Origin of the sequence: Micromonospora sp. NPDC002575 (genome assembly GCF_042889525.1) — a bacterium.
Classification (GTDB): domain Bacteria; phylum Actinomycetota; class Actinomycetes; order Mycobacteriales; family Micromonosporaceae; genus Micromonospora; species Micromonospora carbonacea.
The window spans coordinates 573,724-629,247 of record NZ_JBIARA010000001.1 but is presented as its reverse complement, the minus strand read 5'-3'; the positions used below and the strand labels follow the sequence as shown (position 1 = coordinate 629,247).

At 74.6% G+C, this 55,524-nt stretch carries 53 protein-coding genes and 1 pseudogene (2 of these 54 cut by a window edge); 37 read left to right on the top strand and 17 right to left on the bottom strand.

Going from position 1 to position 55,524, the window contains the following annotated elements:
- A protein-coding gene (locus ACFYWL_RS02870) for an NADH-quinone oxidoreductase subunit D (protein WP_386966371.1) crosses the window boundary here: on the bottom strand, positions 1–1,039 show its 5' portion. Its footprint begins 131 nt before the window's first position; 1,039 of the gene's 1,170 nt are visible here — the first part of the coding sequence; the start codon lies at positions 1,037–1,039; its stop codon lies off the left edge, out of view.
- The gene (locus ACFYWL_RS02865) at positions 1,036–2,178 is read right to left on the bottom strand and encodes an SAM-dependent methyltransferase (RefSeq protein WP_386966757.1); all 1,143 of its coding nucleotides are present in this window, start codon (positions 2,176–2,178) and stop codon (positions 1,036–1,038) included. The genes ACFYWL_RS02870 and ACFYWL_RS02865 overlap by 4 nt, the downstream gene beginning before the upstream one ends.
- Positions 2,179–2,224: 46 nt before the next feature.
- Between ACFYWL_RS02865 and ACFYWL_RS02860 the strand changes: the two genes are divergently transcribed.
- The 8 genes from ACFYWL_RS02860 (at position 2,225) to ACFYWL_RS02825 (ending at position 10,558) form a co-directional block, all read left to right on the top strand.
- Positions 2,225–3,502, top strand: a complete 1,278-nt coding sequence (locus tag ACFYWL_RS02860) for a phytase (protein WP_386966368.1) — start codon at positions 2,225–2,227, stop codon at positions 3,500–3,502.
- Positions 3,503–3,649: 147 nt separating this feature from the next.
- Positions 3,650–4,618, top strand: a complete 969-nt coding sequence (locus ACFYWL_RS02855) for a Rossmann-like and DUF2520 domain-containing protein (RefSeq protein WP_386966365.1) — start codon at positions 3,650–3,652, stop codon at positions 4,616–4,618.
- The gene (panC, locus tag ACFYWL_RS02850; RefSeq protein ID WP_386966362.1) at positions 4,615–5,463 is read left to right on the top strand and encodes a pantoate--beta-alanine ligase; all 849 of its coding nucleotides are present in this window, start codon (positions 4,615–4,617) and stop codon (positions 5,461–5,463) included. The genes ACFYWL_RS02855 and panC overlap by 4 nt, the downstream gene beginning before the upstream one ends.
- A 31-nt stretch (positions 5,464–5,494) precedes the next feature.
- Complete coding sequence (gene panD, locus ACFYWL_RS02845) at positions 5,495–5,920, top strand: aspartate 1-decarboxylase (protein WP_386966359.1); 426 nt, start codon at positions 5,495–5,497, stop codon at positions 5,918–5,920.
- 162 nt (positions 5,921–6,082) lie between these two features.
- The gene (locus ACFYWL_RS02840) at positions 6,083–6,979 is read left to right on the top strand and encodes a septum formation family protein (RefSeq protein WP_386966356.1); all 897 of its coding nucleotides are present in this window, start codon (positions 6,083–6,085) and stop codon (positions 6,977–6,979) included.
- 138 nt (positions 6,980–7,117) lie between these two features.
- Complete coding sequence (locus ACFYWL_RS02835; RefSeq protein ID WP_386966353.1) at positions 7,118–8,815, top strand: L-aspartate oxidase; 1,698 nt, start codon at positions 7,118–7,120, stop codon at positions 8,813–8,815.
- On the top strand, positions 8,812–9,774 hold the full coding sequence (nadC, locus tag ACFYWL_RS02830; protein ID WP_386966350.1) for a carboxylating nicotinate-nucleotide diphosphorylase: 963 nt from the start codon (positions 8,812–8,814) through the stop codon (positions 9,772–9,774). Before ACFYWL_RS02835 ends, nadC begins: the two co-directional genes overlap by 4 nt.
- A 25-nt stretch (positions 9,775–9,799) precedes the next feature.
- Positions 9,800–10,558: a type III pantothenate kinase gene (locus tag ACFYWL_RS02825; RefSeq protein ID WP_043965037.1), complete on the top strand. Its 759-nt coding sequence runs from the start codon at positions 9,800–9,802 to the stop codon at positions 10,556–10,558.
- Between the two features lie 101 nt (positions 10,559–10,659).
- Here the strand turns inward: ACFYWL_RS02825 and ACFYWL_RS02820 are convergent, their stop codons facing one another.
- Positions 10,660–11,400, bottom strand: coding sequence for a class I SAM-dependent methyltransferase (locus ACFYWL_RS02820; RefSeq protein ID WP_386966346.1), 741 nt, complete (start codon positions 11,398–11,400; stop codon positions 10,660–10,662).
- 89 nt (positions 11,401–11,489) lie between these two features.
- Here ACFYWL_RS02820 and lysS point away from each other — a divergent pair, with 89 nt between their 5' ends.
- From lysS to ACFYWL_RS02805, 3 genes are all read left to right on the top strand, one after another.
- Complete coding sequence (gene lysS, locus ACFYWL_RS02815; RefSeq protein ID WP_386966344.1) at positions 11,490–12,998, top strand: lysine--tRNA ligase; 1,509 nt, start codon at positions 11,490–11,492, stop codon at positions 12,996–12,998.
- Positions 12,999–13,112: 114 nt separating this feature from the next.
- Positions 13,113–13,457, top strand: a complete 345-nt coding sequence (locus ACFYWL_RS02810) for an Lsr2 family protein (RefSeq protein ID WP_386966341.1) — start codon at positions 13,113–13,115, stop codon at positions 13,455–13,457.
- A 528-nt stretch (positions 13,458–13,985) separates the two neighbouring features.
- On the top strand, positions 13,986–16,505 hold the full coding sequence (locus ACFYWL_RS02805) for an ATP-dependent Clp protease ATP-binding subunit (RefSeq protein ID WP_043965043.1): 2,520 nt from the start codon (positions 13,986–13,988) through the stop codon (positions 16,503–16,505).
- Between the two features lie 186 nt (positions 16,506–16,691).
- Here the strand turns inward: ACFYWL_RS02805 and ACFYWL_RS02800 are convergent, their stop codons facing one another.
- Positions 16,692–17,603 (bottom strand): A/G-specific adenine glycosylase, encoded by a 912-nt coding sequence (locus tag ACFYWL_RS02800; protein WP_386966338.1) that lies wholly within the window; start codon positions 17,601–17,603, stop codon positions 16,692–16,694.
- Positions 17,604–17,699: 96 nt separating this feature from the next.
- On the opposite strand from ACFYWL_RS02800, the gene ACFYWL_RS02795 reads away from it, so the two are divergent.
- The 3 genes from ACFYWL_RS02795 (at position 17,700) to ACFYWL_RS02785 (ending at position 19,680) form a co-directional block, all read left to right on the top strand.
- On the top strand, positions 17,700–18,212 hold the full coding sequence (locus ACFYWL_RS02795; RefSeq protein WP_386966335.1) for a glycine cleavage system protein R: 513 nt from the start codon (positions 17,700–17,702) through the stop codon (positions 18,210–18,212).
- Complete coding sequence (locus ACFYWL_RS02790) at positions 18,209–18,769, top strand: peptide deformylase (RefSeq protein WP_386966333.1); 561 nt, start codon at positions 18,209–18,211, stop codon at positions 18,767–18,769. The genes ACFYWL_RS02795 and ACFYWL_RS02790 overlap by 4 nt, the downstream gene beginning before the upstream one ends.
- 158 nt (positions 18,770–18,927) lie before the next feature.
- Positions 18,928–19,680 carry a hypothetical protein gene (locus tag ACFYWL_RS02785; RefSeq protein ID WP_386966330.1) on the top strand — a complete coding sequence of 251 codons (753 nt, stop codon included), beginning with the start codon at positions 18,928–18,930 and terminating at the stop codon, positions 19,678–19,680.
- 72 nt (positions 19,681–19,752) lie between these two features.
- On the opposite strand, the gene disA is transcribed toward ACFYWL_RS02785, so the two are convergent.
- From disA to ACFYWL_RS02765, 4 genes are all read right to left on the bottom strand, one after another.
- Positions 19,753–20,937, bottom strand: coding sequence for a DNA integrity scanning diadenylate cyclase DisA (gene disA / locus ACFYWL_RS02780; protein WP_386966328.1), 1,185 nt, complete (start codon positions 20,935–20,937; stop codon positions 19,753–19,755).
- A 142-nt stretch (positions 20,938–21,079) separates the two neighbouring features.
- On the bottom strand, positions 21,080–22,522 hold the full coding sequence (gene radA, locus ACFYWL_RS02775) for a DNA repair protein RadA (protein WP_043965049.1): 1,443 nt from the start codon (positions 22,520–22,522) through the stop codon (positions 21,080–21,082).
- 91 nt (positions 22,523–22,613) lie between these two features.
- Positions 22,614–23,447, bottom strand: coding sequence for a hypothetical protein (locus tag ACFYWL_RS02770; protein WP_386966325.1), 834 nt, complete (start codon positions 23,445–23,447; stop codon positions 22,614–22,616).
- Between the two features lie 134 nt (positions 23,448–23,581).
- The gene (locus tag ACFYWL_RS02765; protein ID WP_386966322.1) at positions 23,582–24,424 is read right to left on the bottom strand and encodes a UbiA family prenyltransferase; all 843 of its coding nucleotides are present in this window, start codon (positions 24,422–24,424) and stop codon (positions 23,582–23,584) included.
- A 46-nt stretch (positions 24,425–24,470) separates the two neighbouring features.
- On the opposite strand from ACFYWL_RS02765, the gene ACFYWL_RS02760 reads away from it, so the two are divergent.
- From ACFYWL_RS02760 to ACFYWL_RS02750, 3 genes are all read left to right on the top strand, one after another.
- A complete protein-coding gene (locus ACFYWL_RS02760) occupies positions 24,471–25,256 on the top strand; it encodes a class I SAM-dependent methyltransferase (protein WP_386966319.1) in 786 nt (261 codons plus the stop codon).
- 94 nt (positions 25,257–25,350) lie between these two features.
- Positions 25,351–26,400: a type III polyketide synthase gene (locus tag ACFYWL_RS02755; RefSeq protein WP_386966317.1), complete on the top strand. Its 1,050-nt coding sequence runs from the start codon at positions 25,351–25,353 to the stop codon at positions 26,398–26,400.
- A 419-nt stretch (positions 26,401–26,819) separates the two neighbouring features.
- Positions 26,820–27,230 (top strand): hypothetical protein, encoded by a 411-nt coding sequence (locus ACFYWL_RS02750; RefSeq protein WP_386966314.1) that lies wholly within the window; start codon positions 26,820–26,822, stop codon positions 27,228–27,230.
- A gap of 18 nt (positions 27,231–27,248) precedes the next feature.
- On the opposite strand, the gene ACFYWL_RS02745 is transcribed toward ACFYWL_RS02750, so the two are convergent.
- Positions 27,249–27,980 carry a hypothetical protein gene (locus ACFYWL_RS02745; RefSeq protein ID WP_386966312.1) on the bottom strand — a complete coding sequence of 244 codons (732 nt, stop codon included), beginning with the start codon at positions 27,978–27,980 and terminating at the stop codon, positions 27,249–27,251.
- A gap of 328 nt (positions 27,981–28,308) precedes the next feature.
- Between ACFYWL_RS02745 and ACFYWL_RS02740 the strand changes: the two genes are divergently transcribed.
- From ACFYWL_RS02740 to ACFYWL_RS02725, 4 genes are read left to right on the top strand one after another with little or no spacing between them, the layout of a single operon-like run.
- A complete protein-coding gene (locus tag ACFYWL_RS02740; protein ID WP_007073334.1) occupies positions 28,309–28,794 on the top strand; it encodes a CarD family transcriptional regulator in 486 nt (161 codons plus the stop codon).
- A gap of 52 nt (positions 28,795–28,846) precedes the next feature.
- Positions 28,847–29,542 (top strand): 2-C-methyl-D-erythritol 4-phosphate cytidylyltransferase, encoded by a 696-nt coding sequence (gene ispD / locus ACFYWL_RS02735; protein ID WP_386966310.1) that lies wholly within the window; start codon positions 28,847–28,849, stop codon positions 29,540–29,542.
- A 16-nt stretch (positions 29,543–29,558) separates the two neighbouring features.
- A complete protein-coding gene (gene ispF / locus ACFYWL_RS02730; RefSeq protein ID WP_043965064.1) occupies positions 29,559–30,041 on the top strand; it encodes a 2-C-methyl-D-erythritol 2,4-cyclodiphosphate synthase in 483 nt (160 codons plus the stop codon).
- A 9-nt stretch (positions 30,042–30,050) separates the two neighbouring features.
- Complete coding sequence (locus tag ACFYWL_RS02725; protein WP_386966307.1) at positions 30,051–31,076, top strand: tetratricopeptide repeat protein; 1,026 nt, start codon at positions 30,051–30,053, stop codon at positions 31,074–31,076.
- Positions 31,077–31,653: 577 nt separating this feature from the next.
- Here the strand turns inward: ACFYWL_RS02725 and ACFYWL_RS02720 are convergent.
- Complete coding sequence (locus tag ACFYWL_RS02720) at positions 31,654–32,145, bottom strand: winged helix-turn-helix transcriptional regulator (RefSeq protein WP_386966306.1); 492 nt, start codon at positions 32,143–32,145, stop codon at positions 31,654–31,656.
- A 129-nt stretch (positions 32,146–32,274) separates the two neighbouring features.
- Between ACFYWL_RS02720 and ACFYWL_RS02715 the strand changes: the two genes are divergently transcribed.
- Positions 32,275–33,159: an NAD(P)H-binding protein gene (locus ACFYWL_RS02715; protein WP_386966304.1), complete on the top strand. Its 885-nt coding sequence runs from the start codon at positions 32,275–32,277 to the stop codon at positions 33,157–33,159.
- Here the strand turns inward: ACFYWL_RS02715 and ACFYWL_RS02710 are convergent.
- Complete coding sequence (locus ACFYWL_RS02710) at positions 33,156–34,328, bottom strand: homogentisate 1,2-dioxygenase (RefSeq protein ID WP_386966302.1); 1,173 nt, start codon at positions 34,326–34,328, stop codon at positions 33,156–33,158. The genes ACFYWL_RS02715 and ACFYWL_RS02710 overlap by 4 nt on opposite strands.
- 94 nt (positions 34,329–34,422) lie before the next feature.
- Here ACFYWL_RS02710 and ACFYWL_RS02705 point away from each other — a divergent pair, with 94 nt between their 5' ends.
- From ACFYWL_RS02705 to ACFYWL_RS02685, 5 genes are all read left to right on the top strand, one after another.
- Positions 34,423–35,382, top strand: coding sequence for a hypothetical protein (locus ACFYWL_RS02705; protein WP_386966299.1), 960 nt, complete (start codon positions 34,423–34,425; stop codon positions 35,380–35,382).
- The gene (gene fahA, locus ACFYWL_RS02700; RefSeq protein ID WP_386966297.1) at positions 35,379–36,575 is read left to right on the top strand and encodes a fumarylacetoacetase; all 1,197 of its coding nucleotides are present in this window, start codon (positions 35,379–35,381) and stop codon (positions 36,573–36,575) included. The genes ACFYWL_RS02705 and fahA overlap by 4 nt, the downstream gene beginning before the upstream one ends.
- 234 nt (positions 36,576–36,809) lie before the next feature.
- On the top strand, positions 36,810–37,019 hold the full coding sequence (locus tag ACFYWL_RS02695) for a DUF397 domain-containing protein (protein ID WP_386966295.1): 210 nt from the start codon (positions 36,810–36,812) through the stop codon (positions 37,017–37,019).
- Positions 37,020–37,132: 113 nt separating this feature from the next.
- Entirely contained in the window at positions 37,133–37,615 is a 483-nt protein-coding gene (locus ACFYWL_RS02690; RefSeq protein WP_386966293.1) for an SRPBCC family protein, read from the top strand.
- A gap of 68 nt (positions 37,616–37,683) precedes the next feature.
- Complete coding sequence (locus ACFYWL_RS02685; protein ID WP_386966290.1) at positions 37,684–38,937, top strand: PQQ-binding-like beta-propeller repeat protein; 1,254 nt, start codon at positions 37,684–37,686, stop codon at positions 38,935–38,937.
- A 55-nt stretch (positions 38,938–38,992) separates the two neighbouring features.
- On the opposite strand, the gene hisC is transcribed toward ACFYWL_RS02685, so the two are convergent.
- Genes hisC through hppD form a run of 4 tightly spaced genes read right to left on the bottom strand, consistent with a single transcriptional unit; the run spans position 38,993 to position 42,986 of the window.
- A complete protein-coding gene (hisC, locus tag ACFYWL_RS02680) occupies positions 38,993–40,096 on the bottom strand; it encodes a histidinol-phosphate transaminase (RefSeq protein WP_386966288.1) in 1,104 nt (367 codons plus the stop codon).
- A complete protein-coding gene (locus tag ACFYWL_RS02675; protein ID WP_386966286.1) occupies positions 40,093–41,106 on the bottom strand; it encodes an RDD family protein in 1,014 nt (337 codons plus the stop codon). Before ACFYWL_RS02675 ends, hisC begins: the two co-directional genes overlap by 4 nt.
- Positions 41,103–41,759 carry an RDD family protein gene (locus ACFYWL_RS02670; protein ID WP_386966284.1) on the bottom strand — a complete coding sequence of 219 codons (657 nt, stop codon included), beginning with the start codon at positions 41,757–41,759 and terminating at the stop codon, positions 41,103–41,105. Before ACFYWL_RS02670 ends, ACFYWL_RS02675 begins: the two co-directional genes overlap by 4 nt.
- A gap of 21 nt (positions 41,760–41,780) precedes the next feature.
- Positions 41,781–42,986: a 4-hydroxyphenylpyruvate dioxygenase gene (gene hppD, locus ACFYWL_RS02665; RefSeq protein ID WP_386966281.1), complete on the bottom strand. Its 1,206-nt coding sequence runs from the start codon at positions 42,984–42,986 to the stop codon at positions 41,781–41,783.
- Positions 42,987–43,125: 139 nt separating this feature from the next.
- On the opposite strand from hppD, the gene ACFYWL_RS02660 reads away from it, so the two are divergent.
- The 3 genes from ACFYWL_RS02660 (at position 43,126) to ACFYWL_RS02650 (ending at position 46,950) form a co-directional block, all read left to right on the top strand.
- Positions 43,126–43,632 (top strand): Lrp/AsnC family transcriptional regulator, encoded by a 507-nt coding sequence (locus ACFYWL_RS02660; RefSeq protein ID WP_043965086.1) that lies wholly within the window; start codon positions 43,126–43,128, stop codon positions 43,630–43,632.
- 135 nt (positions 43,633–43,767) lie between these two features.
- Positions 43,768–45,192 (top strand): PQQ-binding-like beta-propeller repeat protein, encoded by a 1,425-nt coding sequence (locus ACFYWL_RS02655; protein ID WP_386966755.1) that lies wholly within the window; start codon positions 43,768–43,770, stop codon positions 45,190–45,192.
- Positions 45,193–45,282: 90 nt separating this feature from the next.
- Entirely contained in the window at positions 45,283–46,950 is a 1,668-nt protein-coding gene (locus ACFYWL_RS02650) for a fumarate hydratase (protein ID WP_386966278.1), read from the top strand.
- Between the two features lie 192 nt (positions 46,951–47,142).
- On the opposite strand, the gene ACFYWL_RS02645 is transcribed toward ACFYWL_RS02650, so the two are convergent.
- The gene (locus ACFYWL_RS02645) at positions 47,143–49,479 is read right to left on the bottom strand and encodes a hypothetical protein (protein ID WP_386966275.1); all 2,337 of its coding nucleotides are present in this window, start codon (positions 49,477–49,479) and stop codon (positions 47,143–47,145) included.
- A 130-nt stretch (positions 49,480–49,609) separates the two neighbouring features.
- Here ACFYWL_RS02645 and ACFYWL_RS02640 point away from each other — a divergent pair, with 130 nt between their 5' ends.
- The 5 genes and pseudogenes from ACFYWL_RS02640 (at position 49,610) to ACFYWL_RS02620 (ending at position 53,528) form a co-directional block, all read left to right on the top strand.
- Positions 49,610–51,019, top strand: a complete 1,410-nt coding sequence (locus tag ACFYWL_RS02640) for a class II fumarate hydratase (RefSeq protein WP_386966272.1) — start codon at positions 49,610–49,612, stop codon at positions 51,017–51,019.
- A 415-nt stretch (positions 51,020–51,434) separates the two neighbouring features.
- Positions 51,435–52,246, top strand: a pseudogene (locus ACFYWL_RS02635) (Scr1 family TA system antitoxin-like transcriptional regulator).
- The gene (locus tag ACFYWL_RS02630) at positions 52,237–52,428 is read left to right on the top strand and encodes a DUF397 domain-containing protein (RefSeq protein ID WP_386966270.1); all 192 of its coding nucleotides are present in this window, start codon (positions 52,237–52,239) and stop codon (positions 52,426–52,428) included. Before ACFYWL_RS02635 ends, ACFYWL_RS02630 begins: the two are co-directional and overlap by 10 nt.
- Before the next feature lie 11 nt (positions 52,429–52,439).
- Complete coding sequence (locus ACFYWL_RS02625; protein WP_386966267.1) at positions 52,440–52,826, top strand: pyridoxamine 5'-phosphate oxidase family protein; 387 nt, start codon at positions 52,440–52,442, stop codon at positions 52,824–52,826.
- Positions 52,827–52,907: 81 nt separating this feature from the next.
- Positions 52,908–53,528: a GNAT family N-acetyltransferase gene (locus ACFYWL_RS02620; RefSeq protein ID WP_386966264.1), complete on the top strand. Its 621-nt coding sequence runs from the start codon at positions 52,908–52,910 to the stop codon at positions 53,526–53,528.
- 101 nt (positions 53,529–53,629) lie between these two features.
- On the opposite strand, the gene ACFYWL_RS02615 is transcribed toward ACFYWL_RS02620, so the two are convergent.
- Positions 53,630–54,175 carry a CGNR zinc finger domain-containing protein gene (locus tag ACFYWL_RS02615; protein WP_386966261.1) on the bottom strand — a complete coding sequence of 182 codons (546 nt, stop codon included), beginning with the start codon at positions 54,173–54,175 and terminating at the stop codon, positions 53,630–53,632.
- Positions 54,176–54,249: 74 nt separating this feature from the next.
- Here ACFYWL_RS02615 and ACFYWL_RS02610 point away from each other — a divergent pair, with 74 nt between their 5' ends.
- Together ACFYWL_RS02610 and ACFYWL_RS02605 are read left to right on the top strand one after the other, a co-directional pair.
- Positions 54,250–55,221, top strand: a complete 972-nt coding sequence (locus tag ACFYWL_RS02610; protein WP_386966258.1) for a DMT family transporter — start codon at positions 54,250–54,252, stop codon at positions 55,219–55,221.
- 58 nt (positions 55,222–55,279) lie between these two features.
- Positions 55,280–55,524, top strand: the beginning of a protein-coding gene (locus tag ACFYWL_RS02605; protein WP_386966257.1) for an HAD family hydrolase. 454 nt of this gene lie beyond the right edge of the window; only the first 245 of its 699 coding nucleotides appear in the window; its start codon is at positions 55,280–55,282; its stop codon lies off the right edge, out of view.

The window sequence follows — 55,524 nt, the reverse complement described above, 5'->3', positions numbered from 1 at the left end:
GCCACGGCGTCTTCTCGCCCCGCGACACCAGGTAGTAGCCGTTGATGCCGAGCGGGTTCTCCGTCCACGCGTACGTGTGCCCCTCGGGGGCCTTCACCACCTTCGGCAGTCGGGTGTTCACCGGCCCGGTGAGCCGGTCCACCCGGTCCAGGCACTGCTCGGCGAGGTCGAGCGAGGCGTACACCTGGTCGAGCAGCACCTCGAACCGGGCGTGGCAGTCCCCGGCGGTCTTCGTCACCACCGGCACGTCGAGCTGGTCGTAGGCCAGGTACGGCTCGTCGCGGCGCAGGTCCAGGTCGAGCCCGGAGGCCCGGGCGACGGGCCCGGACGCGCCGAACGCGGCGGCGTCGGCGGCGGACAGCACGCCCACCCCGACGGTGCGGGCCAGGAAGATCTCGTTGCGCCGGATCAGCCTGTCCAGGTCCGGCATGCGGCGGCGCACCTCGCCGATGGCGGCGCGGGCCCGCCCGGTCCAGCCCGCCGGCACCTCCTCCTTGAGCCCGCCGACCCGGTTGAACATGTAGTGGATGCGCCCGCCGGAGACCTCCTCCATGACCGCCTGGATGGTCTCCCGCTCGCGGAACGCGTAGAAGACCGGCGTGATCGCGCCGATCTCCAGCGGGTACGAGCCGAGGAACATCAGGTGGTTGAGCACCCGGTTCAGCTCGGCCAGCGCCATCCGCAGCCAGGTGGCCCGCTCGGGCACCTCCATGCCCATGAGCCGCTCGACGGCGAGCACCACGCCCAGCTCGTTGGAGAACGCCGACAGCCAGTCGTGCCGGTTGGCCAGCACGATGATCTGCCGGTAGTCGCGCACCTCGAACAGCTTCTCCGCGCCCCGGTGCATGTACCCGACGATCGGCTCGGCGGCGACCACCCGTTCCCCGTCGAGCACCAGCTTGAGCCGCAGCACGCCGTGCGTGGAGGGGTGCTGCGGGCCGATGTTGAGCACCATGTCGGTGCCGAGCTGCTCCCCGCCGGCCCCGGTGCCGACGGTCAGCTCGCGCAGGTCACCGGTGTCCGTGGTCATGCCCGTCATCGTGCCATGAGCGCATCGACGGCGACGCCGACCGGCTGGAGCAGCCACCAGTGCCCGCCGAGCCCGGCCGGGTCGGTCAGCTCGGCCACCGCCGACGCGGCGGCGAGCGCCCGCACGTACCCGGCCGGGTCGGTGCCGGCCAGGCTCAGCGGCGGTCGCCCGCCGTCGGCCCCGAGCGCGAGCAGCGCCTCCCGCTGCGACACCAGTGTGTACGCACACCCGGCGACCCGCTCACCGGCGGCGGCGACGGAGTCCATGGCGACGTGGGCGGTGACGTCGCACGACCCGTCGGGCACCGGCGGCACCTGCCGCCCGCCCCGGTATCCGGCAAGCGTCCCGCCCACCGGCCGCGCCCGGCGCAGGTGCCCGTAGTCCACGGCCAGCGCCACCCCCCGCCGCAGCCGCCCCACGACCCCGGCCCAGGCCAGATCCCGCCCCCGCCCCACCTCCACCCTGTCCCCGTCCCCGGTGATCAAGAGGTTTGCGTCAGCGGAGGGGCCCGAACCTGACACAAACCTCTTGATCACCGGGGCGTCGGGGTGCCAGCGGGTCAGCCAGGTCAGGTCCTCTTCGGTCAGTGGGGGGCCCGGGGTTGTGCTGCCGGTTGTCGGGTTCACCAGTTGGTAGCGCCAGCCGGTCTCGGTGGGGACTGCCACGTCCAGGGGGACGTTGTCCAGCCATTCGGTGGCGGTCAGCAGGCCGGTGATTCCCGTCGGGGTCTCGGTCGTCCAGTCGATGGCCGGCGGCAGGTCCGCCGGGCGGGGGGCCAGTTCCACGGCCGTCAGGCGCAGGCGGTGGGCCAGCGGCACCGGCGCGGGGACGGTGCCGTGCGGGGGTGCGACAGCCGGGGTCGTGCCGCTCGATGGGCCGCCGGCCGCCGCCTCGCGGGCCAGGGTCGCCAGGGCGCGCAGCAGCTCGCCCCGGCCGGCGCCCACGTCCACCACGTCGAACGGCGTGGGGAACCCGAGGGCGGCGTCGAGCCGGGACACGAGCCGGAACACCGCTCCCGCGAACGCCGGTGAGGCGTGCGCGCTCGTGCGGAAGTGGCCGGCCGGGCCCGCCCCGGCGACGAAGAAGCCCGCCGGCCCGTACAGGGCACGGTCCATCGCGTCCCGCCAGCGCAGCGCCGGGGAGTTCATCCCGCGTTCAGGGTCCGTCACCGTGCCGACCCTACGGTCTGCGGGCATGAGACGAATCGTGATCCCCGCGCTGGCGGCCGTACCACTGCTGCTGGCCGCCTCCGGTGCCGCCGCCGCCCCCGCCCGGGACGACGCGCCGCGCGTCGTGCGGGCGGTGGCCGAGACCCCCAGCCTGTACGACGACGAAGCCGGCGGCGACGCCGACGCCGACGACCCGGCGATCTGGGTGCACCCGACCGACCGGGCCGGCAGCCTGGTGATCGCCACCGCCAAGAACGGCGGCCTGCGGGTCTACGACCTGGCCGCCCGCGAGCGGCAGGCGATCGCCACCCCGCCCGCCCCCGGCCCCGACGACGAGCCGGGCCGGTTCAACAACGTCGACCTGGTGGAAGGGTTCCGGCTCGGCGGGCAGCGGGTCGACCTGGCGGTGGTCACCGACCGGGGGCGCGACCAACTCCGGTTCTACCGCATCGACCCGGCCACCCGGCTGCTCACCGACGTGACCGCGCCGGGCGTGCCGTTCGCGTTCAGCCGGGACCAGGCCGAGGTCAACGAGCAGCGCACCGCGTACGGGCTGGGCGCCCACGTCGACCCGGCCGGTCGCGCGTACGCGGTGGTGAGCCGGCGCAGCACCCCGGAGGTGGGGGTGTTCCGGCTGGTCGAGCGGGCCGGGCGGGTCACCTACCGGCCGGTGGACCGGCTGACGCTGCCGTCGGCGTTCACCCTGCCCGACGGCACCGCCTGGTCGCCGTGCACCGACCCGGGCGACGGCCCGCAGGTGGAGGGGACCGTGGTGGACCCGGACACCGGCGTGGTGCACCTGGCGCAGGAGAAGGTGGGCCTGTGGCGGACCCGGCTCGCGGGCGGCCGGTTCGCCGGGACGCCGACGCTGGTCGAGCGGGTCCGCGAGTACGGCGTGCCGGCGGCGTTCGACCCGGCGGAGGACGACTGCGTGACCGACTACCCGGCCGATCCCGGGTTCGGCGGCCGGATCGCGCAGGACGTGGAGGGGCTGACGATCTACCGGACGGGCCGCCTGACCGGCACCCTGGTCGTCTCCGCCCAGGGCGACGACACGTTCCACACGTACGACCGGCGCACCGGCCGCCCGACGGGCCGGTTCGCGGTGGTCGACGGCGTGGTGGACGGCTCCCAGGAGTGCGACGGCGCGGCGGTGACCGCGACCCCGCTGCCGGGCTTCCCCGGCGGGCTGCTGGTGGTGCACGACGGCCGGAACACCCCGGAGACCCCGGGCGGGGACGGCGAGGCACGCCCGGACACCAACTTCAAGTTCGTCGACGCCGGGTTCCTGCGCGGCCGGTGACGGGTACACCGGCCGGGCCGTCGCGGAGGCCCGCGGCGGCCCGGCCGTCCCGGCGGTGAAGGTTTTCACACCTTCTTGTTGCGGCCTCTTCACCGCGGCGCATACTTGCCATCGACCGGTACCCCCTTCGAGGACTGGATCACTGCCATGAGCGCACCGCTGCGCCCGCGTCCGGCCGCCCCCGCGCGGGCCGCCGCACCCTCGGGCGGCACTTCGCCCTCCTTCCCCCGCGTGCTGACCGTCGGCGTCCTCGGCGCCGGCCGGGTCGGCGCGGTGCTGGGCGCGGCGCTCGCCGCCGCCGGGCACCGGGTGGTCGCCGCCTCCGGCGTCTCCGGGGCGGCGAAGGCCCGCATCGCCCTGCTGCTGCCCGACGCCGCCAACCGCTCCGCCACCTCCGTGGCCCACGCCGCGACCGACCTGCTGCTGGTCGCCGTGCCCGACGACGCGCTCGCCCCGGTCGTGGCCGGCCTCGCCGACACCGGGGCGCTGCGCCCCGGCCAGGTGGTCGCGCACACCTCCGGCGCGCACGGGCTGGGCGTCCTCGCCCCGGCCGCCGCCGTCGGGGCGCACCCGCTGGCCCTGCACCCGGCGATGACCTTCACCGGCACGCCCGACGACCTCGGCCGGCTCGCCGGCATCTCGTACGGGGTGACCGCGCCGGCCGAGCTGCGCCCGCTGGCCGCCCGGCTGGTCGCCGACCTCGGCGGGGTGCCCGAGTGGGTGGGCGAGGCCGACCGGCCGCTCTACCATGCGGCGCTGGCGCACGGCGCCAACCACCTGGTCACCCTGGTCAACGAGGCGGCCGACCGGCTGCGCGACGCCGGGGTGGGCCAGCCGGAGAAGGTCCTCGCCCCGCTGCTGGGGGCGGCGCTGGAGAACGCCCTGCGCCTCGGCGACGACGCGCTGACCGGCCCGGTGTCCCGGGGCGACGCCGGCACCGTACGCCGGCACCTGGAGCGGCTGGCGGCGACCGCGCCCGAGTCGGTCGCGGCGTACCTGGCCCTGGCCCGGCGCACGGCGGACCGGGCCATCGCGTCGGGCCGGCTGCGCCCGGCGGACGCCGCGCCGCTGCTCGACGTGCTCGGCGGGACCCGACGAGAGGTGAGGCACGCATGACGGAGCTGGTGCGGACCCGCGCGGAGCTGGCGAAGGCGCGCGCCGCCCTGACCGGCACCGTCGGCGTGGTGATGACCATGGGCGCGTTGCACGCCGGGCACGAGACGCTGCTGCGCGCCGCCCGGGAGCGGGCCGACCACGTGCTGGTGACGATCTTCGTGAACCCGCTCCAGTTCGGGCCGAACGAGGACTTCGACCGGTACCCGCGCACCCTGGAGGCGGACCTGGAGGTCTGCCGGCGGGCCGGTGCGGACGTGGTCTTCGCGCCGGACCGGGGCGAGGTGTACCCGGACGGCGAGCCCCTGGTGCGGGTGGACCCGGGGCGGCTCGCCGACGACCTGGAGGGCCTGAGCCGGCCCGGCTTCTTCCACGGGGTGCTTACCGTGGTGCTGAAGCTGTTCCAGCTCACCCGCCCCGACCTGGCGTTCTTCGGCGAGAAGGACTACCAGCAGCTCACGCTGGTGCGGCGGATGGCCCGGGACTTCGACGTGCCCGTCGAGGTGGTCGGCGTGCCCACCGTGCGGGAGCCGGACGGGCTGGCCCTGTCCAGCCGCAACCGCTACCTCTCGCCCGCGCAGCGGCAGGCCGCGCTGACCCTGTCCGCCGCGCTGCGGGCCGGCGCGGCGGCAGCCGACCGGGGCGAGCACGGCGGCGAGGTGCTGGCCGCCGTGCACCGGGCGCTGGGCGACGGCCCGCCCGAGGTGGAGGTCGACTACGTGGCGCTCACCGACGCCGACCTGGAGCCCGGCCCGGTCGCCGGGCCGGCCCGGCTGCTCATCGCGGCCAGGGTCGGCACCACCCGCCTGATCGACAACGTGGCGATCCGGCTCGCCCCCCGATCCTGACCCGTCCTCCCGCCCCGCGAAAGGCACCCCGATGTTCCGCACCATGCTCAAGTCGAAGATCCACCGGGCCACGGTGACCCAGGCCGACCTGCACTACGTGGGCTCGGTGACCGTGGACGAGGACCTGCTCGACGCGGCCGACCTGCTCCCCGGCGAGCAGGTGGCGATCGTGGACGTCACCAACGGCGCCCGGCTGGAGACGTACGTGATCCCGGGCGAGCGGGGCAGCGGCGTGATCGGCATCAACGGCGCAGCCGCCCACCTCGTGCACCCCGGCGACCTGGTCATCCTGATCTCCTACGGGCAGTTCGACGACGCCGAGGCGCGGGTGTACCGGCCCCGGGTGGTGCACGTCGACGCCGCCAACCGGGTGGTCGAGCTGAACGCCGACCCGGCCACGGCCGCCCCGGGCACCGCCGGCGACCCCGTCCCGAGCCCGCTGGCCGTCGTCGGCTGACCCCGCCCGCCCCGGCCGGGATCCCCACCGGCCCGCGCCGCCCGTGCGTCCGGGTCCGCCCCCGCGGCCGGCATGGATGTCTACCCGTACGCGGTATGTCACCGATGGTCATCCCTGGTTACTCTTGGGTCCCGTCGCGGAGCTGGTGGTTGGGGAGGCCCGATGCGTCGTGCGTTGACGAGCGTGTGCGCCGCCCTGGCCACGGCGGTCGTGCTGGCCGGCTGTGGGGGCCCGGCGGGCCTCGACGGCGACCTCACCGACGACTGGGCCGCCCCGGGCCCGGCGGGCCCGTTCACCCCGGCCGCCGAGGTCTGCCAGGTCGCCGACTTCGTCGACGTGCTGCCGCTGTCGGCGTACGCGCCGGTCGACTGCGCGCTCCCGCACCTGGTGGAGACCGTGCACGTCGGCGCGTTCCCCGCCGACCGGGCCGCCCCGCCCGGCAGCGGCTCGCCCGAGCTGCGCGCCCCGTTCGCCGACTGCGACACGAAGGCCACCGCGTACGTGGGGGACGACTGGCGGGCCGGCCGGCTCCGGCTGGCCGTGGCGGTGCCGTCGAAGACCGGCTGGACGTCCGGGGCCCGCTGGTACCGCTGCGACCTGACCGAGGTCAGCACCGCCGAGGCGGGCGCGACGCCGGTCACCCGCACCGGCAGCCTGCGCGGCGCCCTGAAGGGGCCCTCCCCGCTGCGGCTGGGCTGCCAGCGCAGCGAGAACGTCGGGCGGCGCGGCGCGCAGGTGCTGAAGCCGGTGGAGTGCACGACCCGGCACGACGCCGAGTTCGTCGGGGTGTGGCACGCGCCGGACAAGCCGTACCCGGCCCGGGACGCCGACTGGCTCCCCTTCTACGCCGGCTGCCGCACGGTCCTGGCCCGCTACGCGGGCGTGCCGGACGACGACGACCTGCGCTTCCGCAGCGGCCTGGTGGTCCGCCCGCCCGGGGCGGGGCGCTGGCGGGTCGGCGACCGGGGGATCCGCTGCTACCTGTGGCTCAGCGACCGCACGGTGACCGCCTCGCTGAAGGGCGCGGGCCCGGCCGGCCTCCCGGTCCGGACGAAGTGACCGCCGCCCCGCCGGCCGGGCGCGGCGACTCCGCCCCGCCCGAGCCGGACGAGGGACGCCCCGGCCGCCCGGGGTAGCCCAAACCACTCGTCCCGCCCCCGCCGCCCGAGGTGAACCGGGTTCGGGTTGACTGTGCTCATGGACCTACCGACCGTCGACCTGCCCGTCCTGCCGACGCTGCTGGCCGCGCCCGCGCCCGGCTGGGTGGAGACCACCGACGTGATCGTGGTCGGCTCCGGGGTGGCCGGGCTGACCGCCGCGCTGCACCTGCGCGAGGCCGGCCTGCACGTCACCGTGGTCACCAAGGTCAACATCGACGACGGCTCGACCCGCTGGGCCCAGGGCGGCATCGCCGCCGTGCTCGACCCGGCGGACACCCCGGCCGCGCACGCCTTCGACACCGAGGTCGCCGGGGTGGGGCTGTGCGACCCCGCCGCCGTGCGGGTGCTGGTGGAGGAGGGGCCGACCCGGCTGCGGGAGCTGATGCGCATCGGCGCGGAGTTCGACCGCCACCCCGACGGCTCGCTCATGCTCACCCGGGAGGGCGGGCACCGGGCGGACCGGATCGTGCACGCCGGCGGGGACGCCACCGGCGCGGAGGTGCAGCGGGCCCTGCACGCGGCGGTCCGCCGCGACCCGTGGATCCGGCTGGTCGAGCACGCCCTCGTGCTGGACCTGCTGCGCGCCCCCGGCGACGGGCCCGGCGGGCTCGGCTCGGCCTGCGGGATCACCCTGCACGTGCTCGGCGAGGGCAGCGAGGACGGCGTCGGCGCGCTGCTGGCCCGCGCGGTGGTGCTCGCCACCGGCGGCATGGGCCAGGTCTTCTCCGCCACCACCAACCCGGCCGTCTCCACCGGCGACGGCGTGGCGCTGGCCATGCGGGCCGGCGCGGCGGTCACCGACGTGGAGTTCGTCCAGTTCCACCCCACGGCGCTGCTCACCCCGGCCGGTGCCGGCGTGCCGGGGGCCGGCCGGGCGCAGCAGCCGCTGGTCTCCGAGGCGCTGCGCGGCGAGGGCGCGCACCTCGTCGACGGCGACGGCAAGCGGTTCATGGTCGGCCAGCACGAGCTGGCGGAGCTGGCCCCCCGGGACGTGGTGGCCAAGGGCATCCACCGGGTGCTGCTGGCCACCGGCGCCGACCACGTGTACCTCGACGCCCGGCACCTCGGCGGCGACTTCCTGGCCGGGCGCTTCCCGACCATCGTCGCCTCCTGCCTGGCCATCGGCGTCGACCCGGCCACCGACCTGATCCCGGTCGCCCCGGCCGCCCACTACGCCTCCGGCGGCGTCCGCACGGACCTGCGGGGCCGCACCTCCATCCCCGGCCTGTACGCCTGCGGCGAGGTGGCCTGCACGGGCGTGCACGGCGCGAACCGGCTGGCCAGCAACTCGCTGCTGGAGGGGCTGGTGTTCTCCCGCCGGATCGCCGAGGACATCGCCGCCGGCCTGCCCGAGCAGGCCCGGCCCGCCGAGGGTGGCGCGTGGGCCGGCGGGGGCGGCTGGGTGGTGCCCGCCGAGGGGACGCCCGCGCTGCAACGGGCGATGACCCGGGGCGCCGGGGTGCTGCGCTCGGCGGACACGCTCGCCGCCACGGCCACGGCGCTGGGCGAGCTGGGCGCCGGCAGGGGCACCCCGCGCACCGCCGACTGGGAGGCCACGAACCTGATCACCGTGGCGTCGGCGCTGGTCGCCGCCGCGTACGCCCGCCAGGAGACCCGGGGGTGCCACTGGCGGGAGGACTACCCGACGGCGGACGAGCGGTGGCGGGGCCACCTGGTCGCCGAAGTCGGGGCGCAGGGCAGGCTGACGTCTCGCTGGGAGGCTGGAGAGCGATGAGGGACACGACGGAGCAGGCGCTGCGGGCGGCCGGGCTGGATCCCGCCGAGGTACGGCGGGTGCTCGTCACCGCGTTCGCCGAGGACCTCGGGCCGGACTTCCTCGACGTCACCAGCGTCGCCACCATCCCGGCCACCCAGACCGACACGGCCGACCTGGTCGCCCGCGCCGACGGGGTGGTCGCGGGGCTGGCCGTGGCGGCAGCCGCGTTCGAGCTGGCCGCCGAGGTGACCGGCTTCCCGGCCGACCCGGGTGCCGCGCCAGCCGCCGACGCGGGGGCGGCCGGCGGCGCGGGGGCGGCCGGCGGCCGTACCGTCGAGGTGTCGCTCGTGGCCCACGACGGGCAGCGGGTGGCCCGCGGCGACGTGCTGGCCACGGTGGCCGGGCCGACCCGGCTGCTGCTCACCGCCGAGCGCACGGCGCTCAACCTGCTCTGCCGGCTCTCCGGGGTGGCCACCCACACCCGGGCCTGGGCGGACGCGCTGGCCGGCACGAAGGCGACCGTGCTGGACACCCGCAAGACCACCCCGGGCCTGCGGGCGCTGGAGAAGTACGCGGTGCGGGCCGGCGGCGGCACCAACAAGCGGATGGGCCTGTACGACGTCGCCATGATCAAGGACAACCACAAGCTCGCGGCCGGCGGCGTCGCGGCGGCCTACCGCCGGGTCCGGGAGGTCTTCCCCGGCGTAGCGGTGCAGGTGGAGGTGGACACCCTCGCCGAGGCGCTGGAGGCCGTCGAGGCGGGCGCCGACTTCCTGCTGCTGGACAACATGACCCCGGCGACCCTGCGCGAGGTGGTGGCCGCCGTGGGGGACCGGGCGGAGCTGGAGGCGACCGGCGGGCTGAGGCTCGACGTGGCGGCGGAGTACGGTGCGACCGGCGTGGACTACCTGTCGGTCGGCGCGCTGACGCACTCCTCGCCGATCCTGGACGTGGCGCTGGACCTGCACCCCCGGTGAGCCTCCGCGCGTCTAGGCTGCGTGCGTGCTGCTCTGCATCGACATCGGAAACACCAACACCGTGCTGGCGACCTTCGACGGCGACAAGCTGGTGCACTCCTGGCGGATCAAGACCGACGCCCGCTCCACGGCGGACGAGCTCGGGCTGATGTTCCGGGGGCTGCTCGCCGGTGACGCCGTGGAGATCACCGGGGTGGCCGCCTGCTCGACGGTGCCGGCCGCGCTGCGCTCGCTGCGGACGATGCTCGCCCGCTACTACGCCGACCTGCCGAGCGTCATCGTCGAGCCGGGGGTACGCACCGGCGTGCAGCTCGCGATCGACAACCCGAAGGAGGTCGGCTCCGACCGGGTGGTCAACACGCTCGCCGCGTACACCCTGTTCGGCGGGCCGTCGATCGTTGTCGACTTCGGCACCACCACCAACTTCGACGTGATCAGCGGCCGGGGCGAGTTCCTCGGCGGGGCGTTCGCCCCCGGCATCGAGATCTCCTTCGACGCGCTCGCGGCCCGCGCCGCCCAGCTGCGCAAGGTGGAGGCGGCCAAGCCCCGGTCGGTGATCGGCAAGAACACCGTCGAGTGTCTCCAGTCGGGGCTCTACTTCGGCTTCGCCGGCCAGGTGGACCGGATCGTCGAGCGGATGACCGAGGAACTGGGCGAGGTGCGGGCGGTGATCGCCACCGGAGGGCTGGCGTCGGTGGTGATCGGCGAGTGCCGCACCATCACCCACCACGAGCCGATGATCACCCTCATCGGCCTGCGCATGGTCTACGACCGCAACGTGTGAGGTGCAAGGAAGGGCCCCCTGTTAACGCATACGGTAGAGAAGGGTGCCCCTCTCACCCCCCCCCGTATCCGACGGGCAGCGGCCCCCGTACCCGATGGTTCTCAGCGGCGGGTGGCGCGGACGGCCAGCGTGCGGTACGGCAGCTCGAAGCGCTCCCGGCCGGCCAGGTCCGGGTGGGTGGCGACGAGGTCGCGCAGCTCCCGGTCGAGGTCGCGCCGCTGTTCCGGGCCGGCGGTGAGGTAGTACGAGCGGGTCCGGACCAGCCCGACCAGCTCGTCGGGGGTGAGCGTGGTGCGGTGCGCGAACTCGGCCCGCTCGGCCGGCCCGAACCCGGGCCCGAAGTCGCCGACCCGGCCGGCGAGGTCGTCGGCGCTGCCGCCCATCCGCGCGATCCCGCTCAGCCGCGCCACCCAGCCGACCCGCTCGTCCCGCACGTTCCAGATCGGGGCGAAGACGCCGCCGGGCCGCAGCAGCCGGGCGATCTCGGCGTGCGCGCGGTCCTTGTCGAACCAGTGGTACGCCTGGCCGGCCAGCACCGCGTCGACCGAGCCGTCGGGCAGGGGCACCGCCTCGGCGCTGCCGGCCAGGGCGGTGACGCCCGGGGTCGCGGCGGCCAGTTGGGCCCGCATCCCCGGGTCGGGCTCCACGGGCACCACCTCGTGCCCGAGGGCGAGCAGGGCGCGGGTGAGGATGCCCGTGCCTGCGCCGAGGTCGACGACCCGGGCGGGCGTGGGCAGGGCGGCGAGCGCCCAGCGGATCGCCTCCTGGGGATAGCGGGGTCGGAAGCGGTCGTAGTCGGCGGCGGCGACGCCGAACGACAGGGCCGCGGTGGGGTCGGTCATGGCGGGAGGTTATCCCGCAACGGCCGCCGGAGCCCTTGAGTACGCTCGGCCCTGACCCCGCCGAAACTCCTTAGCTAGGGAAGCGTGCCGTGACCGAGCAGAACGCCGTGCCAGTCGACCCCGCCGACGACCTTCCGGAGCAGATGAAGGTCCGCCGGGAGAAGCGGGACCGGATGCTCGCCGACGGCGTCGAGCCGTACCCCGTCGGGTTCCCCCGCACCGACACCCTGGCCGAGGTCCGCGCGAGGTACGCCGACCTGCCCACCGACACCGCCACGGGCGACCGGGTCTCGGTCACCGGTCGGGTGATCTTCGTACGGAACACGGGCAAGCTCTGCTTCGCGACGCTGCGGGACGGCGACGGCACCGAACTCCAGGCGATGCTCTCCCTCGACCGGGTCGGCGCGCAGCGGCTGGACGACTGGAAGCGCCTCGTCGACCTGGGCGACCACGTCGGGGTGACCGGCGAGGTGATCACCAGCCGGCGCGGCGAGCTGTCGGTGCTGGCCGAGCAGTGGGCGGTCACCGCAAAGGCGTTGCGCCCGCTGCCGGTGGCGCACAAGCCGCTCAGCGAGGAGGCGCGGGTCCGCCAGCGCTACGTCGACCTGATCGTCCGCCCGCAGGCGCGGCAGATGGTGCGTACGCGGGCCGCGGCCGTGCGCAGCCTGCGCGACTTCCTGCACGGGCAGGGCTTCGTCGAGGTGGAGACGCCGATGCTCCAGTTGCTGCACGGCGGCGCGGCGGCCCGGCCATTCGTGACCCACAGCAATGCGTTGGGCACCGATCTGTATCTGCGAATCGCGCCGGAACTGTTTCTCAAGCGCGCCGTGGTCGGCGGCGTCGATCGGGTGTTCGAGATCAACCGTAACTTCCGTAATGAGGGTGTCGACTCTTCGCACTCGCCGGAGTTCGCGATGCTGGAGGCGTACCAGGCGTACGGCGACTACGACACGATGGCGTCGCTGACCCGCAATCTCGTGCAGCAGGCCGCGATCGCGGTCGGCGGCTCGACCGTGGTGACGCACGCGGATGGCCGCGAGTTCGATCTGGGCGGCGACTGGCGCTCCGTGACCCTCTTCGGGGTGCTTTCGGAGGCGCTCGGTGAAGAGGTCACCGTCCGCACCGAGCGGGCCCGCCTCGTCGAGTACGCCGACAAGGCCGGCCTGGCCGTCGACCCGAAGTGGGGGCCGGGCAAGCTCGCCGAGGAGCTGTTCGAGGAGCTGGTGGTGCCGGGGCTCCAGGCGCCGACCTTCGTGCGGGACTACCCGGAGGAGACCAGCCCGCTGACCCGGGCGCACCGCAGCGAGCCGGGGCTGGCCGAGAAGTGGGACCTCTACGTCCTCGGGTTCGAGCTGGGCACCGCGTACTCGGAGCTGGTCGACCCGGTCGTGCAGCGGGAGCGGCTCGTCGCCCAGGCCCAGCTCGCGGCGCGCGGCGACGACGAGGCCATGCGGCTGGACGAGGACTTTCTCCGGGCCATGGAGTACGGAATGCCCCCGGCCGGCGGCATGGGAATGGGAATCGACCGGCTGTTGATGGCGCTGACGGGCCTGGGAATTCGGGAAACCATCCTCTTCCCGTTGGTCCGCGCGGAGTAGCCGACCGGCCACTCCGCCAGGGGCAGTTACCGCATCCTATTGACGAGGCAAGCATCGGGCGGGTTATTGTGCTCTCAGTTTGCAGGATCACCCTGCTCGAAAGGAATGTGGGACGTGGCCAAGCAGATCATTCACAAGCTGGTCGATGACCTGGACGGTGGGGACGCTGACGAGACCGTCAAGTTCGCGCTCGACGGCGTTCAGTACGAGATCGACCTGTCCGCGACGAACGCCGAGAAATTGCGGGAGGTTTTCTCGCCCTACGTCGCGCACGGCACCAAGGTGGGCCGGGGCGGCGTGGTGGTCGGCGGGCGGGCCGCGCGCGGCCGGGGCGGCGCCACCGCCGACCGCGAGCAGAACAAGGCGATCCGGGCGTGGGCCAAGCGGGAGGGCAAGGAGATCTCCGACCGGGGGCGGATTCCCCAGGAGATCGTGGACGAGTTCCACGCCAAGCGCTGAGCGCCGAGGCGGTCCCGGGTGACCGCCGCCGTCGCCGGGTGCGATAGAGCCCTCGGCGGGACATCCCCGACACGGGCGACACCGACGCCGGACCGGAGCACACCTCCGGGCCGGCGTCGCCGTGTCACTGGCCGGGAAGAGCCCGGGTCGCCACGGCGTTGTCCACAGCCGGTGGAGAAACTCTCCACAGCCTGTGGACGACCGGTCGCCCGGCCTGGTCGGGTCGTCGACCCGGCCGGCCCCGGCCCGTTGGAGGGCGCAGCGGGCTCCCGAGGAGCCCGCGGACGCGTTCCGCCGCCCGTCCGAATTTCGCTCTGCGCGTACACGCGGAGACCCCGGAACACGCCCTGAGCGCGGACGGTTGGCTAAAACGACGCGTACCGGACCCCTGCGGAGGACACACGACCTCAGCGGAGTCGGTCCGCGGCGATAGAGTAATGAGGCAAGGACGCCCGTCCCGGACGTCCGCGCACCGGCCCCGCCGAGATCTGACCATCAAGGCGCACGGCACGTGAGGAGCACGAGGGCATGTTCGAGCGGTTCACCGACCGAGCGCGACGGGTTGTCGTCCTGGCCCAGGAAGAGGCCCGGATGCTCAACCACAACTACATCGGTACGGAGCACATCCTGCTGGGCCTGATCCACGAGGGTGAGGGTGTCGCGGCGAAGGCCCTGGAGAGTCTGGGGATCTCGCTGGAGGGTGTGCGTCAGCAGGTCGAGGAGATCATCGGTCAGGGCCAGCAGGCGCCGAGCGGGCACATCCCGTTCACGCCGCGGGCCAAGAAGGTCCTGGAGCTGTCGCTGCGCGAGGCGCTGCAGCTCGGCCACAACTACATCGGCACGGAGCACATCCTGCTCGGCCTGATCCGCGAGGGCGAGGGCGTCGCCGCCCAGGTCCTGGTGAAGCTCGGGGCCGACCTCAACCGGGTCCGCCAGCAGGTGATCCAGCTCCTCTCCGGCTACCAGGGCAAGGAGCCCGCGGCGGCCGGCACGACGACGGGCGAGGCAGCGCCGTCGACCAGCCTGGTGCTGGACCAGTTCGGTCGGAACCTGACCCAGGCTGCCCGGGAGGGCAAGCTCGACCCGGTCATCGGGCGGGAGAAGGAGATCGAGCGGGTCATGCAGGTGCTGTCCCGCCGCACCAAGAACAACCCGGTGCTGATCGGTGAGCCCGGCGTCGGCAAGACCGCCGTGGTGGAGGGCCTGTCCCAGAAGATCATCAAGGGCGAGGTCCCGGAGACGCTGAAGGACAAGCAGCTCTACACCCTCGACCTGGGCGCGCTGGTCGCCGGCTCCCGCTACCGCGGTGACTTCGAGGAGCGCCTGAAGAAGGTGCTCAAGGAGATCCGCACCCGCGGCGACATCATCCTGTTCATCGACGAGATCCACACCCTCGTCGGCGCGGGCGCGGCGGAGGGCGCGATCGACGCGGCGTCGATCCTCAAGCCGATGCTGGCCCGTGGCGAGCTGCAGACCATCGGCGCCACGACGCTCGACGAATACCGCAAGCACCTGGAGAAGGACGCCGCCCTGGAGCGCCGCTTCCAGCCGATCCAGGTGGGTGAGCCGTCCCTGGCCCACACGATCGAGATCCTGAAGGGCCTGCGCGACCGGTACGAGGCGCACCACCGGGTCTCGATCACCGACGCCGCCCTGGTGGCCGCCGCGACCCTGGCCGACCGGTACATCTCCGACCGCTTCCTGCCCGACAAGGCGATCGACCTGATCGACGAGGCGGGCGCGCGGATGCGGATCCGCCGGATGACCGCGCCGCCGGACCTGCGGGACTTCGACGAGCGCATCGCGCAGGTGCGCCGCGACAAGGAGTCCGCGATCGACGCGCAGGACTTCGAGCGCGCCGCGCAGCTGCGCGACAAGGAGAAGCAGCTGCTGGGCCAGAAGGCGCAGCGGGAGAAGGAGTGGAAGGCCGGCGACCTCGACGTCGTCAGCGAGGTCGACGACGAGCAGATCGCCGAGGTCCTGGGCAACTGGACCGGCATCCCGGTCTACAAGCTGACCGAGGAGGAGACCTCCCGCCTGCTGCGCATGGAAGACGAGCTGCACAAGCGCGTCATCGGCCAGGAGGACGCGGTCAAGGCCGTCTCGAAGGCCATCCGGCGCACCCGGGCCGGCCTGAAGGACCCGAAGCGCCCGTCCGGCTCGTTCATCTTCGCCGGCCCGTCCGGCGTGGGTAAGACCGAGCTGTCCAAGGCGCTCGCCGAGTTCCTGTTCGGCAGCGAGGACGCCCTCATCCAGCTCGACATGTCCGAGTTCCACGACCGGTACACGGTGTCCCGGCTCGTCGGCGCCCCTCCCGGCTACGTCGGATACGACGAGGGCGGGCAGCTGACCGAGAAGGTGCGGCGTCGGCCGTTCTCCGTGGTCCTCTTCGACGAGATCGAGAAGGCCCACCCGGACGTGTTCAACACCCTGCTCCAGATCCTGGAGGACGGGCGGCTGACCGACGGCCAGGGCCGGATCGTGGACTTCAAGAACACGGTCATCATCCTGACCACCAACCTCGGCACCCGGGACGTGGCCAAGGCGGTGTCGCTGGGATTCCAGGCGTCGGAGGACTCGGAGTCCAACTACGACCGGATGAAGCAGAAGGTCAACGACGAGCTGAAGCAGCACTTCCGGCCGGAGTTCCTCAACCGGATCGACGACACCATCGTGTTCCACCAGCTGCGGCAGACCGAGATCCTCTCGATCGTGGACATCATGATCGCCCGGATCGAGACCCAGCTGCGCAACAAGGACATGGGGCTGGAGCTGACCGACAACGCCAAGAAGTACCTGGCGAAGAAGGGCTTCGACCCGGTCCTGGGCGCTCGGCCGCTGCGGCGCACGATCCAGCGTGACATCGAGGACAACCTGTCCGAGCGGATCCTGTTCAACGAGTTGACCCCCGGCCAGATCGTCGTGGTCGACTGCGAGGGCGACCCGGAGGACATCGACAAGTCCAAGCTGGTGTTCCGCGGCTCGGACCGACCCGCCGAGGTCCCCGACGCCGTCCCCGCCGAGCTGGGCGGCACCGAGGCCGCCTGAGCCGAGGACCCGCACGACGAGTAGGGCAGAACGGGCGACGGCCCGGCGGCGAGAGCCGCCGGGCCGTCGCCCGTTTCCGCACGGGGCTGCCGGGGAGATGGGGGTATCAGGAGGCGCGGAAGCCGCGATGTCGGCGACATGGCGGCCCCACCCCACCCCGCCCCGCCCCGGCTGGGCTGGGCCGGGTCAGGCGTCCAGGGCCGGGGCCGGGGTCGGCGGGCCGTCTCCCGCGAGGCGGAACGACTCCCCACCGGCCGGTTCCACCAGGCCGTCGGTGACCAGCCCGGCCAGCGCCCGGGACCGCTGCACGTCGTCGGTCCACACCTGGTCCAGCCGTTGGCGCGGCACGGGGCCGCTGGCCTCCCGCAGCACCGCCAACAGCAGCCCGCGGACCTGGCGGTCCGTGCCCGCGTACCGCTGGGGACGCCGCGTCGGGCCGGCCGGCGCCACCTGACCGGAGGCCCGCCAGGCGCAGATCGACTCCACCGGGCAGGCCGCGCACCGGGGCGACCGGGCGGTGCAGACGACCGCCCCCAACTCCATGAACGCGGCGCTGGCCAGGGCGGCTGCGGCCGGCTCCACCGGCAGCAGCTCCTCGGTGGCCACCAGGTCGGCGGGACGGGTGGCCGGGCCGGCGTCCGGCTCCCCGGCGACCGCCCGGCAGACCACCCGCCGCACGTTGGTGTCGACCACCGGGTGCCGCTGCCCGTACGCGAAGGCGGCCACCGCCCGCGCCGTGTACGTGCCGACCCCCGGCAGGGCGAGCAGTTGCTCCAGCCGGTCGGGCACCTCGCCGCCGTGCCGCTCGACGATCGCCACCGCGCAGTCGTGCAGCCGCATCGCCCGGCGCGGGTAGCCCAGCCGCCCCCACATCCGGATCGCCTCGGCGGGCGTGTCGGCGGCGAGCGCGGCGGGTGTGGGCCAGCGGGCCAGCCACGCCTCGTACGCCGGCAGCACCCGCACCACGGGCGTCTGCTGGAGCATGACCTCGCTGACCAGGATCGCCCACGCGCCCACGCCGGGCACGCGCCACGGCAGGTCGCGGGCGTTGCGCTCGTACCACCGGCTGACCAGGGTGGCGAAAGTGTGCTCGGACATCGCGCCGTCGATCATGTCACGGGCCGCCTTCCCGCAGGGTGGGCGGGCCGGGCGGGGCGGCGCGGGGGCCGCCCCTCGATCGGGCAGAATGCCCGGATGAGCGAGCTCGCGATCACCGTCATCGGCCGGGACCGGCCCGGCATCGTGGCCGACGTCGCCGAGGTGCTCGCCCAGCTGGGCGCGAACCTCACCGACTCCACCATGACCCGGCTGCGGGGGCACTTCGCGATGACCCTGATCTGTGTGGGCCCGGCCGCCGCCGACGTCGAGGCCGCGCTGGCCCCGCTCGCCGCCGACGGCCAGCTGCTGGCCACCGTACGGGCGGTCACCCCCGACGGCGCGGCAGCGCCGACCGGTGAGCCGTACGTGCTGGCGGTGCACGGCGCGGACCGGATGGGCATCGTCGCGGCGATGACGCGGGTGCTGACCGACGCGGGCGGCAACGTCACCGACCTGAGCACCCGGCTGACCGGGGCCCTCTACGTGGTGGTCGCGGAGGTCGAGCTGCCGGCGGGCACCTTCGACGAGGTGGCCGGGCGGTTGGCGCGTACCGCTGCGGAGCTGGGCGTGGGGGTCAGCCTCCGCCCGGCGGACACGGACCTGCTGTGACGACGGAATACGTGGGCCTCGCCGGCTGGACCCCGGCGGCCCTGCCGGTGCCGGGCGAGGTGCGCCCGGTGGTGTCCGCCCCCGACCCGGTGCTCAGCCGGCCGGGGCCGGAGGTGGACCCGACGTCGGACGAGGTGGTCCGCCTGGCCGCCGACCTGATCGCCACGATGCGGGTCTCGCCGGGTTGTGTGGGCCTGGCCGCCCCGCAGGTGGGCGTGGGCGCGCAGGTGTTCGCGGTGGACGTCACCGGCCATCCGAAGGCGGTCACCGTGCACGGCACGTTCGTCCTGTGCAACGCCCGGGTGGTGGAGGCGACCCGGTGGAAGGGTGGCCGCGAGGGCTGCATGTCGGTGCCCGACCTCACCGGCGACGTCAAGCGGGCCAGCCGCCTGGTCGTCGAAGGGCTGCTGCCCGGCAGCGGGGCGCCGGTGCGGCTGGTCACCGACGGCTTCGAGGCGCGCGCGTTGCAGCACGAGATCGACCACTGCCTCGGCCTGCTCTTCCTGGACCGGGTGGCCGGGGCGCACGCGATCTACCAGCGCAAGGTCTACCAGTGATCCGTTCCGGTCCCACCGGGCCGGGCGGCCGCCGGAGGGCCCGCCGCGGGTCGGCGGGGCGGCGGATGTCGTGAGTGGAGGGTCGTCACGGTGAGCCGAGGGCGCTCCGGCGCGTCGTGCCCGGCGACGGTGCGTCGCGCCGCTACGGTGGGGGCATCATGCGTCTGACGGTCGGCCCCCTGCCACCCGCCGTGTACTGGCGGCGTCGCGCCGTCGTACTTGGAGCGGGCCTTCTCTTCCTGATTGTCCTGCTCTATTCCTGCAACGGAGCGGGCAACACCGGCACCACGCCGCAGTCGAAGTCGACCCCGACTCCGACGGCGACCCCGGCTGGCGGCGACCCGTCGGCGGCGCCAGACCCGAGCGGCTCGGTGCTGACACCGCAGACCGGCCTGCCGCCAGCCGGGTCGGACGACCCCGGCGGCGACCCGGGCTCGTCAGGAGGCGACCAGGGCGGGTCGAACGGCCCCTCCGGCGGCGACGGCGCTCCTGCCGGGCCCGCCGGCGCGGACGCCGGGACGTGCACCGACGCGGAGATCTCGGTGACGCCGGTGGCGCTGCCGACGTCGGCGCAGCGGGGCACGGTGGTCAGCCTCCAGCTCAAGATCAAGAACAAGTCGGACCGCACCTGCAGCCGCGACGTGGGCGCCGACTTCCAGGAGCTGTTCGTCAAGTCGGGCGCGGAGAAGGTCTGGTCCTCCGACACCTGCGGCAACGTCAAGGGCTCGGACGTGCAGTCGTTCACGCCCGGGTTCGAGCGGTCGTACCAGGTGGACTGGAACGGGCGGGACACCAGCCGCTGCAAGGACGGGCTCGCCAACGGCCCGTTCCCGCCGGCCGGGGCCTACCAGGTCTTCGGGCGGCTCGACACCAAGCTCAGCTCGCCGGTGAAGCTCACCATCACCGGCTGACGACCCGCCCCGTCGCCGGGGCGGCCCCGACGCCCGGCGGCCCGGTCCCGCTGCCACGGGGCGTCGTGAGCCTCAGACGTAGCGCTCCAGGATGGAGGCCTCGGCGAGCCGGGACAGCCCTTCCCGGACCCCGCGGGCGCGGGCGTCGCCGACGCCCTCGACGGCCTGCAGATCCTCCACGGTGGCCCCGAGCAGCCGCTGGAGGCTGCCGAAGTGCAGCACCAGCCGGTCGACGATGGCCACCGGCAGCCGGGGGACCTTCGCCAGCAGCCGGAAGCCGCGCGGGCTGACCGCCGCGTCCAGCGCGTCGGAGGCGGCCGGGTAGCCGATGGCCTTGGCCACCGCGACCAGGTCGATCAGCTCGGTGGCGCTCAGCAGATCCAGCTCTACCAGCGCCTCGTCGAGCGTGCGGGACTTGCGGCCGGCGGGCAGGTAGTCGCGGATGACCAGGGTGCGGTCGGCGTCCACGCCGGCCATCAGCTCGTCGAGCTGGAGGGCGAGCAGGCGGCCGTCGGTGCCCAGCTCCACCACGTAACCGGCGATCTCGTCGGCGATCCGGCGGACCATCTCCAGCCGCTGCACCACCGCCACCGCGTCCCGGACCGTCACCAGGTCCTCGATCTCCAGGGCGGAGAGGGTGCCGGAGACCTCGTCGAGGCGCAGCTTGTAGCGCTCCAGGGTGGCCAGGGCCTGGTTGGCCCGGGACAGGATGGCCGCCGAGTCGTCCAGCACGTGCCGCTGGCCGTTGACGTAGAGGCTGATGATCCGCATCGACTGGCTGACGGAGATGACCGGGTAGCCCGTCTGCCGGGCCACCCGCTCGGCGGTGCGGTGCCGGGTGCCGGACTCCTCGGTGGGGATCGACGGGTCCGGCATCAGGTGCACGGCCGCCCGGACGATGCGGGTGCCGTCGCTGGAGAGCACCACCGCGCCGTCCATCTTGCACAGCTCCCGGACCCGGGTCGCCGAGAACTCCACGTCGAGGGGGAAGCCGCCGGTGCACAACCCCTCGACGACCTTGTCGTAGCCCAGGACGATCAGCGCGCCCGTGCGGCCCCGCAGAATCCGCTCCAGGCCGTCACGCAGCGCGGTGCCGGGGGCCATGAGGGCGAGATTGGCCCGCAGCGGATCACCGCTCGCGCCGCCGACACTCCCGGTCACGCTGACGCTGATCGGACGGGCGGGCGAGCCCACGGCACCGGTGCGGGCGTGGGGTGTCGCGCCGGCTGTTCTGCTGGCATCGCGGTCGATCGGCACGCGCACAGTCTACGGACTGGCGTGCGGTGGGTGCTGTCGTGGTTACTGTGATGTGTCACGATGCCCCCCGCCGGCCGCCCCGGGAGGCCCGTCGCGCTTGTCCGGAATCGCACCGGCGGTCCGACCCGGCGGCCACCGTCGGTCACTCCGCCGATGCGCGGGCGGCACACTGGAGCGCCGAGCGCACGTCGGTGACCTCCATCACGCGCATGTTCTCGGGGCCCGCCCCGGCGCTCTCCGGGCCACACCCCGGCGGCACGAGGGCCACCCGGAAGCCGAGCCGGGCCGCCTCGGCGAGCCGGCGGGGCACCGCGCCGACCCGACGCACCTCGCCGGTCAGGCCGACCTCGCCGATCGCCACCAGGTGCGGGTTGATGGCGAGGTTGAGGCCGCCGGAGGCGACCGCGAGGGCCACCGCCAGGTCGGCCGCCGGCTCCACCACCCGGATGCCGCCGACCGTGGCCGCGAAGACCTCCCGGTCGTGCAGGGTCAGCCGCTCGGCGCGGCGCTGGAGCACCGCCAGCACCATCGCCAGCCGGGCCCCGTCCAGCCCCGAGACCGTGCGCCGGGGCGAACCCGCCACGGTCGCCCCGATCAGCGCCTGGACCTCGGTGACCAGGGCCCGCCGCCCCTCCATCGCCACCGTGACGCAGGTGCCCGGCACCGGCTCCGAGTAGCGGGTGAGGAACAGCCCGGACGGGTCGGCGAGGCTGCTGATGCCCCCCTCGTGCATCTCGAAACAGCCGACCTCGTCGGCGGCGCCGAACCGGTTCTTCACGCCGCGCACCATCCGCAGCGACGAGTGCTTGTCGCCCTCGAAGTGCAGCACCACGTCGACCAGGTGCTCCAGCACCCGGGGCCCGGCCACCTGGCCGTCCTTGGTGACGTGACCGACCAGGACGGTGGCGACCCCCCGCTCCTTGGCCACGGCGACCAGGGCGGCGGTGACCGCGCGCACCTGGGTCACCCCGCCGGGCACCCCCTCGGTGCCGGCGGTGGAGATGGTCTGCACCGAGTCGAGCACCAGCAGCCCCGGCTTCACCGCGTCGAGGTGGCCGAGGACCGCGCCGAGGTCGCTCTCGGCGGCCAGCCAGAGCTGGTCGTGCAGGGCGTTCATCCGCTCGGCGCGCAGCCGCACCTGGCTGACCGACTCCTCGCCGCTGACCACCAGCGACGGGCTGCCGGCGGTGGCCGCCCACTGCTGGGCGACGTCGAGCAGCAACGTGGACTTGCCCACCCCCGGCTCGCCGGCGAGCAGCACCACCGCGCCGGGCACCAGGCCGCCGCCGAGCACCCGGTCGAGCTCGCTGACGCCGGTGGGGCGGGCCTTGGCCGGCGCGGCGCTGATGGTGGCGATCGGCCGGGCCGGCTCGGCCGGCATCCGGGAGCTGACCACCCGCCCGGAGACGGTCGGGCCGGTCACCGTGCACTCGACCACCGAGCCCCACTCGCCGCACTCGGGGCAGCGCCCCACCCACTTGGGCGGCTGGTGGCCGCAGGCGTCGCACTCGTAGGCGGGGCGGGGCTCGCGGGCGGCCCGGCCGCGCGGGGTCGCCCGGGAGGGTGTCGATCGGGGCGTCGTCACACCGGAACGTTAGTCCCCCCGTACGACGAAGCACCGCCGGCATGGCGGGTGCCACGCCGGCGGTGCGGTCGAGCTGTCATGCGGCAGGCGGTCAGCCGCCGTGGCCGGAGCCCTCGGTGCCGCCCTCCGCGCCGTGCGCGCCCTCGCGCTGCACGATCTGGGACGGCTGCGGGAGCGGGGTCAGCGGGACGCCGACCGGTGCCGGGGCGCTGATGGTGCGGCCGTTGCCGAAGTCGAACGTCAGGTTGACCTGCTGGCCGGCGAGCAGCGCCTGGTTGAGGCCGACGAGCTGGAGCGACCGCCCGCCCTGCACGTTGAGCTGGACGTAGCCGAGGGCGGGGATCTCGAACCGGGCCGGTTCGCCGGCCGGGGCCGACGGGCTCGGCGAAGCGGACGGGCCCTCCGACGCGCCCCCGGACGGGCTGGCCGACCCGGACGGCGACCCGGAACCCGACGGCGACGCGCCCTCGGACGGCGACGCGGACCCGGACGGCGACGCGGACCCGGACGGCGACGCGCTCTCCGACGGCGATGCGCTCTCCGACGGCGATGCGCTCTCCGACGGCGACTCGCTGGCCGACGGGCTCGCCGAGGCGGACGCGCCGCCGCTGATCACGATCTCCCGCGCGCCGTCGGTGGTGACGGTCACCGTCACCGGGCTCTGCGTGTCGTTGTAGAGCACCGCGTTGACGGCGGCGTTCGCGCCGGCCTGGTAGCCACCGGCGCCCGGGTATTCCACGTACAGCCCGCGCACCTTGTAGGCGTTGTCCGAAGTCTGGAGGTTGACACCCTGGACCGACGGCTCCTTGTTGGCGGTCTCGGCCACCTGGCCGGCGCCGCAACCGGTCGCCAGCAGGCCGGTCGCCGCCGCCACGCCGGACAGCAGCAGGGCCGCCCGCCGGGAACCCCTGATCGAGCGCGTCACGTCGGTCCTCCTCGTCACGATCCCCACCCGGCCGTCGCCGGGCACGGTGGCCATACCCGCGCAGACCGGCTTCAGGGTAGTTGGGGCTGATCGAGAGCCGCACGCCGACCCGGCACCACCACCTTCCCGGGCGCTCAGAGCACCCGGCCGCCGGTGACCAGCAGCACCACGTCGATCAGGGCCACCAGCAGCACCGCCCGGAACGCGGCCACCCCCCGGTCGCCGGAGCGGCGGGCGTTGCGGCCGGCGTACCAGGTCAGGGGCGGGACCAGCGCGGCGGTCGCGACCGCCGACAGCCCGAACCACGACGGCGGCCCGGGCGGCCCGGCGACCAGGGTGACGGTCGCGGCGAGCAGCAGCGCGGCGGCGGCCACCCGGCTGCCGGCCGCGCCGAGGCGGTGCGGCAGCCCCCGCACCCCCGTGCGGGCGTCGTCGGCCAGGTCGGGCAGCACGTTGGCGAAGTGCGCCCCGGCCCCCAGCAGGGCGGCGGCGGCCACCAGCCAGGCCGGCGGGGCGGGTGCGCCGGGCAGCGCGAGCACCACGAAGGCGGGCAGCGCGCCGAACGACACCGCGTAGGGCAGCACGGAGAACGGCGTCGACTTCAGCGGCCGGTTGTAGGCCAGCGCGGAGACCAGGGCCACTGTCGCCCAGACCGCCGCCGCCCGGTTGGTCGTCGCCACCGCGAGCAGCACCGTGGCCAGGGTCGCGGCCCGCGTCGCCAGCCCCACCGCCCGCCGGCTCACCGCGCCGGCGGCGACCGGTTTGTCGGTACGCCCCACCGCCGCGTCCCGGTCGGCGTCCAGGTGGTCGTTGGACCAGCCGACGGCGAGCTGGCTGGCGAGCACCGTGAGCGCCACCGCGGCGACCCCGGACGGGCGGTGCCCCACCCCCACGGCGAGCAGCCCCGCCACCACGGTCACCGCCGCGGCCGGCTCCGGGTGACTTGCCCTGAGCAGCCCTAACACCGTCGTCGACATATGGGAAGTCTGGTCGTTACCGCCCGGTCGTGCCACGCTCGGTGCCATGCGTGACGGATCGTCCCCCGTGTCCGAGCGCCCGCGCGTGCTGCCGCCGAACGATCCCCGGCAGTACGACGACCTGGCCGACGAGTGGTGGCGTCCGGACGGGGCGTTCGCGATGCTGCACTGGCTCGCCCGCGCCCGGGCGGCCCTGGTGCCGCCGGCCACCCGGCCCGACGCCCTCCTGGTCGACCTGGGCTGCGGCGCCGGCCTGCTCGCCCCGCACCTGGCCGGCAAGGGCTACCGGCACGTCGGCGTCGACCTCACCCGGTCCGCCCTGGCGCAGGCCGCGGCGCACGGGGTGACGCCGGTCAACGGCGACGCCACCGCCGTGCCGCTGGCCGACGGCTGCGCCGACGTGGTGGCCGCCGGCGAGCTGCTGGAACACGTGCCGGACTGGCGGGTCGCTGTGGCGGAGGCATGCCGGCTGCTGCGGCCGGGCGGCCTGCTGGCGCTGGACACGCTCAACGACACCGCGCTGAGCCGGCTGGTCGCCGTGGAGATCGGCGAGCGGCTGCCGACGGTGCCCCGGGGCATCCACGATCCACGGTTGTTCGTGGACGACCGGGCGCTGGTCGCCGAGTGCGCCCGGCACGGCGTCGACCTGCGGGTCCGGGGCGTCCGGCCGGAGCTGGGCGGCACCCTGCGCTGGCTGGTCCGCAGGCTGCGGGCCGCCCGTCGGTCGCCGGTGGGCAGCGGCCCGTCCCCGTCGGCCCGGCGGGAGCCCCGGATCAGGCCGACCTGGTCGACGGCGGTGCTCTACCAGGGGCGCGGCGTCCGGCGCGAATAGCCGGGCCAGCGCCGGGGTGCAGGTGAGACCGGACCGCGACAGCTCCGCCTCTCGTTGGTGACGACGTGGGGTACGCAAACGAGAGGTGGGGAACGTGGTCGTACCGGTGATCGCGGGTCTGGGCACGGCGCAGCCGCCGGGGGCGGCGCAGGACGAGCTGTGGTCGGGTTTCTTCGCGGGCCACTTCCCCGACGCCACGCGGGCGCTCGCGCAGCGGATCTTCGCCAACTCCGGCGTGACGCGGCGGCAGGCGGCGGTCAACCCGCTGCTGGAGGACGTCTCGGACTGGCCGACCGAGCGCCGGATGCGCCGCTACCAGGTCGAGGCGCTGCCGCTGGGCAAGGAGGCGGTCGGCCGGGCGCTCACCGCCGCCGGCCTGGACGCCGGGGACGTCGGCATGTTCATCGTCTGCTCGTGCACCGGGTACGCCACCCCCGGCCTGGACATCCTGCTCGCCCGGGACCTGGGCATGGCCCCGCACACCCAGCGCATGGTCGTCGGCCACATGGGCTGCTACGCGGCCCTGCCGGGGCTCGGCGCGGCCGGCGACTTCGTCACCGCCCGGCAGCGGCCGGCGCTGCTGCTCTGCGCGGAGCTGACCAGCCTGCACATCCAACCCGCAACGGCCCGGCTGGACACCCAGCAGATCGTCTCCCACGCCCTCTTCTCGGACGCCGCCGTCGCCGCCGTGGTCGTCCCCGGCGGCCGGGGGTACGCGCTGCGCGAGGTCGCCGCGGTCACCGACACCTCCACGGCGGACCACATGACCTGGGACGTCACCGACACCGGCTTCCGGATGGGGCTGTCCCCGAAGGTCCCGCAGGTGCTCTCCCGCCACGTCCGGGGCCTGGTCGACGACCTGCTGGCCCGAAACGGCGCGACGCTGTCGGAGGTGGGCGGCTGGGCGGTGCACCCGGGCGGCCCGCGCATCCTGGACGTGGTGGAACGCGAGCTGGCGCTGCCGCCGCAGGCGCTGGACGAGGCCCGCGCCACCCTGGACGCCCACGGCAACTGCTCCTCGGCGACGGTCATGTTGATATTGGACCGGCTGCTACGGGCGCAACGCCCGGCCGAACGCATCCTGATGCTCGCCTTCGGCCCGGGCCTGACCCTCTACGCCGCCCTCCTGGACCACACCCCCTAACCCACCCGCCCACCCCGGACCCGCCCCGCGCCCGCCCCGCGCCCGCCCCGCGCCCGCCCGGGTTCGCCCCGGTGATCAAGAGAAAAGTGTCAACGTTGATCTCGACGATGACGCAAAGCTCTTGATCACCGAGGCGAGCGGGGGTGGGGCGGGTTAGGGTCGGCGGTGTGGGTGGGGCGGGGGATGTCGGGGTGGACCGGCTGCGGGGTGGGGTGCTGGCCGGGTTGGCCGTGGTCCTCGTGGTCGCCGGTGGCGCCTGGTGGCGGGCTGCTGCCCCCAGCATCGAGCCGACGGGTGGGCCGGCCCGTTCGTCTGCGGTGGACTCGACAGGCGCGGACTCCGTGCCAACGGGCCGGGAAATGGGTCGGGTCGCGCCCGGTGACAGTCCCCATGTCGTCGTCGAATCGGCGACCGGTCGGGTGGTCTTCAGGTCCCCGCGCCGGACCGTCGTCCTCGACGGGCCCACCGGACGGGTGCTGACCGACGACGCCGGCGGGCCCGTCCCCTACGACCGGGGCGGCGACCTGGGCGGGTTCGGCACCCTGTGGCAGGCCCGGCTGACCCTGCGTCCCGGCCTGCCGCCGCAGCAGCGTGCCGTGCCCGCCGCCGGGTCCCGGCCGCACCTGCTCCAGGCCCGGTGCGCCGGCCCGGGAGAGCTGCTGCTGGTGGCCTTTCCCTTCGGGAAACGCGAGACCCGCCGGGTGCCGTGCGGCGGCTCGGCCGCCTCGGTGCTGTTGGACGGCGGGAAGAGGCAGCTCCGGTTCGTCCTCGCCGCGTCCGGCGACGCCCCGGTCGTGGTTGACGCCCGGCTGGCGGCCCTGGCCTTCTGAGCCGCCACGCGTCCCGGCTCACGTGCCGAGGCGGGCCAGGTCGGCGCGGTAGTCCTCGGCGGAGCGCAGCTCCGGCACCACCCGGACCAGCACGCCGGCGCGGTCGACCAGCAGCGCGGTGGCCGCCCCGGGTCGCGCCGGCAGCCGTAGGAAGGTGCGCAGGCCGCCGGCCGGGTCGGCGAGCGGGCGTACGGCCGCGGTGGGCGACGCCGGGGTGGCGCGGACCGTGCGGCCGCCCTCGACGGTGACCACGGTCACCCCGGGCGGCGCGAGCGCCGCGGCCTCGGCCACCCGCTCGGGGCAGGGGCAGGCGTCCACCAGGATGATCACGGCGGGCGTCAGGCCGCGCAGCGAGACGGCCGAGTTCTCGGCGTCGACCAGGTCGAGCGCCGGCAGCGCCCGGCCGCTCAGGTCGGTCGCCGTCGGGTACGGCACGACCGTGGGGCGGTCGCCGCCCCGGGGCGGCCGGGGCCAGGTGACGGCGAACAGGCCGGCGAGGGTGATCAGCAGCGCCACCAGCAGGACGAGCAGCGGCAGGCGCAGCGGTGGCCGGCCACCGGCGCGGGAGAGCAGGCCGAGGCGGCGACGCCAGCGGGTCTGGTTGGCCCGGCGGCGCAGCTCGCGGCGGACCCGCGCCGCTTCCTCCGCGAGCGCGGACGGGTCGTTTGGCACGACGATGCGGCCCCACTCCGGCGGCAGGCCGGGGAGGCCGTCGGCGGAGCCCTGGCCCTCTGCGTCGGGCATGCCCATCGGACCCCCTGCAACCGTCTCGGCGCGCGGACAGCGTTGTGCCTCCAGGGTCCCGCACCGCCGGGTCCTCCCGCTACACCCGGGCGCGGCTGGCGCGACCGGGATATCATGGGAACAGCGCATCGCCCGAGAAATCCACGCTCCGATCACCCACGTCGGGGTGTCATCTGCCAATCACGGAGCGTGTTCAGACCATCGGTTTGGCCCCCTGTCAAGCTGAAGAAATACCTCTCACAGGGCCCCTGAGCTGCGCCAACGGTCAGGACAGCGGTGGGACATCGGTGCCTGAGCGTGTTACCCTAGACACAGCGAAAGGGGTTTCGAACCTATGGTTTTCAGTGTCGGCGAGACCGTTGTTTACCCCCACCACGGGGCCGCACTCATCGAGGCAATCGAGACTCGGGTCATCAAGGGCGAGCCCAAGCAGTACCTCGTCCTGAGGGTCGCGCAGGGTGACCTGACGGTCCGGGTGCCCGCTGAGAACGCCGAGATCGTGGGTGTGCGCGAGGTGGTCGGCGAAGAGGGCCTGGGCAAGGTCTTCGACGTCCTCCGGGCTCCGCACACCGAGGAGCCGACCAACTGGTCGCGGCGTTACAAGGCGAATCTGGAGAAGCTGGCCTCCGGCAACCCGCTGAAGGTGGCCGAGGTCGTGCGCGACCTGTGGCGTCGGGAGCGGGAGCGGGGCCTGTCGGCGGGCGAGAAGCGCATGCTCGCCAAGGCGCGGGACATTCTCGTCGGCGAGGTCGCGCTGGCCGAGAAGAGCACCAAGGACGAGGCGGAGACACTGCTCGACAAGGTGCTGACCGAGGCCTGATCCGCACCTGATCATCGACCGCCCCACAGCAGCAGAATCCGAGGACCGCGACGTGACCGCGCAGCTCAATCCGCGCGGTGACGTCGCGGTCCTCGTGCCTGCGGCCGGTGCCGGCGTACGCCTGGGCCCGGGCGCGCCCAAGGCCCTGCGCCCCCTTGCCGGCGAGCCGCTGCTCGTGCACGCCGTCCGCCGCATCGCCGCCGCCGCGTCCGTGCACACGATCGTGGTGGCCGCCCCGGCGGCCGACGTCGACGCGGTCCGTGACCTGCTCGCCCCGGTCGCCCCGGTGACGGTCGTCCCCGGTGGGGCGGAACGCCAGGCGTCCGTGGCCGCCGCGCTGGCCGCCGTCCCCGCCGGCCCGGAGATCATCCTGGTGCACGACGCGGCCCGCGCGCTCACCCCGCCCGACCTGGTCGAGTCCGTCGCCGCGGCGGTCCGCTCCGGGCACGACGCGGTGATCCCCGTCCTCCCCGTCGTCGACACGATCAAGGAGGTCGGCCCGGGCGAGGTGGTCCTCGGCACGGTCGACCGGTCCGCTCTGCGCGCCGTGCAGACCCCGCAGGGCTTCCGCCGCGCGGTGCTGACCGCCGCGCACGCGGCGGCCGGCGACCCGCTCACCGACGACGCGGGCCTCGTCGAGAAGCAGGGGGTGCCGGTCGTCTGCGTCCCCGGCTCCGAGCACGCCCTCAAGGTCACCCGCCCGTTCGACCTCGCGCTGGCCGAGCACCTGCTGGCCGGCGGCGCGTGACGCGTACCCTCGGTTCATGATCGTTCCTCGGGTGGCCATCGGCACCGACGTGCACGCCTTCGAGGCGGGCCGGCCCTGCTGGCTGGCCGGCCTGCTCTGGCCCGACCAGGACGGCCTGGCCGGGCACTCCGACGCCGACGTGGTCGCCCACGCCGCCTGCAACGCGCTGCTCTCCGCCGCCGGCCTCGGCGACCTCGGTGCCAACTTCGGCGTGGCCGAGCCCGAGTGGGCGGGCGCACCCGGGGTGGCGCTGCTCACCGAGACCGCCCGCCGGGTCCGGGCCGCCGGCTTCGAGATCGGCAACGTCTCCGTGCAGGTCGTCGGCAACCGGCCGAAGATCGGGCCGCGTCGCGCCGAGGCCGAGGCGGTGCTCTCCGAGGCGGTCGGCGCGCCGGTGACCGTCTCCGCCGCCACCACCGACGGGCTCGGCTTCACCGGGCGCGGCGAGGGGCTCGCCGGCATCGCGGTGGCGCTGGTCCACCCGGTCCCGCCCGCGTAGGGTCGCCCGATGTCGAGCGACGCCACCGCCGAGGGGTACCTCCAGCGCGCCCAGCTCCTGGCCGACCTCGGCCGCTACGACGAGGCCGCCGGGGAGGTCGGCCTCGCCCTCGCCCTGGAGCCGGCGAACGCCGACGCGCTGACCACCCTCGCCCGGGTGCACCTGGCCGCCGGCCGGCCCGCCGAGGCGCGCGCCGCCGCCGAAGCGGCCCTGGCCGTCGCCCCGGACACGGCCGCCCCGCTGGTCGCCCGAGGGCTGGCCCTGGTCGAGCAGGGCGAGTACGCCGAGGCGGCCGACACCGCCGGCCGGCTGCTCGCCGCCGGCCCCGCCGACGCGTACGCCCAGCGCAGCGCCGCCGCGATCCTGTCCGGCTCGCGCAACGGGCAGCCGGCCCTCAACGCCGCCTGGCGGGGCGTCGAGCTGGCCCCGGAGGAGTCCCAGGCGCACCTGGTGCTCGCCCTCGTCGCCGCCCGGCTGCGGCTGTACGACCTGGCCGAGCGGGCGTACCGGGAGGCGCTGCGGCTCGACCCTGAACTGGACCGGGCCGGCGACGAGCCGGGGATCGTCCGGCTGGAACGGCGGCGGTACGCGGCGGCGCTCGCGGAGCTGGCGGAGAGCGTCCCGGCCGTCCAGGCGGCACCGGCCGCGCCCGACTCGCCCCGGGGCGTCGTCGACGACCTGCGCCGGCTGGTGTTGTACGGGGCGGGCTGGACGCTCGTGGGCGCCGTGCTGGTGGCGGTCGCGGCGGCCGGGGCGTCGTCGTCCGGCCCGTCGAGGTTCCTCGCGGTGCTGGTGGCGGTGAGCGGGGCGGCGCTGGGCTGGCTGCTCGCGGCGCGGGTGCCGGGGCTGACGCGTACGGTGCTGCCGGGGCTGCTGCGCTCGGACCGCTCGCTGGCCCTGTCGGTGTACGCGGTGGCCGCCGGGCCGGTGCTGCTGCTGGTCTACACGGCGGTGGGGACGCCGTGGCCGCTGGTGCTCGCGATCGCGGTGGCTGCGGTGGGGGAGTTGGCGGTGTTCTCCCGGACGGTGCGCTGAGCGCTCGTTGTGGTGCTCTCGGCGCGCGCCCGTTGGGGTGCCTCGTGCGCGGGGTTCGCCGGGGCCCGCCCGCTCCGGGCGGTCAGGCTTGATCCCTGCGCGGGCGGGCCCCGGCGAACCCCTGACGTGGTCGCCGTCCGTCGGGGCGCCCAGAGATCTTGGTGGCGAACGGCCCCTCCAGGGGCCGGATCTTTCCAAGATCTACGTGGGGCGCTGGACACCAGCGCGAAGAGCTGGAGTTGCGCCCGCATGCCCGCGCCGAAGCGCTGCGCCCGCAGCACCCGGTGGCTGGCGGCGAGGTGCACCGCCCCCGGGCCGTCACCTCGGCGGGCAGCAGGAACCACAGCAACGCCTGCACGGCGGCGCTCGCGCGCGGGTCGGTGTCGGCCGGGCGGACGAAGCGGTGCTCCCGCCAGCGGCGCAGCACCTCGGCGGGCCGCACCCGCGCGGCCCGCGTCCCGGCCAGGGAGAGCGGGAGCGTGGCCAGCCGCCGCCGGCAGCGCCGCCAGGGTTTCGCGTACGCCGTCGGGCAGCGTCGCCCACACCCGCCGCTCGGCGTCCGACCTGCCGGCGTCGCTCATCCGGTCACGATGGTCGACGCGGGGCGGGCCGGTCCACCGACCGGGGCGGGCTGCCCGTCCGCGTCGGGCTCCCGCCGGGAGCGGTCGTACGCCTGCCGGGAGCTGCGTACGTGGTCATGGTGGCGCATCGACCAGTGCAGCAGGTCGGTGAGCGGGCCGGTGAGGCTGTGGCCCTCGTCGGTGAGGGCGTAGTCCACCCGGGGCGGCACGCACGGGTGCACGGTGCGGGTGACCAGGCCGTCGCGTTCCAGGTTGCGCAGGGTGCGGGTCAGCATCCGTTGGCTGATGCCCTCGGTGGCGCGCTGGAGGTCGCTGAACCGGCGTGGGCCACCGCGCAGCAGCACGACGACGATCACCGTCCAGCGGTCGCCGATGCGGTCCAGGGTGTCGCGGAGCGGGCAGTGCTCGCGCATCGCCTCCGTCACCCGGACGTCGGGCGGGAGGGCCAGCTCCCGGGCCAGCCGGGCACCCGGCGGGGGCGTCGTCATCGGTTACTCCGGTGTGCCTGGGGCACGCAGATGTGCCGTCTTCCGCGATCGATCCTCGCTGTCCAGGATGGGGGCGGCAACCGCCTTTCCCATGGCGGGCGGGGCATGTCCGGGAGTGGAGCGGATCAGATGATCGTTGGGGTGACGGGGGCGTCCGGCGGGCTCGGGGGCCGCACGGTGCGGATGCTGGCCGAGGCGGGGCACCGGGTCGTGGCGCTGACCCGCGATCCGGGCGCGGCCCGGGCCGCGGCGGGCCGGCCGGCACCGGAGCGCGTCGAGGCGCGGCGGGTCGACTTCGACGAGCCGGCGGGCCTCCCGGCGGCCCTCGCCGGGATCGACCGGCTGCTGATCGTGAGCACGGACGCCTGGGAGCCCTCGCGACGGATCGCCCAGCACCGGGCGGCGATCGACGCGGCGGTGGCCGCCGGGGTGGGGCACGTCGTCTACACCTCCCTGGTGGCCTGCGACGGGCCGCCGGAGCTGCTCAACTCCGCCCACCGGGCCACCGAGGAACACCTGCGCGGGTGTGGGCTGCCGTGGACGATCCTGCGCAACGCCATCTACGCCTCGGGGGTCGCGGAGCTGCTGGCCCCCGCCGTGGCCAGCGGTCGGCACGTGACGAACGCCGGGGACGGCGCGGTGGCGTACGTGGCCCGGGACGACTGCGCGGCCGTGGCCGCCGCCGTGCTGGCCGCCGGGCCGGAAGCGGAGCGGGCCGGTGGCCTCGCGGGGCGGACGCTCGACGTGACCGGGCCCGAGGCCCTCACCGCCGCTGGCCTGGCCGGGCTGCTCGGGGCGCGCCTCGGCCGGCCCGTCGAGGTCGTCCACGTCGACGACGACGCGTACCGGGACGGGCTGGTCGAGGCGGGAACCCCCGCGCCGGTGGCGGCGGCGCTCGTGGCCCTCGGGCGGGCCGTCCGGTCGGGGCAATACGGGCGGGTCTCGACGACGGTGCCCGAGCTGACCGGCCGGCCCGCCCGCCGGGTCGACGCCTCCGTGGTCGTGGCGTCCTAGCCGGCGGCGGGCCGGGCCCAGGTCCACGCGTACGCCGGGTCCTCGCACTCGTTCGCCGCGTCGCACAGGTCGAGGGGGCGGAACGTGTCGACCATGACGGCCAGCTCGTCGAAGAAGTCGACGCCGATCGAGCGCTCGGCCGCGCCGGGCTGGGGGCCGTGGGTGAAGCCGGACGGGTGCAGCGAGATGGAGCCCTGCCCGATGCCGGAGCCGCGCCGGGCCTCGTAGTTGCCGCCGGTGTAGAACAGCATCTCGTCGGAGTCGACGTTGTGGTGGTGGTAGGGCACCGGGATGGCGTCGGGGTGGTAGTCGACCTTGCGGGGCACGAACGAGCAGATCACGAAGTTGGGGCCCTGGAACGTCTGGTGCACGGGCGGCGGCTGGTGGATGCGGCCAGTGATCGGCTCGAAGTCGTGGATGGAGAACGCCCACGGGTAGAGGTGGCCGTCCCAGCCGACGACGTCGAACGGGTGGCGCGCGTAGACGTGCCTCGTCCAGCCGCGCCGGTGCCGGACCAGGACCTCGACGTCGCAGCCGTCGACGAGCAGCGGGGCGTCCGGCCCCCGGACGTCGCGCTCGCAGTAGGGCGAGTGCTCCAGGAACTGGCCGCGCACCGACAGGTAGCGCTTGGGCGGGCCGACGTGCCCGGCGGCCTCGACGGCCAGCAGCCGGGCGGGCCCGTCGCCGGTGGGGACGAGGCGGTGGATGGTCGACGTCGGGATGATCACGTAGTCGCCGGCCACCAGGTCCAGCGCGCCGAAGGGGGACTCCACCCGCAGCGAGCCCGACTCCAGGTAGAGGCAGTGGTCGCCGGTGGCGTCGCGGAACAGCGGGGACGGCCGGTCGGCCGACACGTACGCGATGCGCACGTCGTCGTTGGCGAGCAGGTAGCGCCGGCCGAGGATCGGGTCGGCCCCGGTGCCGTCGAGCTGGTGGGTGCGCAGGTGGCGGGGCTTGAGCGGCAGGTTGGGCACCCGGGTGACGGCCGGCGGGTCGTACGCCTCGGCGGCGACGATCGCGGTGGGGGCGTGCCGGTGGTAGAGCAGGGACGAGTCGGCGGAGAAGCCCTCCTGGCCCATCAGCTCCTCGGTGTAGAGGGTGCCGTCGGGCTGGCGGAACTGGGTGTGCCGCTTGCGGGGCACCTCGCCGACGCTGCGGTAGTACGGCATGTCGCCTCCCGATTCGTCCCGTTCACCGGGCATTGGCGTCCGATAACCGGACGCTGTTGTCCGTTCCTTGTAGCGTCCCGTAAGTTCTTGTTCCGTGTCAACGCACGTGCCACACCTCCTCGCCGGCCTCGTCGACGACGCCGCCGTCTTCCCGCCCGGCAGCGCGGCGCTGCCCGACGCGCTCGCCGCGCACCGCCGGCACCGCGACTCCTGGTACGCCGACCTGGTCGGCCCGCTGCTCGTGCCCGCCTCGGCGGTCGTCTCCGGTGAGCTGGGCGGCCTGGTCGGCGGGCCGGGCGGTTCAGGCGGCCCGCCGACCGGTCCAGCCGGCGACCCGGCCGGGCGCGGCGCGCCCGGCGGCGACAGCGCCGGAAGCGGCCTCGTGGTCGGGTTGATCGGCGACACCGGGATCGACGGGCTGCCGGCCGCGCTGGCCGCCCTGCCGGCCGGCGTCACCGCCCGTCAGGTCGAGGTGGCCGTCGCCAAGCGCGGCGAGGACCCCCTGCCGGGGTTGGCCGCGCTGCTGGGCCTGGCCGGGCGGTGCGCCGGCGTCGCCGTCTACGCCGAGCTGCCGCTGACGTTCGGGCTGATGGGCGCGCTCGACGCGGTCGCCGCCGCCCGCGCGGAAGGGGCGCCGGTGGCGGCGAAGTTCCGCACCGGCGGGCTGGCCGCCGAGCTGTTCCCCACCCCGGCCGAGCTGGCCGCCGTGATCTGCGCGTGCCGGGACCGGGAGTTGCCGTTCAAACTGACCGCCGGGCTGCACCACGCCCTGCGGCACCGCGACCCGGAGACCGGCTTCGCCCACCACGGCTTCGGCAACGTGCTCGCCGCGACCCTCGCCGCCGCCGACGGGGCCGGGGTGGACGAGGTGGCCGCCGTGCTCGGCACCACCGACCCGGTGCCGCTGGTCGAGCGGGCCCGGGCCGCCCGCGCCGCCGACCGGCCGCTGTGGATGGGATACGGCTCGTGCAGCATCACCGAGCCACTGACCGACCTGGTCCGGCTGGGCCTGGTGAACGGGGGACACGACGTGAACGGGGGACAGGACGCATGACCTGGGTGACGGGTGCCGAGGGCTCGGCGTACGGGGTGCGCAACCTGCCGTACGGGGTGTTCCGCTCCGGCGGGGACGACCCCCGCGTCGGCGTACGCGTCGGGGAGTTCGTGCTCGACCTGGGCGCGGCCGAGGCGGCCGGGCTGGTGCTGGCCGCCGGCGCGCTGGGCCGCTCCACGCTCAACGCGTTCCTGGCGCTGGGGCGACCGCAGTGGACCGCCGTCCGGCAGCGGGTGACCGAGCTGCTCACCGACACCGCCCACCGGCCGGCCGTCGAGCCGCTGCTGGTGCCGCTGGCCGACGCCGAGCTGCTGCTGCCGTTCGAGGTGGCGGACTACGTCGACTTCTACTCCTCCGAGCACCACGCCGGCAACGTCGGGCAGATCTTCCGCCCCGGCCAGCCGCCGCTGCTGCCCAACTGGAAGCACCTGCCGATCGGCTACCACGGCCGGGCCGGCACGGTGGTGGTGTCCGGCACGCCGATCGTCCGCCCTGCCGGGCAGCGGGCCACCCCGGACGGGCCGGTCTGCGGGCCGTCCGTGCGCCTCGACATCGAGGCCGAGGTGGGCTTCGTCGTCGGCGTGCCCAGCGCGCTCGGCGAGCCGGTCTCAGTGGCCGACTTCGCCGACCACGTCTTCGGGGTGGTGCTGGTCAACGACTGGTCGGCGCGGGACATCCAGGCATGGGAGTACCAGCCGCTCGGCCCGTTCCTCGGCAAGTCCTTCGCCACCTCCGTGTCGGCCTGGGTGACCCCGCTGGACGCGCTCGCCGACGCGTTCGTGCCCGCGCCCGAGCAGGACCCGCCGGTCGCGGAGTACCTGCGGGACGTGCCGCACGTGGGGCTGGACCTGCGGCTGGCCGTGGAGTGGAACGGCGAGCGGGTCAGCGAGCCGCCGTTCGCCACCATGTACTGGACGCCCGCCCAGCAGTTGGCGCACCTCACCGTCAACGGCGCGTCCCTGCGCACCGGCGACCTGTACGCCTCCGGCACCGTCTCCGGCCCCCGGCGGGACCAGGTCGGTTCGTTCCTGGAGCTGACCTGGGGCGGGGCCGAGCCGGTCACGGTCGGCGGGGCGGAGCGCACCTTCCTGGCCGACGGCGACACGGTCACCATCACCGCCACCGCGCCGGGCCCCGACGGCACCACGATCGGCCTCGGCGAGGTGACCGGCACCATCCGCCCCGCCCGCTGACCCCCGCGCACCCCGCCGCCCGCCGAGTCCCGCCGCGCCCTCCGTCCGGCCGGTCGGACCGGCGGCCTCCACCCGGTGACAGCGGGAGATCGCGGTCGCACCCGATGTGCGACCGGGGGGCGGTCCAGCTCCGTTGATCGAGCCGGGTTCCCCGCGTGGCGGAACCCGGCCGGCGGCTCCGGAAGGTGCCGCCCGGTCGTCGTGGGACGTCCCAACGGAGTGGAGGCAACGAACATGATCGACCTTGCGGGCGCCGTCTGGCGCACCAGCAGCCGCTCGAACGACCAGGGGCTGTGCGTCGAGGTGGCGGACAACCTCGTCGGCAGCGCCGGAGTCGTCGCCGTACGCGACTCGAAGGACCAGGCGGGCCCGGCACTGACCGTCAGCCCGCCGGGCTGGACCGCGTTCGTCGACGCGATCCGGGCCGGGCGCTTCCTGGCCTGAACCCACCCCGGGGTGCCCCGTCACCCCCGGATCGGCCACCAGCGGCGGAAGTTCCGCCGCTGGGGCCCCACCGCGCGCTCGCCGGTCGTACCGTGGACGACACGGGAGGTGTCATGTCGACGGTCACGGTCACCGCGTTCATCGAGGCGCCCGCCGTCGACCTCTGGCGGCTCCTGGTCGACCTGCCGGTCCGCGCCGACTGGCTCCGCACGGTCGGCGCTGTCGAGCTGCTCACCCCCGGCCCGCTCGCCCCCGGCACGGCCTGGCGGGAGACCCGCACCCGCCCGGACGGGGGCACCCAGGCCGAGGAGTTCGTCGTGGTGGAGTGCGTTCCGCTGCGGCGGCTGGTGCTCGCCTCGCCGGGCATCGGCGTGGCCTACCGCACCACCTGGGCCCTGCGCACCGTCCAGCGCCGCCGCCGGGCCTGCACCGCCGTCACCGTCGCGCAGGAGGCGGTCGCCACGGCGCCGTACGGCCGGGTGCTGGCCCTGCTCTTCGGCGGTTTGGCCGCCCGCGCGGTCGAGGGCACCTTCCGCCGCGACCTCGCCGACCTCTCCCGCGCCGCCCGCCCACCGACGCCGGCCGAGGCGGCCTGACCGCGGGCCGGGTGCCGGCCGGCAGCGGCGCGGGCCGGCCTCGGTAGGGTGCCGGGCGGAGGTGCGGCATGACTGTGGCGAAGGGGCGGCGGGGCGTCGCGATGACACTCGCGGCGCTCGTCGGCGTCGCGGCGGTCGCCTTCGTCGTCCACCGGGTGCTCGCGCCGGCCGAGGTGGAGACCCCCGCCCGCGCCGCCTACCCGGCCACGGCCACCCCGGCGATCGGCGTGGTGGGCCGGCTGCCGGCGGCCCCGCTGATCGTGGACGGCCGGCTCCGCGTCTACGCCGCCACCCGCCAGGTGTACGCCGACCAGCCCGCCGACTCCCGCAACCGGGTCACCCCCTACTGGTCGTACCGGCGGTGGCCGGCGGAGGTCAGCGGGGTGGTGGCGGACGGGACGACGGTCGTCAGCCGCTGGGCGGACGGGAAGCTGGTGGCGCTGGACGCGCGTACCGGACGGGTGGCCTGGCAGGCCGACGGCCCGGAGCCCGCCGCCGGCTGGACCGCCCGCCGCACCGGGGCCGGCACCGTGTGGGCCCCGCCCGGGCTGTTCCTCGCCCGCGCCGCCGACGGCCGGCCCGTCCTGGTGGTCGCGGGCCCGGAGCGGATCGCCGGCTTCGCGCTCGCCGACGGCCGGCGGCTCTGGTCGGCCGACGTGGACGGCGGATGCCGAGACGCGGTGGCCACCACGTCGGCGGGGCAGCTCGTCGCCGTCGACCGGTGCGCCACCCCGGCTGCCGTCGAGTTCCGGGACGTGGCCACCGGCACGCCGACGACCCGCCTGACGCCGGCCGGGGCCACCGCCGACCTGACCGTCACCCCGGTGGGCTGCGTGAGCCCCCGCTCCCGCTGCCGTGGCCTGCGCGTCGAGGGCTTCGCCGACGGGGCGGGCCGCGGCTGGCTGGTCGGCGCCGGCGATCCGGTCGCCGCCCCGGCCCTGGACCAGGCCGGGGCGGAGCTGGACGGCGACCGGGTCGTCGGCACGGCCGGCGGGGTGGTGACCGCGCGGTCGGCCCGCACCGGCGAGGAGCTGTGGCGTCGGGCCGACCTCGGCCCGGCCCGGATCCTGGCCGTCCAGCCCGGCCGGGTACACGTGCTGACCGAGACCCGGGACCTGGTCACCCTCGACCCGAGGACCGGCGCGCAGCGCTCCCGCTTCCGGCTGGAGGTGGGCCGCGACGGCATCGGCTGGGCCGCCGGCCTGGCGTACGCGGGCGGCGGCTACGTGGCGGTGGAGCGGCTGCGGGAGCCGGTCGCCCCGGACGCCGACGACCAGCGCTACTTCCTCATGTCCGAGCCGGTGCTGCTCGCCGCCACCTGAGCGGGTGAGCGGCACCGGCTCGGGCCGGGGCGGCTCAGGCCAGGGCCGGGGCGGCTCAGGCCAGGGCGGACTCCGCGACGGCGAGGAACGCGTCGTTCTCGGCCGGGGTGCCGATGGTGACCCGCACCCCGTCGCCCGGGAACGGTCGAACGATCACGCCACGCGCCTCGCACGCCCTGCCGAACTCGACCGCCCGGTCGCCCAGCGGCAGCCACACGAAGTTCGCCTGGCTGGACGGCACGTCCGGGACGAACTTGCGCAGCGCCTCGGTGACCCGGTCCCGCTCGGCGACGACCAGCGCGCAGCGCCGCTGCACCTCGTCGGCCTGTGCGAGCGCGGCGAGCGCGCCGGCCTGGGCGGCCATGCTGGTGGAGAACGGGGTGACCACCTTGCGCACGGCGGCGGCCACCTCGGGCGCGGCGACGAGGAAGCCGATCCGCAGGCCCGCCAGCCCCCACGCCTTCGACAGGGTGCGCAGCACCACCACGTTCGGCCGGTCGAGGTAGGTCAGGCCGTCCGGCACCTCGGCGTCGGTGACGAACTCCCGGTACGCCTCGTCGATCACCACCAGCACGTCCTCGCCGACGGCGTCGAGGAACCGGTCCAGCTCCGCCCGGCGTACGGCCGTGCCGGTCGGGTTGTTGGGGTTGCAGACCAGCACCATCCGGGTCCGGTCGGTCACCGCCGCGGCCATCGCGTCGAGGTCGTGTGCGTGCCCGGCGTCGTTGGGCACCCGCACGCTGGTCGCGCCGCTGGTCGCCGCGATGATCGGGTACGCCTCGAACGACCGCCACGAGTAGAGCAGCTCGTCGCCGGGCAGGCAGGTGGCCCGCACCAGGTGCTCGGCCAGCGCCACCGACCCGCAGCCCGTGGCGATCCGGTCGGGGCGCACCCCGTGCCGCTCGGCGAGCGCCTCGCGCAGCGCCACCACGCCCATGTCCGGGTACCGGTGCGAGCCGGCGACCGCCTCGGCGACCGCCTCCACCACGCCGGGCAGCGGCCCGTACGGCACCTCGTTGCTGGCCAGCTTGATCGCCTCCGGCAGGCCCAGCTCGCGGGCCAGGTCGGCGGGGCTGCGGCCGGGCACGTAGTTGGGCAGCGCGTCGAGGTCGGCGCGGGTCAGCCGCAGCGGCGGCTCGTGACGTCCGGTGTCGGTCATGGCTTGTCTCCCGAGGGGGTGGCGGGGGCGGCGGGGTCGTCGGCCGGCTCGGCGGGGCCGCCGGACGGGCTGGTGGTGCGGGGAGGGAGCCGGACCACCACGGTCTGCGCGCGCTTGTCGTGCAGCGCCTGCCGCAGCGGGTGGTCGAACAGCGGCGACACGGCGTCGACGAGCTGGAGCAGCAGGCCGAAGCCGCAGCAGTACCACAGCAGGGTGGGCAGGCCCAGCGTGCTCCACCGGCGCAGCGCCCGCCCGAAGCCGAGCGGCTGGTCGGCCTCGACCGGCACGGCCCGCACGCCGAGCAGCCGCTTGCCGAGGGTCTGCCCGTTGCCGGCCATCGCCGGCACCTCGTACGCGAACCAGAGCGCGGTGGCGATGAGCAGGATGGCGACCTGCAGCCCGCCGGCCTGCTCGCCGGGCTGCGGCAGCCCGTCGGTGGAGGTGTCGCCGGCCATGCTCCGCCGCAGCACCTCGCGGAAGTACGGGGTGACCTCCTCGACGTACCGGTAGACGAACCAGCCGTTGACGACGGCGTTGAGCAGGAACACCACGCCGAAGTCGATCAGCCGGGCGAGGAACCGGGCCCCGAAGGAGGCCAGCGGCAGCCCGTGCGGGCGGGGCACGGGCGGACGCCCCGACCACCCCGGGTACGCCCACCCGGGCGGGTACCCCGGCCCGGGCGTCCCCGGCTGGCCGAGGACCGGGGGCTGCCCGGGGAACGGGGGTTGGCCGGGGAACGGGGGCTGGCCGTTCCCCGGCCAGCCGGGGAACGGGCCCGGGGCGGGCGGCGTGCCGGGCCCGCCGGCCGGCCCGGGGACGGAGGTCGTCGGCGCGGCCGGACCGCCCTCGCCGGGGGCGGGGCTGGCCGGGGGCGGGGGCTCGACCGGGGGCGGGCCCTCCGGCGGGGTGGCGTCGACCGGGATCGGCGCGCCGATCCAGCCCTCACCGTCCCAGTACCTCCTGGTGTCGGGATCGGCGGGGTCGACGTACCAGCCTGGTTGCACGCTCACGGAGCAACCTTAACGACGACCGTCCGGGCGAACTTGTCGTGGAGGCACTGCTGCCAGGGCTTGTCGCCGAGCTGCCAGAACCCGTCGAGGTAGCTGAACCCGGGCACGACCGTGGCGGCGACGAACTGCACGAGGTAGCGCCGCCCGGCCATGCCCCGGTCGAGCGCCCGGGTCGGGTCGAGCGGGACGACCCGGATCTTCATCACCTTCTTGCCCAGCGTCTGCCCGGACCGGCGCAGGTATTCGACGTGGTAGAGCCAGTAGAGCCCGAGCATCAGCACGACCAGCCCCAGCTCGGCCAGGAACAGCGGCAGCATGAAGTCGGTCAGGAACGACTTGGGGCGGTATCCGAGGAACTGGTCGACCGGCTCGGTCCGGGTGAACTGGTCGAACACGGTGAACCAGACGTACATCATGGCCGGCAGGAACAGCGTCACGACGACCACACCGCCGACGGCGCTGTCGATCAGGAAGGCCAGCAGGCGGTCGCCGAAGCTGGCCAGCGGCTGCCCGCCGGGACTGACCGGCACGGGCGCATACCTGGGTTGCGGCGGCCCCCAACCGGCCGGCGGCCCCCAACCGGCCGGTGGCGGGTAGCCGGCGGGCTGCTGCCCGCCGGCCGGCGGCGTCGGGTACGTCTGAGGCTGGGTCACGCTCGACAGTGTCGCAGGTGGCTACAGGTTTCCCCGCTTCTCCTGCTCCCGCTCGATGGCCTCGAACAGGGCCTTGAAGTTGCCCTTGCCGAAGCCGAGCGAGCCGTGCCGCTCGATCAGCTCGAAGAACACGGTCGGGCGGTCCTGCACCGGCTTGGTGAAGATCTGGAGCAGGTAGCCGTCCTCGTCCCGGTCGACCAGGATCTTGCGGGCCTTCAGCTCCTCGATCGGCACCCGCACCCGGCCGATCCGGGCGCGCAGCTCCGGGTCGTCGTAGTAGGAGTCCGGGGTGTCCAGGAACTCGACGCCGGCCGCCCGCATCGCGTCGACGCTGGCCAGGATGTCGTTGGTGGCCACGGCGATGTGCTGGGCCCCCGGGCCCTGGTAGAACTCCAGGTACTCGTCGATCTGCGACTTCTTGCGGGCCACGGCCGGCTCGTTGAGCGGGAACTTGACCTTGCGGGTGCCGTTGGCGACGACCTTGCTCATCAGCGCCGAGTAGTCGGTGGCGATGTCGTCGCCGACGAACTCCGCCATGTTGGAGAAGCCCATCACCCGCTTGTAGAAGTCGACCCACTCGTCCATCCGCCCCAGCTCCACGTTGCCGACCACGTGGTCGACGGCCTGGAAGAAGCGCTTCGGCTGGAGGCCGGCGTCGATCATCGGCTGCCGGTCCACGATCGGGCCCCGGGCCACGAAGCCGGGCAGGAACGGTCCGGTGTAGCGGGACCGGTCGACCAGGGTGTGCCGGGTGTCGCCGTACGCGTCGATGACCGCGAACCGGACCGTGCCGTGCTCGTCGCTCAGGTCGGTGGGCTCGGTGCGGCCGGTCGCGCCCTGCGCGACGGCGTGGGCGTACGCGGCGTCGACGTCGGGCACCTCCAGCGCGATGTCCACCACGCCGTCGCTGTGCTTCGTCACGTGCTCCGCGCCGGGGGCGTCGGGGCGCACCGCGCCGGTCAGCACGAACCGGGCCGAACCGCTGGTCAGCACGTACTCGGCGTAGTCGCGGAAGCCCTGCTCCGGCCCCCGGTACGCCACGCAGGTCATGCCGAACGCCGTCGAGTAGTAGTGCGCCGCCTGCTTGGCGTTGCCGACCATGAAGTGGACGTAGTCGAGCGCCTTCACCGGGAACGGGTCGCGGCTGATGTCGTGGTCGACGGCGCCGACGAGCCGGTCGACGTCGATCTCCTCGGTGGGCTTGGGTCGGTCGATCGCCTGGGTCACGGTGGCCTCCCTCGCGTACCGGCCGGCCTCGTGGGCCGCCGTGGGCTGGTTGTCCAGGAAGCATCGCCGGAACGGATTCGGTTGAGCAACAGTCGCGGATAGCCCTGGTCAGGTTGCGCATTCGGTATGGTCGTCACCCGTGACCGCTGTGCAGGATGTCCAGCTCGACGAGCTGGACGCGCGACTGATCGAACTCTTCGCCGAGGAGCCCCGGATCGGGGTGCTGGAGTGCTCCCGGCGGCTCGGGGTGGCCCGGGGCACCGTCCAGGCCCGCCTCGACAAGCTCGTCGACCGGGGGGTGATCGGCGGGTTCGGGCCGGACATCTCCCCGGCCGCCATCGGCTTCGCGGTGACCAGCTTCGTCACGCTGGAGATCAGCCAGCGGCTCGGGCACGACCCGGTGACCGCCCACCTCGCGGCGATCCCCGAGGTGCTGGAGGCGCACACCATCACCGGCTCCAGCGACCTGCTCTGCCGGATCGTCGCCCGCTCCAACGCCGACCTCCAGCGGGTGATCGACCAGATCGTCGCGTACGAGGGGATCCGGCGGGCGTCGACGATCATCGCGCTCGCCCAGCAGATCCCGTACCGGACGCTCCCCCTGGTCCGCTCCGCCGCCCGGGGAGAAGGAAGGGCCCCTTCCTAACGCCTTTTGTCGAGGAAGGGCCCCCTATTAACACGTCGGTCACCGAGAAAGCGCCGCGACACGGCCGCACCGGCGCTCGGGGCGGCGGTGATCGTCGTTACCGTGTCCGGTGTGGCGAAGGTGGGCGGCCTCAGGATGCGTGGCTGGTTCCTGCTCGGCCTCGTCACGGTGGTCGCCCTCGCCGTGGCCGGCGTGTGGAACCCGTGGCCGGGCGTGTGGGACTGGGTCGACCGCAGCGAGCCCATCTCCGAGCCCGACGTCATCTGGCAGCAGCGCGTCGGCGGCACCCCGAAGAGCGTCACCATCGCCGGCGACACCGTGATCGTCGAGCAGCGTACCCGGGTCGAGTCGCGCAGCCTCGCCACCGGCGCCCAGCTGTGGGACCGCAAGGCCGACTGGGCCGCCGTGGCCGGCGGGGACCGCGACCCCGTCGTCGCCGTGGGCAAGCTCCTGGTCAAGGGGTACGAGGTGCTCGACCCCACCACCGGCGCGACCCGCCGCCGCGACGACGACGCGGTGGCCGTGTGGACGTACCGGAACCTGCTGCTCGACGCCCGCTGCGTCGAGGCGACCGACTGCACGCTGAGCGCCTGGGACCCGCGCGGCACCGCGCCGCTGTGGACGGCGTTCCTGCCCGGCGTCAGCACCGGCCTCTTCGCCGACAATCCCGACCTGCTCGGCACCCGCCGGCTCACCGCCAACCGGATCGACGCCGGGGTGGCCGGGCCGGAGCCGGTCCCGCCGCTGCTCGGCTTCCCCGTCGACGGCCGGGTGCACGTGGTGGACACCGCCACCGGCCGGGTGCTCCAGAACGTCGAGCCGAGCCGCGACGAGCGGCTCGCCGTGGTCGGCGGCCGGATGCTGCGGATCAGGGCGGTCGGCCAGGACGGCGCGTGCGCGTTCACCCTCACCGCGCACGACCCGGCCACCGGCAAGCAGGTGTGGCGGCGCACCGGGATCAACCTGCGCACCGCCGACAGCGCCGGCTGCGTGCAGCGGGAGGACCCGCAGGGCGCGCGGAACGTGCTGATCGGCGTGGCCCCGGACGGCCGGGAGGCGGTCATCGACGGGTACGACGGGCGGCTGCTCCAGGTCAACGACGAGGGGCAGAAGCTGATCGCCGTCGACGACCGGTACGCGCTGCTGCGCACCGCCGACAAGCGCGCCATCCTCGCCCGGGAGCTGGGCGCGGACCGGACCCGCTGGACCCGGCCCACCGGCGAGAAGAACGGCGCGACGCTCACCCCGTACGCGGCGGTGCTCACGCAGGAGAAGCCAAACCGGCTGATCGCGCTGGACCCGCGTACCGGAAAGGAGCTGTTGGTGCTGCGGACCTCGGCCAACGCCCTGGCCGTGGGCCCGGCGGGCATGGTCATCGGCGAGGGCCGCGAGATCGGGTACGTCCGCTTCGGCGCGGGCGGCGCCGCCCCCGTGCCCGGCGGCGACGCCGGTGTCCCCGGCCCCGGCAGCAGCGGCGGCGACCCCGGCGACGACGGTCCGGGCGGCGGCGACGGGCCGGCCGACGAGGACCGCTGCGGCCCGAAGCGGGAGCTCTGCTGAGCGCCGTGGGGCCGGGGTGTTGAGAGCGAGGTCCCTTCAGGCACCCGTCGGGTGCGAGCGATCGACCGGTCTGCCCTAGGCTTTCCGCTCATGAGCAGTGCCGCCGCGTTCTCCTACGCTCCCTTGCTGCCGACCGGTGCCGACCAGACCGAGTATCGCCTGGTCACCGACGAGGGTGTCGACGTCGTCAACGGTCCGGGCGGGCGCCGGTTCCTCACCGTGGAGCCGGCCGCGCTGACCGCGCTGACCGCCGAGGCGATGCACGACATCGCCCACTTCCTGCGCCCCGCCCACCTGGCCCAGCTCCGGGCGATCATCGACGACCCGGCGGCCTCGCCGAACGACCGCTTCGTCGCGCTGGACCTGCTGCGCAACGCGAACATCGCGGCCGGCGGAGTGCTGCCGATGTGCCAGGACACCGGCACCGCCATCGTGATGGGCAAGCGCGGCCGGCACGTGCTCACCGACGGCGGCGACGCGGAGGCGATCTCCCGGGGCGTCTACCAGGCGTACACCAAGCTCAACCTGCGCTATTCGCAGCTCGCCCCGCTGACGATGTGGGAGGAGCGCAACACCGGCAGCAACCTGCCGGCGCAGGTGGAGCTGTACGCCGAGGACCCGGACGGGCACCCCGACGCGTACAAGTTCCTGTTCATGGCCAAGGGCGGCGGGTCGGCCAACAAGTCGTACCTCTACCAGGAGACCAAGGCCCTGCTGAACCCGACGCGGATGATGCAGTTCCTGGAGGAGAAGCTGCGGCTCATCGGCACCGCCGCCTGCCCGCCGTACCACCTGGCGATCGTCATCGGCGGCACCAGCGCCGAGTACGCCCTCAAGACCGCCAAGTACGCCTCCGCGAAGTACCTGGACGCCCTCCCGACGCAGGGCTCGATGACCGCGCACGGCTTCCGCGACCTGGAGCTGGAGGCGGAGGTGCTGGAGCTGACCCGCAACTTCGGCATCGGGGCGCAGTTCGGCGGGCGCTACTTCTGCCACGACGTGCGGGTCGTCCGGCTGCCCCGGCACGGCGCGTCGTGCCCGGTGGCGATCGCCGTGTCCTGCTCCGCCGACCGGCAGGCCGTCGCCAAGATCACCCCGTCGGGCGTGTGGCTGGAGCGCCTCGAAACCGACCCGGCGCGCTACCTGCCCGACGTCACCGACGAGATCCTCGACGCCGAGCAGGTGGTGCGCGTCGACCTCAACCGGCCGATGGCCGAGATCCGCGCCGAGCTGTCGAAGTACCCGGTGAAGACCCGGCTGTCGCTGACCGGCCCGCTCGTCGTCGCCCGGGACATCGCGCACGCGAAGATCGCCGAGCGGCTCGACGCGGGTGAGCCGATGCCGCAGTACCTGCGCGACCACGCCGTCTACTACGCCGGCCCGGCCAAGACCCCCGAGGGGTACGCCTCCGGCTCGTTCGGCCCGACCACCGCCGGCCGGATGGACGCGTACGTGGAGAAGTTCCAGGCCGCCGGCGGCTCGATGGTGATGCTCGCCAAGGGCAACCGGTCCGCCCAGGTGACCCGTTCCTGCGCCCAGCACGGCGGCTTCTACCTCGGCTCCATCGGCGGCCCCGCCGCCCGCCTCGCGCAGGACTGCATCCGGCACGTCGAGGTCCTCGAGTACGCGGAGCTGGGCATGGAGGCGGTGTGGAAGATCGAGGTGGAGGACTTCCCGGCGTTCATCGTGGTGGACGACAAGGGCAACGACTTCTTCGCCGAGGTCACCAAGCCGGTCCTCACCGTCGGCCGCCGCTGACCGTCCGCGCACGGCGGAGCGCACCTCCTCTCGCGAGCCCTGACGCCTGGGGCATGTGGCGCGGGCGGGAGATGCAGGCCGAGATCGTGCTCGATCCTGGAAAGAGTGGCCTCCGACTGGGGGTGTTGCCACTCTTTCCCTGATCGAGCGCGATCTTCTCCTCTCGGTCGAACGGGATCGCTGGCCCGTGGGTCAGCTCGGGTCGATGAAGATGCTGTAGTACGCCGGGCCGGAGAAGACCCCCGCCGCCACGGTGACCTCCGCGCCGTCGTCGAACGAGTAGACGAACTCCGTGGTGCCCGGAAGCTGGGCGGTGAACACGAAATCGCCGGTCTGCCCGACCACGGCGCCGCCCTGCCAGCCGAACACCTCGGAGGTGACCAGCGGGCTCTGCGGGTCGACCCGGAACGAGTAGTACTGCGCGTCGGTGGTCACCCCGGCGGCCGTGCGCGCCCGCACCCGCAGCTCCACCCAGCCGCCGTACTCGTTGTCGTACGCCGACGGCGTCCACTCGACGCTGGCGGTGCCGTCCGGGTTCGCCGCCACCGTCCGCTCCGGCTCGCCCCGGAACTGGTAGACGTACGAGGTGACGCCGGTGACCGAGGCGTGCGGGGCGAAGGTGAAGGTGCCCGGCACGCCCGGCCCGCCGCCGGTCGCGTTGCGCGGGTACGCCTCGGACGCCACGGTCGGCGCGACCGAGGCGGGATAGAACGCCAGGCCGATCGGCTCGGACTCCACCCCGGCGCTGGTCCGGCTGAACACCTCGATCGTGTGGTACCCGGCGTCGGCCGGCGTGTACGAGACGGTCGCGCTGCCGTCCGCGCCCGCCCGGACGGTCCGCTCCTCGCCACGGCCGAACGCGTAGACGTACTCGGCGACGTCGGCCATCGCCGGGGTGAACGTGAAGCTGCCCTCGGTGCCGGCCGGCGCGCCCGGCGTCCCGTCGAACGGCCAGTCCTCGGAGGTGACGAACGGGGCGGTGCGCACGGAGAACGTGTATCCGGCGTCGCCGGAGAGCACCCCGTCGCGGGTGCGGCTGCGCACGTGCAGCGTGTTGTCGACCGCCGTCGGCGTGACCGTCGCCGTGGCGGTGCCGGCGACGTCCGCCGCCACGGTCCGCTGGGTGCCGTCGTTGAGCGACCACACGTACTCGACCACGTCCGTCATGTTCGGCGCGAACGTGAACTCGCGCGGCTGACCCAGCCAGCCGTCCGGGTTGCCGTCGGTGACCGTCGGCGCGGTGTTGCGCACCCAGAACTCGTACCGGGTCTGCGGCGAGCGGTTGCCCGCGCGGTCCACGGCCTGCACGTTGAGCCAGTCCGGGCCGTACCCGTCGGGGGCGTAGCTGACCGTGGCGGTGCCGCCGGGGCCGGCGGCGGCGTAGGTGGTGAGGCCGGAGCGGCCGTACCAGAATCCGGCGACGTCGTCGGCGGCGCTGGTGAAGGTGAAGTCACCGGCGATCCCCGGGCCGCCGTGGCCGGGGAAGCTCCGGTCGGACGGGTAGTCGGTGGAGACCACGGTGGGCGCGGGCGGGCGGGTCGTGTCGACGGCGAAGCGGCACTCCGGCGACCAGCCGGAGGCGGCGCGCTCGTCGGCCGCGCGGACCGTGAAGGCGTACGTGCCCCCGTCGACCAGCAGGCCGCCGGGCACCGTGTACTGGATCGTGGCCGGGGCGTACCAGGCGGAGGAGGTCCACTCGGTGCGCTCGGCGGGGCGGTCCACCGGCCACCAGGCGAAGGTGGCCCGCACCCGGTCCCCGGCGTACGGCTCCAGCTTGTCCGGGTCGGTCACCTCGGCGGTGAGGGTCGGCGTGGTGGTGCCGACCAGGAGCCCGTCGGCGCAGGCCCGGCCCGCGACGGTCAGCTTGCCCGGCACGTCGGGCGCGGCGTTGGCCTCCAGCGAGACGCCCGGCTTCTCCATTCGCCGCCCGAAGTGCTTGTTGTCCTCGTGGTCGCCGGCGATCCGGGCCATCAGGGTGAGCGAGTCGCGGCCGTCGGCGACGGCCTGCCGGAAGACCTCGGTGACGCCCAGCTCCAGGTAGCCGGCCGGGCAGGGCGCGGTGGGGCCGACGTCGCCGACCTTCTCGCGTACGGCGGGCGCGGTGTTCCAGGTGGGCGCGGCGGCCGGGGTGTCGGTGCGCCACAGCTCCAGCTCGCGCGGCTTCGTGCAGTCGGCGACCGAGGACTCTCCGGTGACGACCTGGGCGACGATGACCTCCTTGCCCCGGTACGGGGTGAGGTCGAAGGTGAAGTAGGCCCGTGCGGTGTGCTTCACCCCGTCGGCCTCCCACGTGCCGACGGGCACGTCGGCGGCGGTGGTGGGGAAGGCGAGGGCGGGCTGCCGGGCGTCGGTGTAGCTGACGCTGGTGGGCAGGACGTACCGGGTCACGCCGGCGACGGCCGGCGCGGCGGTCACGGCCAGCGCGCCGCTGGCGGCGAGCAGGCCGGCGAGGCCGATGGTGGTCAGGCGGCGCGGTGCGCGGCGCAGGCGTCCGGGACGAACGCCGGTGGAACCCCCGTTGAGCTGCAAGTCAGGCCCTTTCGTGGAAGGCGACGATTCCATGATCTTAATTACGTGACTGGCTCCGCGCCTTCGACTTTCGGCCCGCCCGTCCGCCGGGGCGGGCGATCATCTGCGGGCCGGCGGCGGGCGGGGCAGGATGGTATGCGTGACGACTCCAGAGGCAGCGGGCTACCGGATCGAACGCGACTCGATGGGCGAGGTGGAGGTGCCCGCCGAGGCGCTGTGGCGGGCGCAGACCCAGCGCGCGGTGCAGAACTTCCCGATCTCCGGCCGGGGCATCGAGCCGGCGCAGATCAAGGCCCTGGCCCAGATCAAGGGCGCGGCGGCGCAGGTCAACGGCGAGCTGGGCGTGATCGACGCGGAGGTGGCCGCCGCGATCGCCACGGCCGCCGCGCACGTGGCCGACGGCGGCTACGACAACCAGTTCCCCATCGACGTGTTCCAGACCGGCTCGGGGACCTCGTCCAACATGAACACGAACGAGGTCGTCGCCACCCTGGCCAGCCGGGAGCTGGGCCGGGACGTGCACCCGAACGACGACGTCAACGCCTCGCAGTCCAGCAACGACGTCTTCCCGTCGTCCATCCACCTGGCGGCGACGCAGTTCGTCGTCGAGGACCTGATCCCGTCGCTGACCCATCTCGCCGGGGCGCTGGAGACCAAGTCGGCCGAGTTCGAGACCGTGGTCAAGGCCGGCCGCACCCACCTGATGGACGCCACGCCCGTCACCCTCGGCCAGGAGTTCGGCGGGTACGCCGCCCAGGTCCGCTACGGCGTCGAGCGGCTGGAGGCGACGCTGCCCCGGCTGGCCGAGCTGCCGCTGGGCGGCACCGCCGTCGGCACCGGGATCAACACGCCGCTCGGCTTCGCGGCGGCCGTGATCGCCAAGCTGCGCGAGTCCACCGGGCTGCCCCTGAGCGAGGCGCGCAACCACTTCGAGGCGCAGGGCGCGCGGGACGCGCTGGTGGAGACGTCCGGGCAGCTCCGCACCATCGCCGTCGGCCTCTACAAGATCGCCAACGACATCCGGTGGATGGGCTCCGGCCCCCGCGCCGGCCTGCGCGAGCTGCGCATCCCCGACCTCCAGCCCGGCTCGTCGATCATGCCCGGCAAGGTGAACCCGGTCGTCGCCGAGGCCGTGCGGCAGGTCTGCGCGCAGGTGGTCGGCAACGACGCGGCGGTGGCCTTCGCCGGGTCGCAGGGCGACTTCGAGCTGAACGTCATGCTGCCGGTGATGGCCCGCAACCTGCTGGAATCCATCAAGCTGCTGGCCGCGTCGAGCCGCCTGCTCGCCGACCGCTGCGTGGCCGGCCTGGTCGCGAACGCCGACGTCTGTCTCGCGTACGCCGAGGGCTCGCCGTCGATCGTCACCCCCCTCAACCGCCACCTCGGGTACGACGAGGCCGCCTCGATCGCCAAGGAGGCGCTGGCCAAGGAGATGGCGATCCGGGACGTGGTGATCGCCCGGGGACACGTGGCCAACGGCAAACTCACCGCCGAGCAGCTCGACGAGGCCCTCGACCTGCTCCGCATGACACACCCCTGACGCTCACCCGTCGGGTCGCGCCGGGTCGGGGTGGTCATCGGTGCCGCGCACGGCCAGGGCGCGGCGCAGGCCCGGCACAGCCAGAGCGGCCGAAGCGCCGCGTGCGGGGTCGGCGGGGGTACGGCTCGTCGGTCGCGCGCGGCTCGGGACATGGAACGGCCTCCCTAGGGAGCTGAGTCGTCTGCGTCATCGCCCCCTGGTCGGGGACCGCCCGGCCGGGGGAGCGGGGCGGCCCCCGGGCGGACGACGGGGCCGGGGGATAGGCCACTTTGGCCGTCCGCCCTTCACAGTCTGGTGATCGGGTCGCTACTTTCGGAAGCGTCTTCGGCCGTCGCCAGAGCCGGGGTGTTCCGGGCGTCTCCGCAGGTGGCGGCACATCGGAGTGGATCACCGTGAGGGTGGAGGGCGGTTGTTGATGACCGGTGGGCAGATGACGGCGGCGGCTTTCCTGGTCGCGGAGCTGCGCCGGGCGCGGATGCGCCGGGGCTGGAGCCAGGAGGAGCTGGCCAAGGCGATCAACTACTCGCCGTCGCTGGTCGGCGCGGTCGAGCTGGGGCAGCAGCCGCCCGCCCCGAAATACCTGAAGCTGTTCGACGAGGCGCTCGACACCGGCGGCCTCTTCGGTCGCATGCTCGCCGAGCTGGTCACCCTGGACAAGGCCCAGGTCTGGCTGCGCGGTTGGCGGGCGATCCTGGACCAGGCCCGCGCGCTGCGCTGGTTCGATCCGCTGCACGTGCCCGGCCTCTTCCAGACCGAGGCATACGCCCGCGCCGTCTTCGAAGCAGACGACCTGCTCGATGCCGAGGAGGCGCAGCGCCGGCTTGACGATCGGATGGAGAGCCAGGCAGTCCTCTACGGAGACCGGCAGCCCCGTGTCGTCGCGGTGGTCGACGAGTCCGTGCTCCGGCGCCGCGTCGGCAGTCGCAAGATCATGTGTGACCAGGCGTCGCATCTTGCGCGGCTGGCCACGGAGCTCCGGGGGTGCGGGTGCACGTGGTGCCCTGCACGGCCGAGGAGTATCCGGGCCTGAACGGACCGTTCATCCTCGCGACGCTGTCCGACGACGTCGAGTTGGCGTTCCTCGGTGGCCAGATCGGCGGGCAGGAACTGGACAAGCCCGAGGATCTGCGTCGTCTCCAGCGGACCTGGGAAGCTACCCTCGGCGCGGCGTTGCCCCCACAGGAGTCGATCGATCGGTTGAGGGAAGTGGCGGAGTCATGGAATTGATGGGTGCCCACTGGCGGAAGAGCAGCCGCAGCGGGTCGAACGACCAGTGTGTGGAGGTGGCGACGAATCTCTCCGGTCTTCCCGGGGTGGTCGGGGTGCGGGACAGCAAGGACCGTTCGGGGCCGGTGCTGACCGTCGACGCGCACGCGTGGCGGGCCTTCGTCGCGGCGGTCCCCCGCTGACCGGCCACACGGTGCCCGGACCGGAGGTCCTGGACCGCCTCGCCGAGGAGCGGATCGTCTGGCTGTGCACGGTGCGGCCGAACGGTTCGCCGCACGTCACGCCGGTCTGGTTCCTGTTCCGGGACGACGAGTGGTGGATCTGGACGCAGGAGCGGAACCGCAAGGTCCGTAACATCGTCGTCGATCCCCGGGTGTCGCTGGCGCTGCCTGACGGCAAGTTCCCGGTCGTCGCCGAGGGTGCGGCCATGATCGTGCGCCAGCCGTTCCCCGAGTGGGTCGATGACGGGTTCCGCCGCAAGTACGACTGGGACGTCACCGCCCCGGCCGGGTCCGCCGGGGAGAACGTCCTGATCCGGGTCCCCGTCACCCGCTGGCTGATGGCCGGCAGCGCCTCGTGACCGCCGGGCCGGTCGGTTGACCGACTTCATGTCGGCGACGTGGCGGTATCCGGCGGGTCGGGATACCGCCACCCGCCCGACATGATCTTCAGCGTGAAGGGGGTGACGGGGATGACGGCGGTCGACGGGTCCGGGGCGGTCCTGCTCGAGACGGGGCGGTTGCGGCTGCGCCGGTTCACGGCGGCCGATGCCGACGCCCTGACGGAGCTGGACTCGGACCCGGAGGTCATGCGCTACCTGACCGGTGGCCGGCCGACCCCGGCCGACGTGGTCCGGGGCGAGCTGCTGCCCCGCCTCCTGGCCGGGTACGACCGGTGCCCTGGCCTGGGCCGGTGGGCCGCCGTCGACCGGGCGACGGGGACGTTCCTCGGCTGGTTCGCCCTGGACGCCCCGGCGGCGGCGCAACCGGTGACGCAGGCCGAGCTGGGGTACCGGCTGCGGCGGGCGGCGTGGGGGCGCGGCCTGGCCACCGAGGGGTCCCGTGCCCTGCTCCGGTACGCGTTCGCCACCGTCGGCCTGGCCCGGGTGTGGGCGCAGACGATGGCGGTCAACACGCCCTCCCGGCGGGTGATGGAGAAGGCCGGACTGCGGTACGTGCGCACGTTTCACCTCGACTGGGACGACCCGATCGAGGGTGCCGAGCACGGCGAGGTCGAGTACGAGCTGCTCCGCGAGGAGTGGGCGGCGCGCGAGGCCGGTTGATCGACTTCATGTCGGCGACATGGCGGTATCCGGCGGCGGGGATACCCCCACCTGCCCGACATGACGTGCAGCCCAGCGGGGGCGGGGCCGAGCGCCCCGGGTCAGGGCCGGGCGGCGGCCCGGCGGGCCCGGTAGGCGGTGACCGCCGCACGGTTGCCGCAGCCGGCGTCGCAGTACCGGCGGGACCTGTTCTTGGACAGGTCGACCAGCACGTTGTCGCAGTCGGGGTGGTCGCAGACGCGCAGCCGGCTCAGCTCGTCGCCGCGTACCAGGTCGGCGAGGGCCATCGCGGCCTCGACGGCCATCCGGGTGGCCAGCGGCGCGTCCCTCGGCACGGCGTGCAGGTGGTACGGCTCGTCGTCGTGGCGGATGAGCTGCGGCAGCGCCCCGGTCTCGCGTAGCAGCGCGTTGACGGTGGCGACGACCTCGTCGGTGTCGGCGTGCCAGATTCGGCGCAGCCGAGGGCGCAGGTCCCGGACGGACCGCAGCTCCGCCTCGGTGCGCTCGTGCCGGCCAGTCCAGCCGTGCGTGGCGAGGAACGCGCCCAGGGCCGCCACGTCGGGCAGCGCCTCGCCGTGGCTGCCCCCGGTGTTGACCAGCGCGGCGGCGGCGACCAGCGCGGGCTCGGTGTCATGGGCGAAAAGCAACTTGACTCCTGTCGGCCGGCCGATCTAGCGTCACGAGCATAAGCAACTTTACTCATGACATCCGGGGAGAGTCGATGCGTCAACGACCCACCGGCGTCGGTCTCGGCCTGGCGCTGCTGTCGGCGGTCACCTTCGCCACCTCGGGCACCTTCGCCCGCTCGCTGATCGAGGCCGGGTGGTCCGCGGAAGCCGTGGTGATCGCCCGGGTCGGCAGCGCTGCGGCCGTCCTCGCGGTGCCGGCGGCGCTGGCCCTGCGCGGCCGGTGGGACGTGCTGCGGCGCAACCTCGCCTCCGTGGGCGCGTTCGGGCTGCTCGCCGTCGCAGTGGCGCAGGCGTGCTTCTTCAACGCCGTCCGCTACCTGCCGGTCGGGGTGGCGCTGCTGCTGGAATACCTGGGCATCGTCCTCGTGGTCGGCTGGATGTGGGCGGTCCACGGGCAGCGCCCGCGCCGGCTCACCGTGGCCGGGTCGGTGGCCGCGCTCGCCGGCCTCCCCGCCGTGCTGGACGTGACCGGCGGCGGTCGCCTCGACCCGGCCGGCGTGCTCTGGGGGCTGGGCGCGGCGGTCGGCCTCGCCGGCTACTTCGTGATCGCCGGGCGGATCGACGACGGCCTGCCATCGGTGACGATGGCCAGCGCCGGCATGGGCGTCGGCGCGGCGGCCCTGCTCGTGCTCGGCCTCGCCGGGGCGCTGCCGCTGCGGGCCACCTTCGGTGAGGTGACCTTCGCGGGGCAGCGCACGAGCTGGCTGGTGCCCATCGCCGGCCTGTCGCTGGTCGCGGCGGTCGTCGCGTACCTGACCGGGATCGCGGCGGCCCGGCTCCTCGGTGCCCGGCTGGCGTCGTTCGTCGGGCTGACCGAGGTGATGTTCGCGGTGCTCATCGCCTGGCTGGTGCTGGGCGAGCTGCCGAGAATGGTGCAGCTGCTCGGTGGCGCCCTGATCGTCGCCGGGGTCGCCCTGGTCCGGGTCGACGAGCTGCGCGAGGCGCGAGCCGCCGGCCGGTCGCCCGCCCGCCCCGCCGAGCCCGCCCTCGCGGCCGAGGCATGACCACCCGCGAACAGGGCCGACGTGGCCCGCGAGCCCTCTCGGTGGCACCCTTGCCGGCATGCTGACCCACGTCGTGTTCGACGCCGACGAGACCCTGCTCGACCTGCGCCCGGCGGTCACCGGCGGGCTGGTGGCCGTACTGGAGGAGATGCGGCGGCTGACCCCGGCGGCGGCCGGGGTCAGCCTCGCGGACCTGGAGTCGGACTGGGGTGCGGTCTTCGGGGCGCTGAGCGCCGCGCCGGTCAACGAGATCCGGCGGGCCGCGCTGGCCCGGTCGCTGGCCCGGGCCGGCCTCGACGCGCA

Excerpts from the sequence above, each read along its gene's own strand:
- ACFYWL_RS02865 (WP_386966757.1), bottom strand. The coding sequence starts at position 2,178 with ATGAACTCCCCGGCGCTGCGCTGGCGGGACGCGATGGACCGTGCCCTG.
- ACFYWL_RS02860 (WP_386966368.1), top strand. The coding sequence starts at position 2,225 with ATGAGACGAATCGTGATCCCCGCGCTGGCGGCCGTACCACTGCTGCTG.
- ACFYWL_RS02855 (WP_386966365.1), top strand. The coding sequence starts at position 3,650 with ATGAGCGCACCGCTGCGCCCGCGTCCGGCCGCCCCCGCGCGGGCCGCC.
- panC (WP_386966362.1), top strand. The coding sequence starts at position 4,615 with ATGACGGAGCTGGTGCGGACCCGCGCGGAGCTGGCGAAGGCGCGCGCC.
- panD (WP_386966359.1), top strand. The coding sequence starts at position 5,495 with ATGTTCCGCACCATGCTCAAGTCGAAGATCCACCGGGCCACGGTGACC.
- ACFYWL_RS02840 (WP_386966356.1), top strand. The coding sequence starts at position 6,083 with ATGCGTCGTGCGTTGACGAGCGTGTGCGCCGCCCTGGCCACGGCGGTC.
- ACFYWL_RS02835 (WP_386966353.1), top strand. The coding sequence starts at position 7,118 with ATGGACCTACCGACCGTCGACCTGCCCGTCCTGCCGACGCTGCTGGCC.
- nadC (WP_386966350.1), top strand. The coding sequence starts at position 8,812 with ATGAGGGACACGACGGAGCAGGCGCTGCGGGCGGCCGGGCTGGATCCC.
- ACFYWL_RS02820 (WP_386966346.1), bottom strand. The coding sequence starts at position 11,400 with ATGACCGACCCCACCGCGGCCCTGTCGTTCGGCGTCGCCGCCGCCGAC.
- ACFYWL_RS02805 (WP_043965043.1), top strand. The coding sequence starts at position 13,986 with ATGTTCGAGCGGTTCACCGACCGAGCGCGACGGGTTGTCGTCCTGGCC.
- ACFYWL_RS02800 (WP_386966338.1), bottom strand. The coding sequence starts at position 17,603 with ATGTCCGAGCACACTTTCGCCACCCTGGTCAGCCGGTGGTACGAGCGC.
- ACFYWL_RS02795 (WP_386966335.1), top strand. The coding sequence starts at position 17,700 with ATGAGCGAGCTCGCGATCACCGTCATCGGCCGGGACCGGCCCGGCATC.
- ACFYWL_RS02785 (WP_386966330.1), top strand. The coding sequence starts at position 18,928 with ATGCGTCTGACGGTCGGCCCCCTGCCACCCGCCGTGTACTGGCGGCGT.
- ACFYWL_RS02765 (WP_386966322.1), bottom strand. The coding sequence starts at position 24,424 with ATGTCGACGACGGTGTTAGGGCTGCTCAGGGCAAGTCACCCGGAGCCG.
- ACFYWL_RS02760 (WP_386966319.1), top strand. The coding sequence starts at position 24,471 with ATGCGTGACGGATCGTCCCCCGTGTCCGAGCGCCCGCGCGTGCTGCCG.
- ACFYWL_RS02745 (WP_386966312.1), bottom strand. The coding sequence starts at position 27,980 with ATGGGCATGCCCGACGCAGAGGGCCAGGGCTCCGCCGACGGCCTCCCC.
- ACFYWL_RS02740 (WP_007073334.1), top strand. The coding sequence starts at position 28,309 with ATGGTTTTCAGTGTCGGCGAGACCGTTGTTTACCCCCACCACGGGGCC.
- ispF (WP_043965064.1), top strand. The coding sequence starts at position 29,559 with ATGATCGTTCCTCGGGTGGCCATCGGCACCGACGTGCACGCCTTCGAG.
- ACFYWL_RS02725 (WP_386966307.1), top strand. The coding sequence starts at position 30,051 with ATGTCGAGCGACGCCACCGCCGAGGGGTACCTCCAGCGCGCCCAGCTC.
- ACFYWL_RS02720 (WP_386966306.1), bottom strand. The coding sequence starts at position 32,145 with ATGACGACGCCCCCGCCGGGTGCCCGGCTGGCCCGGGAGCTGGCCCTC.
- ACFYWL_RS02715 (WP_386966304.1), top strand. The coding sequence starts at position 32,275 with ATGATCGTTGGGGTGACGGGGGCGTCCGGCGGGCTCGGGGGCCGCACG.
- ACFYWL_RS02710 (WP_386966302.1), bottom strand. The coding sequence starts at position 34,328 with ATGCCGTACTACCGCAGCGTCGGCGAGGTGCCCCGCAAGCGGCACACC.
- fahA (WP_386966297.1), top strand. The coding sequence starts at position 35,379 with ATGACCTGGGTGACGGGTGCCGAGGGCTCGGCGTACGGGGTGCGCAAC.
- ACFYWL_RS02695 (WP_386966295.1), top strand. The coding sequence starts at position 36,810 with ATGATCGACCTTGCGGGCGCCGTCTGGCGCACCAGCAGCCGCTCGAAC.
- ACFYWL_RS02690 (WP_386966293.1), top strand. The coding sequence starts at position 37,133 with ATGTCGACGGTCACGGTCACCGCGTTCATCGAGGCGCCCGCCGTCGAC.
- ACFYWL_RS02685 (WP_386966290.1), top strand. The coding sequence starts at position 37,684 with ATGACTGTGGCGAAGGGGCGGCGGGGCGTCGCGATGACACTCGCGGCG.
- hisC (WP_386966288.1), bottom strand. The coding sequence starts at position 40,096 with ATGACCGACACCGGACGTCACGAGCCGCCGCTGCGGCTGACCCGCGCC.
- ACFYWL_RS02655 (WP_386966755.1), top strand. The coding sequence starts at position 43,768 with ATGCGTGGCTGGTTCCTGCTCGGCCTCGTCACGGTGGTCGCCCTCGCC.
- ACFYWL_RS02650 (WP_386966278.1), top strand. The coding sequence starts at position 45,283 with ATGAGCAGTGCCGCCGCGTTCTCCTACGCTCCCTTGCTGCCGACCGGT.
- ACFYWL_RS02640 (WP_386966272.1), top strand. The coding sequence starts at position 49,610 with ATGGTATGCGTGACGACTCCAGAGGCAGCGGGCTACCGGATCGAACGC.
- ACFYWL_RS02630 (WP_386966270.1), top strand. The coding sequence starts at position 52,237 with ATGGAATTGATGGGTGCCCACTGGCGGAAGAGCAGCCGCAGCGGGTCG.
- ACFYWL_RS02620 (WP_386966264.1), top strand. The coding sequence starts at position 52,908 with ATGATCTTCAGCGTGAAGGGGGTGACGGGGATGACGGCGGTCGACGGG.
- ACFYWL_RS02610 (WP_386966258.1), top strand. The coding sequence starts at position 54,250 with ATGCGTCAACGACCCACCGGCGTCGGTCTCGGCCTGGCGCTGCTGTCG.